Here is a 57,671-nt window from a genome sequence, read left to right on the forward strand (position 1 = left end):
CCAAAAATGCCGATTATTTTTATCTACACCACTTCATAAATTATGTATATTTTCGGTTCCAATATAAAAAGCAGCCTCTGAGAAAATCTCAAAAGGCTGCTATACGGGATACATAAGTAATCGACCGTAGTCATTTTTTATATTAGGTAAAAATAATAAAGTTTTAGGTCCTTGCCTTTGCGGAAATCAAGCTTTTATTAAGGCTTGGCGGCAAAGCTAGTTTTCTATGCACTGAATTCAAGAAATAATGGAGATTTAATTATTTTTTTGCGAAATCCAATCTGCCTATTTATTCATATTTGGTTTAATATAGGCCGGAATTGGATTGACATACTGATTGTTTGTTTGCAATTTATGCTCTTTTTTTGCTTGTTCGATTAGATTTTGATCATATAGTAGATCAAATGCTGTCATCGCCATTACTTTTGCTGCATAAAGCAGCCCTTTATGCGCCAGACTTGTTTTCCCCTGTGAGACGAGCTGCCATGTATGAAGCGGTGTGCCGAATACGAAACATGGTGCAAAAAATTGAGCAGTCGGTACTACCCAGCTGACATCCGCTACGTCTGTAGAGCCTGCCATTGAATCCTTTGAAAGCTCATAAGGGATGATAGCATTAAAGAATGGACCATCCATCGCATCTAATGCGGCTGACATATCCGAAGAGCCCGCCATGCTGATTACATCCTGTTTTGCGGCAGCCAGTTCGTTCGGTGTTAACGTTTGCATCATCTGATTAGCATATACAAGCTCTTCTTCCGTATAGGAAGGTAGACCAACCGCTTCTAAGTTTTTATATAATAATCGATTAACCGTATCATTCGGCACATAGTTTGAACATGCTTTATCAAACTTTACCGTAAGATTTGTTTCTGTCATTAATGCTGCACCTTCAGCAATTTTTAACACGCGTTGATAAATTCCATCTACCTCTTTAATATCCTTGCCCCTGATTAAGTAAAGCACTTCTGCCTGTGCCTGCACAACATTCGGTGACATACCCCCTGTATTTGTCACCGCATAATGAAGTCGTGCGTTAGACGGGACATGCTCACGCAAATAATTGACGCCGACATTCATCAGCTCTACTGCATCTAGTGCACTTCTCCCCAGCTCCGGAGAAGCAGCAGCATGTGAGGCAATACCTTCAAACTCAAAATATACTTGATAGTTGGCCAGAGAAGAATAATTAAAAATACTGGCATAAGAGTTTGGATGCCATGTTATAGCAATATCCACTCCTTCAAATACACCCTCACGTACCATAAATGTTTTGCCGGAGCCGCCCTCTTCAGCCGGACATCCATAATAATGAATCTGTCCCTTTATTAATCCGGCATCAATCCATTCCTTTAAGACAAGTACAGCTCCAATGCCTGCTGTCCCAAGCATATTATGCCCGCACCCATGACCATTGCCGCCATATACATAAGCCTCGCGATTTGGTGAAGCTTCCTTTTGGTTTAATCCTGGCAATGCGTCATATTCTCCCAAGATGCCGATGACTGGTCCTGTACCTCCATATGTTGCAACGAACGCAGTTTCTATACCACCGATGCCCCTTTTTACAGTAAAACCATTTTCCTTAAGATACGTCGTTAAAATATCGACAGATTGATATTCTTCAAAGCGGGTTTCAGCAACTTCCCAAATACGGTCCGATAACCCAATGATGTCCTTCTCATATTTCTCTATTAACAATTCAAGCTGCGCTATCATTTTTTCTTGTGTAGCTGTCATTTACTCGTCTCCTTAGATAGGCTGATCAATGTATTTAACCATATTTCGATGGCAGGCAGCATATCTTCCTCGTCTATATCAAAACATTCATGATGATGGCCCACCGGTAAATGTGTGCCCATAATGGAGTATGTTGCCTGCCCCCCGCGGTCCTGCACTTTTTTCATTAAAAATGTCGCATCTTCGGATCCGGCCTTAAATGTCTCGTAATCTATATATTTTATATTTAATTCATTTGCTGTTTTGGCCAACACAGCTGCAAGTGACGCATCAGATGGCACACTAATGGCACTGCCAACCTTTTTATATGAAACTTCCACATCATACATTTTGGCAATTCCTTCAAATACATCCAGCATTTTTTCCTCATAGTAATTTACTATTTCTGTTGTCTCACCACGAAGCTCCAATTGCATATGTGCACTTGAAGGAATAACATTGCGCCCTGCACCTGCTTGCAGCGTTCCTACATTGATACGACTTGCTCCTCCGCTATGATGCGGCAAGGCATGTAAGGCAAGTGCAGCCTGCGCACTTGCAAGCAATGCATTTTTTCCTCTTTCCGGATAGGCGCCTGCATGAGCTGCTAATCCACTTAATGCAACATCATATTTGGACGTGGCAAAAAATCCATCCGTCCCGGCGATAAATAAACCCTTTTCCACGCCTGTACCGATATGCATGGCAAATAAATAATCTATGTCACATAATAAAGGTGATTCTACAAGTGCAGCTGCTCCACGTACACCTTCCTCGGCCGGCTGGAATATAATTTTCACTTTTCCTTTCAACAGATTCCGGTGCACCATAATTTGTTCCGCCAAGCCAAGGCCGATAGAGGCATGACTGTCATGTCCGCATGCATGCATAAACCCGTCATACTCGGAACGGAACCCTTCCTGCTGTGGCACATGATGGCTTTCTTCTGATTCTCTGATCGGCAGCGCATCAATATCTACACGGAATGCTACAGTCGGACCAGGTATGCCGGTATCCAACACAGCAATCGCCCCTGTGTAGCCGCCTTCCATTTTAGCAAGCCACTTTTCATTGGCACCAAGCTTTTTGGCACGCTCATAAAATAGCTGAATTTCTTCTTTTGAAGGTAAGCCCAGCCTCTCTCCTATACCGATGTCTTGACCTACAAAAACATCGTAGCCCAACGATTCAAGACGATCTGCAATTTGGGCAGTCGTGCGAAATTCCAGCCATCCCGGCTCCGGATAACGATGAAAATTACGGCGCCAGGCTGATAAATTTTCTATATAGCTTACAGGAATACGGATCATTTTATCTTCCTCCTAGTTATTTAATAAATAATATACATCCGGTCCAATCGGGAGATTGAATAGGGCGAAAACTAATATCAAAATAATCCAAGAAACCAAGAAAACAATAGTATATGGAATCATTAGAGCCATAAGTGTACCGATACCTGCTTTTTTGTTATAAACCTGCATAAATCCTAGGATAATCGCAAAGTAAGTGTTTAAAGGGGTCACCATATTAGTAGATGACTCTCCGACACGATATGCTAACTGGATAAATGCCGGATGATAGCCGAGCACCATAAAGGTTGGTACAAAGATAGGTGCAACAAGTGACCATAATGCCGAACCGCTAATAATAAATAAACTTAACAACGCTACTAATAAAATAAATAATATAATAGCGAAAATATTCGTTAGATTAATAGCTGTTAAAAAATCGGCTAAATGTACTGCTGACCATGTAGCAATGTTCGTCCAGTTGAAGTAGCCGATGAATTGTCCGATAATAAAGATAAGAACAATATAACTGGACAAATCTTTAATGGCTTCTGCCATAATGTTCGGAATATCAGCAGTTTTCTGTATTTTTTTGATAGAAACACCGTATGTAATCCCTGCTACTAAGAAGAAGCCAAACAAAATCGGCACTATTCCCGATAAGAACGGGGAACGTAAAATGGTACCGTCTTCATTTAAAAGAGGGGAATCCGGCATTACAATTAACCCGATAATTACTGCAACATAGAGAAGTACAGCAATCCCTGTATTACGCAGCGCCTTGTTTTCAAGCGGCGACAATTCTTTATTATCTGCTTTTTTCTCACCTTTATATAAGCCTAAGCGGGGCTCAACGAATTTATCTGTTACAAGGGCCCCTAAAAATGCTAATAAAAATGTGGAAACGCTCATAAAGAACCAGTTATCTAACGGAGTAACTATCATATCGGAATTAATAGATTTAGCTATTTCCGTTGTAATCCCTGACAATAATGCATCTGTACCCGCGATCAAAATATTCGCTGTAAAACCGATTCCTGCCCCTGCCAAGCCGGCTGCCAAACCAGCCAATGGATGACGTCCCAACGTTAGAAATACGAGAGCAGCAAGAGGTGGAATGACTACAAATGCTGCATCAGAAGCAATATTACCTAAAATACCAATAAAGACAACCATAAACGATACAATACGTTTTGGTGTTTTCGTAATTGCCTTTGTCATTAAGGCAGAGAAAAGACCTACTTTTTCAGAAAGACCAATCCCCAACATCATTGTCAGGACTAAACCTAGCGGCGCAAATCCCGTAAAATTTGTTAAAGTATTAGAGAGAATATATTGTATTCCTTCTTTTGACAGTAAGCTTTTAACAGCTACCTCTTCCCCAGTAGATGGATGTAATACTGTAGCCTGCATCGTTCCCAAAATAAATGAGATGACTACTAAAATAAGAATTAAGTAAAAGAACAGCATGAAAGGATGAGGTAGCTTATTTCCGACTTTTTCAATTATGTTTAGAAATTTATTAAAGCCCCTATTGTTTTTTTGTTCAAAATCATTTAAAGTTTCCATTTATCCGCCTCCTTTTTAGACACGTTTTTACAATGTCTTTAAATAAGATTAAACTAAATTGAATTATCCGACAACTTTTTTTTTAAGAAAGGACCTATTATGTATAAAATTTGCGTATTTTCTACGGAATATTCCTATAGATGGATAAAAAAAATTTACAACTTAAATATTGAAGAGATAGAAATCACTATTATTAAATATGAAAATCTATCTAATTTAGAAGAGTTATTTAAAGAGCATTATCAATTTTATGATGGTGTAATTTTCAGCGGACAAATTCCCTATTTGCACATCAGAAAAAAACTTCCTGAAGAGTTTTCAGCGCTGCCTGCTTTATTTACCGATATTACGGAGCGTGATTTTTATTGTAAATTAGCAGAAACCCAATATTTATATCCGGATTTCAATTTCAAGGAAGCTATTATTGACTTTGTTTATGAAGAAAATAATTACTTAGGGTTGAAGGAATGGCTGCGGACCGAAGATTTCCCCTATACCTTCACTGACACTATTCAATTATTCGGGGAGCCAAATGTGTATGAATTAGTGAGCAAATGCCATCTGGAGCTTATCGAGGAGAAGAAAGTAAAATATTGTTTTACGCGGCTTACAAACTTATATACGTATTTTGAAGATATTGATTTAACACCGATTTTGGTCGTACCGTCAGAAAAAAGCATCGAATCAACCGTTCAAAAATTGATTAAGGAAATGGAACTCGTTAATTTGAAAAACAGCCAAGTAGTATGCGGGCATATTCAATTCCCGGTTCCGGAAAATGATTTGCTGGAAATTGAATATCGTCAAATTGCCTTATATAAAGCAATTTTGGACTTTAACAGAAAATTCGGCTTCTCTCTAATTACATACCGTTCTGCCATTCATTATGAAATTATTACGAATTACTCAGACTATATCGAGATCACCAATAATGAAACGAAATGCTCACTGGCAAGTTTTTTACGCTCTCAGCTGCCCTTTAAGGTGCGGATTGGCTGGGGAATCGGGAAAACATTAGCAAATGCACAAATCCAGGCTGAAAAAGCATCAGCTTATGGAAAAGAGAATGTTACGGAAAGTTATAGCTTAAATAAAGAAGACCATCTAATCGGGCCATTGGAAGGGGAAACCTTCTTAAAAATCCCGGAAACGATCATTACGAGACTTGAGGAAATTTCTGTAGAGACTCAGATTTCATTATTTCACCTGCAAAAAATTCATAGCATGATCATCACATTAAAAACCAATACATTTACGGCTGAGGAAATCAGCTCCCATTTATCAATCACCGTCCGGTCAGCTAATCGTATACTAAAAAAACTGGAACAGCATGCCTTCGCCAAAATCCAGAAAGCCCAGCTTAAAAACCATAGTAAAGGCCGGCCAAAAAATGTTTATTTACTTGATTTTGATTAATATGCTACAAAAAAGAAATTACCTGAAAATTGGTATATTCAATTTAGTTGCTGAGTATTGGACCTGATTGTGACGTTGTCAAAAAATTTCCATAAACTATTTCATTTTACTTATATCTTGGATCTCTAAACAGCTATAAATAAGAATATCCCCTGCAATCAAACAGATTGCAGGGGATATTTTATTACGAGCAGCTTCCCGCCTGGCTGTTGCGGACTTTAGAGCCTGTTTCGCCGCGCAGCACATCGCCGCCTGTCGATTCAATAATTTCATTTGTTACGTTATTTGCAATTGTATTGGATACAAGCTGCAGCAATTCATTTACTTCTACTTGTGATTGCTTAAACTGTTGGACTAATGGTACTTGATCGATCTCTTCTTCAATCGTTGCGATTTTTCCTTCAATCATTTTCAGCGCCTTTTCTTTGCCAAGATGCTGGAAATTGACAGCTTGCTTTTGCAAAGTTTTTAGAGATGTAATTTTTTCACGTATTTTTTGATTTTCATTAATTTGCTCTTCTGCTTTTTTGAAGAATTCTACTTCTTCTGTGTTGGCAATCATATGCGCGATTTCTTTAGCTTTTTCTACGATTTCGTCTTTTGTATACACCTTTGTCATTATACATGCACCCCTGTTTGTTTAACCACTTCCACGAATTCACCACGAAGAGAGTACGACTTCGCTTCCATGATTTTTACTTTTACAATTTGACCAACTAGCTCTTTTGGACCGGCAAAGTTTACAAGCTTATTGCGGCGGGTATAGCCAGCTAGAACATCATCCCGCTTTTTACTGCTTCCTTCCACAAGGACTTCTACAATTTGGCCCTCATATTTCTTTAAGGCGTTTGCCGAAAATTCTGCGACAACAGCATTCAGGCGTTGTAGACGTTCTTTTTTCACATCTTCCGGTACATTATCTACCATCTTAGCAGCTGGTGTACCTTCGCGTGGTGAGTAAATATAGGTAAAGGCCATTTCAAAGCCTACTTCACGGTAAAGATCCAGTGTTTCTTGGAATTGCTCTTCCGTTTCGTTTGGATAACCAACGATAATATCCGTTGACAATGCCACATCAGGCATCGCTTCTTTGATTTTTCGGACAAGATCCAGGAAATGTTCACGTGTATATTTACGAGCCATAATTTTCAAAATATCGTTTGAACCAGACTGAACCGGCAGATGAATATGTTCTACCAAATTTCCTTTTTTCGCCAATACTTCGATCAAGTGATCATCAAAGTCACGCGGATGGGACGTTGTGAAACGGATGCGCGGGATATCAATTTTACGCAGCTCATCCATCAGATCTCCAAGCCGATAGTCGATATCGGCAAAGTCCTTGCCATAGGCGTTTACATTTTGGCCAAGCAGCATAATTTCCTTATATCCTTGTGCAGCCAGCTCACGTACTTCCTGTATAATTTCTTCCGGACGACGAGAACGCTCCTTGCCTCGTGTATAAGGAACAATACAATATGTACAGAACTTATCGCAGCCGTACATAATATTTACCCATGCCTTAATGGAGCCGATTCGCTTCTTCGGAAGGTTTTCAATTACATCCCCTTCTTTTGACCAAACCTCGACAACCATTTCCTTCGACATATAGGCTTCTTTTAAAATATGCGGCAGGCGATGGATATTGTGTGTCCCGAACACCATGTCCACATGCTGATATGTTTTTAAAATTTTATTAACAACCGATTCTTCCTGTGACATACAGCCACAAACACCGATTAACATTTCTGGATTTTTTCGTTTATATTTCACAAGGAAACCAAGTTCACCAAACACTTTATTTTCAGCGTTTTCACGAATAGCACATGTATTCAGCAAAACAACGTCAGCTTCTTCGATTTGCTCAGTAGGTTCATAGCCAAGCTGCATGAAAATACCAGCCATTACTTCTGTATCGTGCTCGTTCATTTGGCAGCCATAGGTACGGATGTAAAATTTGCGTCCCTGCCCCATCCCCAAGAACTGTTCATCGATGGCAAAGTCTTTATGGTACTTCACTTCTTCTTTCCCGCGTTTTTTTGCATCCTTTAATGATGGCGCTGTAAAGACGCGCTCGAAATATTTGCTATAGTCCTTTTCCTGCTTTGGTTGATTTACTTGCTGACTAGCTAGTCGTTGTTCTTCATTCATCGACTAAAGCTCCTTTCATTCAAATACCCATTGAACTATTATAGCGAATAGTCCTCCCCCCCGACAAGCTTAGCGTATGAATTGTTGGTAGCTGTCCGGGTCATTTGTCCGTAAAATTGTAAGAAATGTGACAGCAAGACGTACGGTCTGTCCCCAGTTCATCTTGTAACGTGCTTCAAATTCAAACTTCGGGAGGCTGATAACATCTCCCAAAAGTTGCTGCGGCTCAATCTGCTTTTCCTCCAAGTAAGCGAGAAATGCCAAAAACAGCTTGTGATCTTCAACATGAAGATGCTTCGTTTCAATTAAAGCATCCAGCCTTTCATCAAGCGAATGTGCCTTTTGAAATAGCTGTAGTATACGTGCTTCTTCTTTTTCATTTTTATATTGCAGGAAATCGAGAATGTTTGTCATATGTCTATTCCTCTTTAGATAATGATTTCGCCGACCTTAACGGTGATTTCTCCAAACATCTTCCGGAATGAAATATCGCCTGGATTTGGTATTGCCATCATAGTAAAATTCCGCTCTAACTAGTAACTTATTAGCGACATTTTTACTTACAATGAAGAAGAAATCCCTCAGTTCCTTGCTCGTTATGCATTCGCTAACAAGCAGCCTGTAATCATGCACCCCTTTTAAAAAGGCCTCGCGTGATGCATGCCCGCTTCTGCAGACAAATTTCCCTCGCTCATAGCGCATTGCTTCCTCGCACGTGCACAGAGCCCCTCACTGAATTAATGCTTTCCCGAAAGGATGCTGGCATTTCTTTGGGTGATGATGTGCCGACAGTTCATTCCTTACTAACGATACCACACTTTCCAAAACTTGCACCGGATAAGTATTGGTTCATTCCTGCAGTGTAAAACCCAATAATTAATTTCGACGACAGCTTCCTTTTCATCATCGCTGTGCCTTTTTTGCCCATTGTACAAAGGAGGGGCTGAAAGATCTATACATTACTTAAAAATTTCATTCTGGGGTAATGCACAGTAAAACCCCCTCCGTCTATTCGAGCGGAGAGGGTTCAAGTTATTCTGTAGTAAACCTGCTTACTGCATGGAGGAGAGATTGCGTGTTCTTGGAAATCGACATGATTTGTGTATGAATATCTTCGGTTGCGGCAAGCTGCTCATTTACTCCCGACGCAATAGCCGCAATCCGATTTGCATTTTCATCTGTCCGCAATGTGATTTCATGGGATGCCGTTGCTACATTTTCGGTATAAGTATAGACCGATTCTACGATGTGTGCGACGTGCCTCAGCTGTGGGGTAACGTCCTTTACTTGGGATGAGATAGTCTCAAACTTGGCAGCCATTTGTTCGGTAGCAGCACTTCCATCAGCTACACATTCCTGAGTCTCCTGCATTTTAAATACGGCCTTTTCACATTGCTCCTGTATCGTACTGACAAGTGCAGACACCACTTTTGTTGCCTCAATCGAATGGGCCGCAAGCTTTTTCACTTCATTTGCCACAACTGCAAATCCTTTGCCCTGTTCTCCGGCACGGGCGGCTTCAATCGAGGCATTCAATGCGAGCAGGCTCGTCTGGCTTGCAATGGATTCAATGAGATCGACTGCCTGATGAATATCCTTCGATTTTTCCTGAAGTTCATCCATGACAGCCGTAGCGTCGTATGTTACCCGTTTTATTTGCTGAATAGCGCCTATATTTTGAGCAATCAAACGGCTGCCTGAAACTGATTCTTCATAGGTCTTCTCCATATTCTCTTCTACTCCATCGATCTGGTTTTTAATTTCCTCCATATGAATAACGACCTTCCGTACTGCTTCATTATTATCAATGAGCTGAGCCGCTGTTTCATTTACGGTTCTTGTTAACTGCTCTGTGTCCGTCGTAATATGTACCGCAGCCTTTGTTGTTTGCTTAGAAGATTTCTCTAACTTCCCATTTGATACTGCAACCGAGTTTGCACTTGTCTCTACTACCGCAATAAGCTGCTGTAGATTGTGGACCATTTCATTATAATAACGCATCACTTCTCCAAGCTCATCCTTGCCATTATATGTTGCAAAATGGCCAAGCTTCCCCTGCTGTGTAAGCTTTAATAGCTTTTTGAGCTCCATTGCCGGTTGATGGACTGCCCTAGATGCACTGAGTGCAAAGTACATTACGAGGACTACCATTACCGCGCATACAGTTAAAATGAGCCAGTAACCACGCTGAACATCTTTCCTATAATCATTTACCTGCTTCTCAGCCCTTTCCAAAATGTATGCCTCTACCTCTTCCACAGGTGCTTGCCCATTTTGAAAAAAAGCCATTTTGGAGTCGAATTCAACGAGCTTCTCTTCATGATAAAGTGCGTTCAAGGAAAGAAGTTTTTCCTCATACATTGTTTCTGTGCTGCGTTCCATCTTCCGTAAATAATCCATACTGAATACGGCAAGTAAAATATTCGAAATAATGCAGACAAACATCAGTACGGTCAATCGGTCTTTCACTTTTATGTATTTTCGCAAAGCCTAGCCCCCTTTGGCTTGAGCATAGCAGATGACTTTAAACGAATTGCGAACCGGGTGTAAATTCTATGTAAAAAATTAATCCAAAAGAATCAGTATTAAAAATGATAGTAAATAATTAGCCCCATTACTAAAAACCCGCCATGCCGATTGTTGGCATAGCGGGTTAAGATGTATTCTTCTTACATAAATTCCTTCACTAATAGATCGAATTGTTCTTCACTTAGAGAAATATCGATATCTGTCAGCGGAAGCTCTGAATAGCCCTCCACTTTTTCTTGATAAGACTTTGTTTCCTGGTCATGATAGATAATTCCTGTTACTAAACCTTCGTGCTTCATTACTGTTTGCATCGCTAGCTCGCGGTTTGTATGATCATAGCCTTCAATATCGGCAAGCTTTGTCAGGTTCTCTTTGAACCAGTCATATGTGTTCACCTTGTTGTATGTCACACATGGAGAGAATACATTAATGAACGAGAAGCCTTTATGGTTCAGACCTGCTTCGATCATTGCTGTTAACTCTTTAATATCAGTAGAGAAACCTTGCGCCACGAATGTAGCTCCTGCAGTAAGGGCTACTTCCAGTGGTTTTAATGACGGCTCGATTGCTCCGCCTGGTGTTGACTTCGTGATGAAACCAGCAGCAGAACGCGGAGATGTTTGTCCTTTTGTCAGACCATAAATTTGGTTATCCATGACAACATACGTAATATCGATATTACGGCGGATTGCGTGGATTGTATGACCCATCCCGATCGCAAAGCCGTCGCCGTCACCGCCTGATGCAATTACCTTTAAATCACGGTTGGCCATTTTCAGCCCTTGGGCAATCGGCAGCGCACGGCCATGGATACCGTGGAAGCCATAAGAATTAATGTAGCCGGAGATACGTCCTGAACAGCCGATCCCTGAAATCACCGCAAGCTCATGTGGTTCATAGCCGACATTAGCTGCTGCACGCTGAATTGCTGCCTGTACGGAGAAATCTCCGCACCCAGGGCACCAGTTCGGTTTTACACTGTTACGGAAATCCTTAAATGTAGCCATTAGATTTCCTCCTTCACTAGATTTGTTAATTCACGCGGCAGGAATGGTGTACCGTCGTATTTTAATACATTGCGGATTTTACCATGTCCGCCGATAGACATTTTCATAATGTTCGCTAATTGGCCTGTCGCGTTATTTTCTACAACAATGACCTTTTTCGCGTTATTTACTAATGCGCTCATTTCCTCTGCTGGGAATGGATGAATCAAACGAATTTGCGCATGATTGGTTTTAATCCCCTCTGCGTTCAGTGCATCCTGTACTTCCTCAAGTGCTCCGCGTGTTGAATTAAAGCCAACTAACAGAACATCTGCCTCTTCATGTGGCGCATTTACATGCACCGGATTGTCAAAACGAAGGTGCTGCAGCTTGCGGAAACGCTTATCCATTTGTGTACGGCGGTTGCCTGTCGCTTCAGATGGTTTCCCTTGCTCATCATGCTCAACCCCTGTTACGTGGTGAATACCGCCCAGTTTACCCGGCAGCACACGCGGCGAGATACCATCTTCTGTATTTTCATAACGCTTAAAGTAATCTTTCGACTCTGTATCTTCGGGAATCACTATTTTACCGCGGCGGATTTCAATTTTACTGTAGTCAAATGGGTCAACGGATTGCTTCCCAAGTGATAATTGCAAGTCCGTTAATAAAATAACCGGTAATTGCAATTCTTCTGCAATATTAAATGCCTGGATTGTGTCATAGAACGCTTCTTCCATTGTCGATGGAGCGATAATGACTTTCGGGATTTCTCCGTGTGTGCCGTAGACCATCGCCATTAAATCCGACTGCTCCTGCTTTGTCGGCAGACCTGTCGATGGACCGCCGCGCTGTGTATCGATAACAACAAGCGGCTGCTCTGTCATACCTGATAGACCGATTGCTTCCATCATTAAGGATAAACCAGGACCAGCAGATGCTGTGAAGGCACGGACACCGCCATAGTTTGAACCGATTGCCATTGTAGCTGCCGCAATTTCATCCTCTGTTTGGATGACTGTGCCGCCCACTAGCGGAAGCTTTTTAATCATGTATTCCATGATTTCTGAAGCTGGTGTAATCGGATAAGCTGCCATAAAGCGGACACCTGCTGCAAGAGCACCTAATGCAACCGCATCATTACCGATCATGAACATACGGCGCTTGCCGTCTGCTGGAGCAAGCTCCCAAGAACCTACACGGTCACCGATTTGTTCGGCAATGGCACTTCGTCCGCGCTCGATTGCCTGCATGTTTTTTGCAACGACTTCTTCCCCTTTACGGCCGAAGATATCTGTTACAACATTCTGGAATACTGCTTCGCTTAAGTTCATTAACGCAGCAGTCGCACCAATCGCCACCATATTTTTCATCAGTGACGTACCAAGCTCAGCTGCGATTTCCGTGAACGGCACCGCATAAAGAGCTGCCTTGCAATCTTCCGGATTTTTCGGGTCGAACTTTGCATCCGCCAAAATAATACCGTTTTCTGTTAATTCCGTATAGTTGACGTCAATTGTTTCTTGATCAAATGCAACTAATATATCTAAATCATCCGCAATGAAGCGTACTTCTTCCGGACGTACTGTAATCTTATTATTCGTATGGCCGCCCTTAATACGAGAAGAGAAATGACGATAGCCGTACAAATGATATCCTAAACGGTTCATGGCCGTTGCGAAGATTTCACCCGTCGACTCAATCCCTTCACCTTGCTGCCCACCGACTTTCCATGAAAGCTGATGTAACATTTCAACATCTCCTTAAAAAACAATTTATATATGAATTTCCTTCATCAGTTTAACATGAACGAGTGGGCTGTACTATTGAAAATATCCGTTTCTACAAAAATTTCAGTCCTAAGTAGTAGGATAAGGCCTACCGCTCACAGTATGGAAAAAGGAAGGTTGATTATATAGTAGAATAGTATTTTCCTCCTTATGAAAAAAAGAAACGATTTCCCCTTAAAAAGGAAATAATCATGCCCCCCTATCCTCCAGTATTAAACCCCCGGCTGAATCATGAACAAATAAAAAAAGCCGGCCACCGAAGCAGCCAGCATACATTTCATATTTTATCGATTTCGTTTTTCAACAACCAATTTCAATGCTGTGCGGTCCTCGCCTGCGATCGTAATATCCGCAAATGCCGGAGCACAAATTAAATCCGTTCCACTTGGTGCGACAAATCCGCGTGCTATTGCCACTGCTTTTACTGCTTGATTTAATGCCCCAGCCCCGACTGCCTGCATCTCGACATACCCTTGCTCCCGAATGACAGCAACTAATGCACCTGCAACCGAATTTGGATTAGAGCGAGACGATACTTTTAATGAATCCACAACTATTCCTCCCCAATTAGCTTTATATACGGCTAACAAATTTGTTGTCCGATAGCATAATGTATGCGGAAAAAAAACGAAATAGACATGCTTTCACGAAAAAAATCGGCCGCTCTCCCCATCATGATAAGCTTTATACATTCCATAACATGAGAAAAGCAGAGATAAGTGCCGCTACATACAGGACAAATGCAGTCGTATATTCAATAGCCTTTTTCCAACCGCCGCCCTGTGGCTTTTGCCGCGGCTCCTTTTGTACAAGCGGCTCATATTGTCTCTTTAAGCCAGCCTCCTTGAACAGTTTCTTATCCCCATTTGGCATAGCATTGAAATCCTTCACATAACGGGTATACTCATCAAGAACAGCTGCTGACTCGCCGAACTGCCTTACCTCTCCATATTCAAGCCAAAGTACTTTATCGCAGAAGTTTCGGACCTGGCTTTCCGAATGGCTAATGAAAAAGATGGTCTTTCCTCTTTCCTTAAACTCATTCATCTTATCTATACATTTTCGGTAAAATGTCTTATCACCGACCGATAATGCTTCATCAACAATAAGAATATCCGGATTTGTATGGATAGAGATAGCAAAGCCTAGTCTTGATTTCATCCCGCTTGAATAGTTTTTCACCGGTTGGTGTATGAAATCTCCTATATCTGCAAACTCCATAATACTTGGCATGAGCCGCTGGATTTCCTCGTTATTAAGTCCGTGCATCAGACATTTCATTTTAATATTATCTATGCCGCTCAATTGATTATTCAAGCCAATGGCAATCGCTATAAGGGACGGCTCCCCATTGATGATGACTTCACCCGTAGAGGGGGGAATGATTTGGGCAACCAGGTTGGACAAGGTAGATTTCCCGGCCCCGTTCAACCCTACGACCCCTACTACTTCCCCTTCATATACCTCAAAGGAAATATGGCGGAGGGCATGGAACTGTTTTGCCTTCCTGCGGTTGAACAAAAATAATTCTTTTAATTTATCAGACTGCTTATTATAGATTTTGTAAGACTTACTTACATCTTTAAAAATAACTTTCGGTTCCAAATAGAAACCCCCTACATCAAATCAACAAAGTGATTTCTGAATTTCACATGCAAACTGCTGGCTACGACAAGGAGCAATAATGCTATACTCCAAAAATAAACCGTATAGGTCATATCCTCAAAAAACCATGTATGGCCTATGATCGATGCTCTTACTCCCTCAATAATGTAGAAAAAGGGATTTAGCTTCAGGAAAACAATAAGGACTGCATTTAAGTTGCTCATATTCCATAAAATCGGCAGAAGGAACATCATAAACCGCACAATAGACTGTACAACGAGTTGTATATCCCTTGCGACAATGGACAGCGTGGCAGTCAGCAGCGTCACACTGTAGACGAGCACGGCCATACACAGTAAATAATAAGGGAGCTGCAATATATAAATACCTGAAAATACACCATTTACAATCACTAATATAATACCGATTGTCATCATGACGACAAAAGGGACAACATTGTTGAGCATAGCGATGGTCGGCAGTATACTGACCGGGAACTTCATCTTAGACACCATATTGATTTTACTTGAAATACTTTTCGTTCCTTGATTCAGCACCGGTGCTATATACAGCCATGGAATGAGACCTGTGATCAGCCAGAGGAAAAAAGGGACATCCCCAACCGGCGATCCTCCCCTGATTCCCAGTCCGAATACAAACCAATAGACGCTGATTTGCAATAAGGGATTTAAGAACTGCCACAGCCCCCCTAAATAATGGGACTGATAGCGGCTTTTAATATCGTTTACACTTACCCGGAAAATCAGCCGTATATGACTAACTTGTTCCTTTAGGACTGTAGATAAAGCGATCATTGCATCACTGGTTCCTTCTTCATCGCCGCGTATAGATTGCCGTAGTTGTAATAGTCAATACCTTCCTCTACAGCATTCACAATATTTTTCGTATCGAAAATCAGCTTGTTCTTCATACCTGCCAGGTCAATATTTGTAAACTGTTTGAATTCATTGTGATCTGCCAAAATCAGTACTAGATCCGAATCAGCTACTGCTGTCGATAAGTCCTGCTCCACCCATGATTGGCTGACGTGCGGGTCATAAGCGCGCACTTCGAACTTTCCTTCAGTACGTAATAGGTTATAAATATCCATCGCCGGACTTTCGCGAATATCATCCACATTTCCTTTGTAAGTTAAACCGAATACTGTCACTGTTTTTCCATCACGAACTTCCATTAGCTCATTTACTTTCTCGACAACGTATTGTGGCATCGATACGTTAATTTGACGGGATAAATTAATTAATTTTGCTGTCTCCGGCGCCTTTGCCACGATAAAGTAAGGGTCTACTGCAAGACAGTGCCCGCCAACACCCGGACCGGGTGTGTGAAGATTTACACGTGGATGCTTGTTCGCCATCTCAATTACTTCCAGCGCATTAATTTCCAGTTCATTACACACTTTTGCCAGTTCATTAGCCAACGCAATATTTACATCACGGAATGTATTTTCCATAAGCTTGGACATTTCCGCTGTCTTTGCATTTGTACGAATGATTTCTCCTTTTACAAATGTGCCGTATACGCGGGCGCCTGCCTCTGTGCAAGCAGGAGTGATTCCGCCGACGATACGGTTGTTATAGATTAATTCATGCAGAATTTGACCTGGTAATACACGTTCAGGACAATGTACAAGGTAAATATCCTCCCCTACGGCAAACCCCGCCCCTTCAACTAGCGGCTTAACGAAATCATCCATGCTGCGGGGACCGATTGTCGACTCCACAATGATGACATTACCTTTTTCCACAAGCGGCAGTACTCGTTTTACCCCATCCAATACGTATGTAAGGTCACATGATTTATATTGGTCATCATTATTTGGAGTTGGGACAGAAATGATGAAGGCATCCGCTTTTTCCGGCTCCATCGATGCCTTGAATGTATTGCTTGCGATTACCTCTTCTAAAGCCTCCTGCAATCCCGGTTCCTCAATATGAATGCGGCCGCTGTTCAATGAATCAACCACCGATTGCTTAATGTCAACCCCTACTACCTCTACTCCATGCTTAGCAAACATGATGGAAGTTGGCAGCCCAATATATCCTAATCCGATTGTACATAGTTTCATTGCGAAATCTCTCCTATACATTTACAGTTAACGTGTAATTTTTTTTGAGCGTTCCTCTTTTTACAAAGACCACGCATTTAGCCGTTTCTATTTCTTCACCTTGTGTTACAGGAAATTGGAAGTTTGTATTGCCGCTGTACCATTCCTTATGGATGACCTTATCATTGATGATGATATAGTAAGCATACGATGCATCCTGCAGCGGTCTATTAACCTGCACATTCAGCTTGTCTTCATTAAATGTGACAGATGTATTGTCCTCTAGATTTTTCAGCAGCCGTATAAACCTGGCTTCCTCCAATTCTTCGTTAACAAGTTCATATGATCTTTCAAATCGATTATTAAACTGGTCCCTTAACTGGATCGTCAGTGTATAATCTGCCCTGCCAAATGGAAAGGAAAAAGCCTTTTCAAATGTATGCAGGACAATCTGCTCAGGCTTTTCCTTGCGTGAAATACGGGCCGAGGTCATCCAGCCGTCATTGCAGCTAATACGAAACTGTACAGAAGAGCCACCCAGCTGGATTGATGCCTGTTCTGTCGCATCTTCTGCTCCTGCCAGTAAACTAAAACCCGTATCCTGAAATTCGGGATATGCCGCAGTTTCTCTAATAAAAGACAGCCATCGATCCAATATATCTTTTAAAGCCGGGTCATTTTCAATAGAATACAGCAATGATAAGCACTCTGCATTTAGTAAATGGAAGGCGGCACTATATTCGGGCAAATTGCCGTCATTCAAAACATGATGCAGGTTTTCGGCTGTTACCCCTTTTACTTCGTATAGTGGCAGCACCTTTATCAATTGCTCCTTTCCCTCTTCATAAAGAGCTGCATACCGCGTATCTTTTGTATACTGCCATACATCGTGCAGGGCAAATACAGCCATGACATTTGATGGTAAATCAAACAAAGGTTCCTCATAATAGAGCGTTGTATACAGCTCATAGTCCGCCAGCGGCTGTTTACACGTATAAAGCATCTTTACCAGCTGCTGAACCATCTCTTCATATTGCCGGCTTCCTACGAGTAAATCACGCCGTACAAGGAATGTAATCAGCAGTCCTATTAAATAGGAAGAATTTCTAAATATATCTTTTACATTTTCATCCTTCATTCGGTCCAGCAGCTCGGACAGTTTTGTATCAATTTCCTGAAAATTTTCTATTTTATGCTTTTGAACTGCATCGTTTAATTGAATGAAAAGATACTGTAACGTTTGATTCATTTCCTTGAAGAGGGAGATCTCCTCAAAATAATCACAGCTCCCTATATCTGTTCCGTGCTCTCCGGTGAATATGCCGCCATTCAATGTTGGTACACAGTTTTCTCCAGATTCGATACGTGTATGAAAAAACAACTGTACGATTCTTCTATTGATTATTTTTTCATAGCTGGAAGAAATCCATGTATCTGTCACGTGTGAGAGCTTTTGCAGCAGACTATGATAGTAGCGGTCTTCAAAATGGTAAGGAGCTAATCCCCATTTATGATCAGCGCTCGCATAATAGCCGTCATCCGTCATATCGATAAAAATAAACTCCGGGAAATGCTCCTCGACAAATGCATAATAATCCGCCAGTTCTTCATTCCGAAGCTTAATTTCTCCTACATTCGGGAATTCCTTTACCGCTCCGTCCACATCAAGATAAAAATGCCGCCATTTTGTTTTATGAAGGATAATATTGTTCCCAAAATACTTTTTTAATTTTTGAAAGAACTGCAGTGCATGTTTCTTCCATAACTGCTGTATCTCGTCATCTAACTTTTTGATAATTTGATAGTTTTCTAACTGATCAAGCACCTTGGATTTCACCAATTCATTTGAACGAGTGATATAGGCATCCCCAAGCTTCACCAAATTCAAGCGTTCCGAAATAAAGTCGATTACTATAAATTGGCCTTTTTTCTTCTCAAGCTCATTGAAAAAGGTTTTGGAGATATCCCGCGTGACACATCTTTTTTGAAAGCTAGATGCCAAATCAATCAAGGAATGATCGATCTCTGCAGCAGGTGACATCATACTGACGATAGATGTGCGTGCGAAATATTCGCTCAGTTCAAAGTTGTTTGGTGCACAGTCCAGTACATCCCTTGTTGTACAGCCGCCTAATATGGTTAAAGACGTCATCTCTCTCCGCCCCTTTCCTACCTTTTCTTCCGTTTTATCAATCAATTTTCTGGAATGTCCCAGAAGCGATGTTTACTTCATACTCACTGGATTTTTGATAAATAATTTGGTTCTGAGCATCTTTAATGAATGCCACAAAATGGTAGCAGCCCGATTCCACTGCTATAAAACGCAGCGTAGGACTATCTGTATAAGGAAAGGTCTTCACACGCTCCTGATCCTTAAAAATATACCAGGCATATCTGACTTCCCGATTGCTCTGTGTGCTGAGCAAAAATTCATGCTGGCTCTGTTCTACTTCAAATGATGTAATTTCCAGCGGGTCTTCCAGATAGGGAAGCATTTCCTTCAACTTGGAAACAAGTAATTTCTGATAGAAGCTTACCTCCCCGTGATTTGTAAACTCGCCGACATCCAGCCCGCATGAGAAGCCGTGTTTTTGCAGGTGATCGATAAAAGGAAGAACATGTCCTTTATAATGGTGATCTCCACGTCCCACGTGGATAAGCATTTGCGGCATCTTCTTTGCTGTCCTTACAAGATCAAATAGAAGATCATTACAAAAGGCAATATCATCCTGTGAGGTTCCTCCCGCTATGTACTCTAATGTCGGATATTCCCCGACATTGTATAAATAACGCCCTAAATACGTCTGTGGAGCGGCGACAATCGCATGACCAAACCCGTATTTAATAGAATAATACAAGGCGGCATAGCCCCCCTTGCTTGAACCACAGCAGATAATGTTGTCATCCTCTATCCCGTTTACTGAAGCAATGTGCCGGATTAATGCATAGACTGTTTCTTCCACATCGAATACTCTGTTTTCTCCAAGATAGTAACAGCCCCTGCTGCCATAATCATCAAGAATGTACAGTTTGTTTACATCCGCATGTTGTAATGTGCGGATATAGTTATAAGCGGGTGGTGTCCCAATTGGATTAAAACCTGAAAACATAACAATGAGATGCTCGGTTTTCTGCCTGGAGGGAATAAATAAATATTTAATTTTCCGCTTGCCATTAAAAATTTGTTCATTTTTAAGAAGTGCTTTCATACTTTTCACCTGCTGTCTTATTCGGATTTTGTCTGGTCAATACTGCTTCTATTTCCTTACAAATGATATCTAGACCATAATTCGAGGATACAAACCCTTTGAGCATACCGGCATCAACCAGTTGTTGTTCCAGGATTGACTCTACTGCTTCATCGTGCGTTTCAAAAATGAACTGATGCGGGAAAATCGTATTCACTCCTTCTCTTCTCAGTACAACCGGAACTGCTCCCGAAGCCATTCCTTCAATCGGGGCCATATGAAAGCTTTCGTAATCACTGACCGAAAGGACATAGCCGACATTTTGCAGCCACTCGGCTACATCCCCCCATCCTTCAAATACTACGTTCTTTTTATAATCTGCTTGTTCGATGCGCTCAAAAATACTCTCATAATACTCACGCTGCTCGGCATTATCCCATATCCAGCCGAAATCTTTTGGATGTTTACCCTTAATAAACAACTTGTAACGGGAATCCTTTGCATACAGCTTCTCAAAAATATCGATTGCCCGGTCCAGACGTTTTAACTTCGGCACATAGCCGATAATACCAATGTGAAAGTTTGACTTCGCCTTTTTTGGCTTGTTGAAACGCTCCGTATCAATAGCATTGAAGATTACCTTCATTTTTTCCCTTGGCACTTTGGCAACACGATAAAATTCTTCATATATATAAGGAGAAATGGCGATGCACATATCAATTTTTGTGTAGTCGAACATTTTCACATACTTCGTATCCATTTCAAAACGGTGCAGGCGCACGATTAGTTTTTGGTGTTCTTTCTTTCGTTCCTGATACCAAATGACGTTCCCGAGCCCCCATTCACAGAACAGAATATCTGCCCATTCCAAAATTTCCAGGCTTCGAGCTTCATTATGTGCTTCATGCCCTTGCCATTCGTCTTTCTTCACTTCATATTCTGAGTGGGCTTCAAAATGGTCGATAATATGATTGATAAATTTCAAGTCATGTCCTATAAAAGCTATTTTTCTCATAATTCACCTATACCATCTTATATTGAATTTCAGCTTCGATTTCTTTGACATCCCGATAGTTTTTAATGAAATTAAAACCATCAATATTGAAAAATTGAGAGCCGTTTGTAAACCACTTACTAATTTCACAATCCTGCGACAAGCATTCCATTAATTCGTTTGGGTTTTTCGTAAAGAGATGATCTACCTTCAGAATTCCCTTATCAAGATAGCCGCAAGTAGAGAATCGATACTGTTCCCCGCCATCCTTCATGATATGGGCATCCGGTACATATTTTGTTGCCAGCATTAAATCCATCAGGTAGTTCTCCCCGTAATAATGTGCCGGATTAAAGAACGCGATATATTTCGCGCTGACCATCTGTTCGATAGAATTATAATGATGCATATAATCGAGCAGGAATGTGTTCATATTTCCTTGATTATGTGTATTGAAAATGTCTAAATAACCCGGGAAAATACCGAGCAAAATAATGCATTTTTTATGGGTATATGTTTGTCGCTCATATTGTTCCATTAGGTGTGCATAATCCTCCATCGATTTCACAACACCTACTACTGCTACATCCGTTGCTGCCTGCTTATACTCAATTTTCATGAACTTCAGCATCTGTACGACCCGTTCCTCGTACGTATGTTCTTGCAATACTTTTCGCAAACCAAGCAATCTTGATTTCTCGTAATACTCACGATCCTCAAAATAGTTCGAGATACGTCCCTGCAGCTGATCGAAATTATTCGATGCAACGACGAGATCACCGAACATGTTTTCAATACCAAGTGATTTTGAACTGACAACCGGTGTATTAGAAGCCAATATTTCAAATACGCGTCTCGCGAACATCGTTGGTGAATCGACAATGCTATTCACATTCAAAGCAATTTTGTATCCTTTGTATGCATAGTCAATTTCATCCCCGCGAAGCGTCCCGACAATATAATCTTTAAAGCGTTCCGGGAACTGGTTCGGTGATTCAGGGTTATTATAATTGCGGTCGAAAATTTCCAACCCGTATTTTCCCGAAATCTCGATCATATTGTTCATAACCTCTGTCCGTTCCGGGAACTTATCGCCGTAATATGCACCGGCAAATACAACCTTTTCCTTCCGTTCATACTTTTCAATTGGATTATGATACTTCGGCTGTGCTGCAAATGGAAATACATCTACATTTGCACAGCCGTCTTTTTGATAGTGCTGGATAGATGTTGAATCGGTTGTGAACACATAATCAAAATGTCTTGCTGTCTCGATGAATACGTCATAATGAAACGGATCTTCCTTGTTCCAGAAGATAGTCGGAATATCATTATTTTTGCACCATCTCACAAGCTCCAATAAATGTGAATTATTCCGCGGCCCCTTTGTGCCGACCATGTTCTTCCAGTGACCGTCATTGCCGACCCAGGCGGATTCACAGAAAAATAAATCAATATTGTTCGCATTCAATTCGCCTTTCCATTTATACGGCTGGACTTTAATCAGGTTAAATTCCGGTTCAAAGCTTCTTGTAGTGAACTCATCTCCGATAAAAATAACATTGAACTGCTTAATTTCCTTATCGATTCTTTTTACTTTACCGACGTTCGAATCACGATTGACTGTATAGAAAAAGGGATTTTGAATATAGACATAACCTTTTCCACTTGTCCGAATCCCAAACTTAATGCCATTCAATTTTTCCTTATTTGCTGCCTTTAAATAGTTGAAGTTATCATCCAGCAATCGGTAGCTTTTCCGTTCCCCGTCTTCATATAAAAGAATGAGATGCACCTCTGTATTTGTTTGTTCTTCCTGATACATTTTAAATTTAATAGCTACCTCTTCATGCTCTTTTAAAACAGTTTTTATTCGGTCAAGCATGTCCAAATCTACGAAGTAGGAATAGCCAAATGCCTTCTCTTCATAATCGCATTTCATAGCAATCCCGTTTTCTTCGTTTGTCATCTGTACATGCTCATTTCTGCTGAATTTATCAGCTGCAAAATGGAGATCCAGTACGCTTGACAGCTTGCATCCGTCAAAGCTTGGATTAATAGTGTAAAGCTGTTCGACTAATTTCTTTCTCAGCTCTTGAAATTCATGTTTTTTGTCTTCAATTAATTGCATCACTATTATCTCCTTTTATTTTTAAGTCCCCAGTATTTCAATGTCAGCTTCCCTAGCTTTGAATTTTTTAATGCTTCATATCTGCTTTCCAGTACAAGGTACCGCTCTTGCAGTTCATTGAACTTTCCGCCCATTTCTTCATATTTACTTTTGAAGTAGCGGTTCTCATTTACAAGAAGTGTCGTCTCGTTTATATAGATATCCATTTCATCCACGATGTGCAGCTTATCGACAATTTGCTTTTCCACTTCTGCTTTCAGCTCTATATGTTCAGCAGTAGCTTTTAAATACTTTGCCTCCAGCTCCTCATTTTGCTTTTTCAACGTCTTCTCCTGCTCGGCCTTCTTTTTCAATTGTTCCTGCAGAGCGCTAATTTGTTTTATGAGATTTTTCTTCTCCTGCTGAAGAGAGTCGATTTGTTCAGGAATAGATTGGATAAGCAGATTTGTATCGGTGGCCTTTTTAGCGAACTCGCCTTTCAGCAAATCAAGCTCCTTGTGAAGGGTAGAAATTTCCTTCAGCATCTCCAGCTCAACTACTTTAGACTCCATTTTTGGGGAAGGCGGCTCTTGCTGCTTCTGTGCCGGTCGTGCAGTACCCAACCGCAAACATACGTCCTGCTGGTCTGCCGCGGAATAAAAGGATGGAAAATACACTGTTTCCTCAAGCAGACTTTCGCTGTATTCATTAAAGTTGTTGACACGGAGAATATTCAATAAATCTTCGCTGATGGCCGATGTGACAATCGGCTTCTGGAAAGGAATTAGTTTATTTACGATTTTCATTAGGTTTTTTCGATTATTTAGATAGAGATAAATGACGTCCGGGTCCTGTAAATTTTTCTCATCAATCATCGACTGCAGTGTAAAATTATTGGAGATAAAAGGAATGGCTATTTGTTCGCTGCAATTAAAATTATGAATAACACTTCGATTTCCGATTTTGAATAAATAAATCAATTCATCCATACCGGCACTTCCTGTATGTGACTTTATATCCATATCACTGAAAATATATTTGACAAGTGTCTTTTGTTCACTGCCTTTATAAGCTTTATCAATGGTTAACTGATACATTATTGTTTGCCTCCTCTAACTTTTCATAAAGTCCGATCAATTCTTCCTTCTCCAATTCCCAGTTATACTTTTGACTTGCATGTAAGGCATTTTTGCTGAAGGTATTTCTTTTTTCCAGGTCTTGTGTCATCATATTTACCGCCTGGGCAATGTCAGCCGGATTATGGGAATCAATGCAAAGTCCGATTTCTTCTTCTTCCACAACTTTTCGGATTTCTGGGAAGCTGCAGGCGACTACCGGCACTCCTGCCATCATGTATTCGAACAGTTTATTGGAAGATGCCGAATAGTGATTGAAGCATACATTGTTCAAAATCTGGAAGCCTACATAAGCATTGACTGTATAGGCGGGCAATTCATTTAAGGGTACTTTCGGCAGAAACTTTACCCGCCCCTCTAGCTGCATGTCCTTTACTTTCTGGATAAGCTGTCCCTTTATTTTTCCATCTCCAATGAGCACAACAATTCCTTCCTTGATCATCGGAACAGCTTCAATCAATTTTTCCAATCCACGGCCTGCTTGAATACCTCCTTGGTAAAGAAGAATTTTCTCTCCTCTTTCCAAACCTAATAATTCACATAAATTTACTATGTTTTCTGGTTGCTTATTAGCTGAAAACGGGTAATTATGAACGACAGCAGGATAAAAGCCGTATAGTTCCTCGTTATATTTCGCACGTGTATGATTTTCCACAATCATGGCATCTGCCTTTTTAATAAGAAGACGCTCCAATAGACCATGTATCTTGCCGTACCCTGTCCGGCTAGTCTGAACCTCATGGGAATCGTAGACGAGCTTTTTCCTGTTGAATCTGAGTTTTGCACATACAATCCCTTGTGGAAGGGTATTTAAATCATTGGCATGATAGATATCGTATTGTTTTTGTCTTCCCTTTCTAATCATCCGGCTGATGATACAAAGATTGATCACCATTTTTTTTAGTTTCGTTGCGAGCAACGCAAAAATGATAATCGAGAGCAATATTGTTACGAACGGCCATGCCTGCAAACAAGCAAGCCATCCTGCTGTGAGCGGTACTGCAAGCCATTTGTTTTTCTTTACTAAGCGCACGAATCCCTGTATCCATATGAGCGTAGCCGGATAACGTCGTACCCGAGAAACCGTAAAGCGTTCATTTATTTTTTCCTCAAATAGCATTTCCGGATTACTCGGATCATGGATACATATGAGGTCTACCTCGTACCCGTGTTCGGACAATGCAGTACACTCACGCATAACGCGGGCATCATTCGTAAAGTGATTCCATACAAACATACAAATTTTCTTTTCCATATTAGTTAACCTTGCTGTCTATATTTATCATTTCATTTTTTGGTTCCAGCCTGCAGACTTTCTGTACGGCCTTTTCATCTTCGATTGCATCAATCAAGGTATGAATATTTGACTCCCACAAGAAATCCCGTTGCACAACCTTTTCATTATTCAACGCAATAGCTTCTGCCACATGACGGTGATTCTTAAGGTGGACAATAAACTGAACAATTTCTTCTACATTGCGTGATTCCGATACATAGCCGATGCCTTTTTCCTCGATTAATGACTTAATATAGCCTGAAGCCCCTGCTGCTATCGGCAGTCCGCACGCAATATAGTCAATCAGCTTGCCAGGCAGGACGGTATCAAATACATCCTCATCCTTTAAGCAGAGCACTCCTACATCATTTTGTTTGATGAGCTCAAGACACTCTCTTCTTGTCATGGCACGAATAAAATGCACATTATAAAGCTTGTGTTCTTTAACAAACTGCTGAAATTCACCTTTTTTCAGTCCAAAACCTACGACATTCAGGCGAATCTCCTTCGCAAAAAGAGACTTTGAAAGCTGCTTTAGAAATTCAACATCTTGGGCAAGCCCGATATTTCCTGAATATACTACAGCAAAGCCATCTATGTGAGGCTCCCCAAGAGTCAATTCCTCTTTTCTAATGGAATTAGGAACAAAGTAAATGGGCGTTTCCTTTTTTAACTTAGCCTCGATATGGTGATAAAAGCCTTTACTGTTGATCACGATGGAATCCGCCCTGTTGTACATGCATTTTTCCATCATTCTGAATAATGAAATGATCCATTTGTAATTAAAAACACCTACACCTCTTAAAGAATCCGGCCACAAATCTCTCACATCAAGAATCAATTTTGCCTTAAACCGAATTTTTGCCAGGATGCCGACCGCTCCAAGGAAAATAGGCGGGCTTGTCACAAATACTGCGTCATATTTGTTCTTGGAACATAAAATCATCCATACCATCCGGCACATCATCTCCAAATAATAAAGCAGTCGGTTGAACATATTTCTTGTATATTTCCGATTTGCCACTTTTACCCGGTGAATATGCTTATCTTCATTGAGTTGCCGGTCATGCCAAAATTGTTTTTCTATATACAGTTTTTTGTTCGGATAGGAAGCCTCTGTCGTCAATACGTGGACTTCATACTGTTCATTTAAAAGCTGATAAATATTTTTAATCCGGTTGCCTGCGCTACCGATTTCGGGATAAAAATTTTGACTGATTACCAATAGACTTTTTTTGGACATTTTTTAGCCCCTTTACCTGTGAAAATGTTATTGAACACTGCTGCAAGTTCCCGGGCCAACAGGATATTGATCACAAAGGTATTATCATCCGATATGACGGTTTTAGCCTTTGTTCCTTCAGCGCTTTCCCCGCCGGAAGCATCACTTCTGCATCAACAGCATTGCAGCAGATGCATTCGCCCCCTTCGTTTTATATATTTTTTCTTTGATAAAAAGCAGACTTCGGTGTTGAACCTCCGTTTATTGCAGATCACAAGCTATGTGTATCAAAGCATTACTTTGTTGACCTGTAAATTTACTTGGTATTTTTATGCTCCTCGTTTGCTCTATTACGCCTTCTGAGAGAACTTTCACTCTTCCAGCCCTTCTTCTACCAGCAAAGGAAAGAAGAATAATAATCTATTTGGTTATTGAAAGATACAATAGTCAGGTTGTCGGTCTACTTCTTTCTGTGGGCTTATTTGATTTCTGCCAATGCTTTTTTCATTAAGCTTGAACGAAGCTCCTCTTTTGTCTGATTGTATTCATCGCGGAAGCTTTGCGCTTCTGATTTCTTAAATCCATTAGCTACAAGGTCCGCCTCAAGTACCTTCATCAAATTCTCAAAGGCTCCGTCTGTCGACGATTCAAGCGAATCAGAGGACCCCATATACTTTGTATAGAAGTAACCCGCACTGATCTTTTCGCCGTTTGCTTTTTTTTGTGCATATTCTTTTTTAGCTGCCGCTACCAGATTATCCACCCGAGTTTCTGCCTGCTGCTGCAGGGAAACAAGCGTCCCTCTATACTTTTCCTTAATCGATTCAGCTGTCACCGATTCCGGTTTAGCAGCCGGCGGGTTCGTTGTTTGCGGATTTGCCGGTTTCTTTGCGACTGGTACTTCTTCTTTTTCAGACTGTTGGGCAGCTATAGAAGAGTCTTTTGCCGGAGCTTTGACAGCTGCACTCGCTTCAGTGACTTCCTGTACTGGCTTTTCTTCTGCCTGCGCCTTCTGACCTTCAGCAGTTTCTTCATTTTTTTGCTCTAGGATTGTTCCATCACTTGCGATTTTCATAGACGTGCCATCAGGCAATTCAATCTCATACCCTTCGTCAATAATTTGATCCACTTCCGGGTCCGCCACATCATATGTTTTAAATTTAAATTCATACAAAATATAGCCGCCGCCAAGTAATATCACAACACCAACAGATAGTAAAAACCATTTAAGTATTTTCATCTTTATTCATTTCGCCTTCTTCCTATCATTTGGAGTTAGACATTTGAAGGATCCCTTAAAGCATTGCTGCTTTAAGGGCCTGCATCCTTATTCAATGTCAAGTGTATAAGTTACACCGGCAATTGTAATCGTTACGTTGTTATCATACTTTTCCTTTAATTCCGCAACAGTCGTTATCGCTCCATTTACACGATGCGCCTCGTCAATGAAGCGGTCTGCATTTTCAATAACTGCTGGACGATTGATATCCATTGCTGCATCATCGAAATAGTCCCCGCGTTGGAATTCGTCGGAATAACCGCCCGCTCTAACGGTAATTGTATCTAAATGGTCAAATAATAGAGCAGCTGCTGGAACAGGGATATTTTCAATCAGATCAACAAATGTTAACCCTTCCTGTGCTTCCCGTAAAAGTGCTCTGATTTCGGTAAGTTCTAAATCGTCTGAACGGAAGGAAATGCGGATAGTATTATCATCCTCTAACCCAAATGTCGCAATACTAGCTGCTTTTTCACCATAGACTTCCAATAGATTTTCAATAGCAGTATCCAGTGCTTTTTCAATTTGTACTTGGTCAGGATTTGGTGAAGGAGCAGGTGTACCACCGTTATCAGGATCAGGGTTTGGTGCTGGCGTACCTCCGTTATCCGGACCTGGATCAGGTGTTGGCGTACCTCCGTTACCCGGTCCTGGATCAGGTGTTGGCGTACCTCCCGTATCTGGATCAGGATTAGTACCGACGTCTGGGTCCACCCCTGTATCCGGATTATCTCCCTCCCCTTTTTGAGCCGCTTCTTCGGCACGTACAACAAAGGAGGCAAATTGGCCGCGCTTAACAGGAGCAAATGGGCTGTATGTATATGCCGTTGTCCCTGTTGTAACCCCATTTGCATAAAGTGTTTCAATATAGTCGATAAAGCCCGCTGCCCCGGCGATATCCTTGAAAGGTGTTTCTTTTGAGCCTTTCAAATCAAAGGCTTCTACAATAATTTTGGCGATTTGTCCACGCGTGATAGGAGAATGCTGTCCGTATGAACCGTTCGGAAGCCCCGAAATAATTCCCTTCTCCTTTAATGCGGCAATAGCTCCGTAATATTCATCTGTTTTTTTCACATCTGTAAATTCTGGATCTACTACATTTTTAGTATCCAACTCTAAAATGTTCGCCATGATTTTTGCGGCCTGTCCACGGGTTAACGGCTTTGCCCATCTAAATGTACCGTCAGAATAGCCTTTTATGATGCCGCGATCAGCTAGCTGCTGAATCGCTGCTGCATGGCTGTTTGTACTTTCTACATCCTTAAAAGCGTTTGCTGCTTCTGAGTTTGTCGGAGCAGCGACAATGATTCCGCTAGCTGCGACAGCTGAGGCGATGGCAATATTAAATACTTTTTGTTGTTTCATATTGTTCCCTCCATTTTTAGAAAATCTTGAATACACGCTTGAGTATAGCATTATCATCCGGGAAAGTTTAGCGTATTTTTGTTAAGAAAATATTACAAACATTACATTATGCCCAATAAATCGAATTTTATTATTTTGTTCTTATAGGACAAATAGACTGTATTACCTATGTTTACAGCGTACATAATTGTAAACTGATGAATTTCACCTAACTTTTCTTTTCGATAAATAAGAAAAACGAGCCCATTTTTCATGAGCTCGTTTTCGTGTTTTATCCTTTAAACGGATAATCATCATTGATATAAATTCTTTCCTGCCGCAGAGATTTCCCTGTTTTATCATCTATTTCGACAAAAAAACCACTTAGGACCTCTCGCCCTTTTTTCGGCACCTCAAAGCGCGAAGGCATGTTTGTTTGAAACTTATAGATAACACTTTCCTTTGTCATACCAAGTATTTCATCATATGGGCCGGTCATCCCAACATCGGTAATATAGGCGGTTCCGCCAGGGTAGATACGGGCATCAGCCGTCTGTACGTGAGTATGCGTTCCGACTACAACGGATGCTTTCCCGTCTAAATGCCAGCCAAGCGCAATTTTTTCACTTGTTGCTTCGGCATGAAAATCGACAAATACAAGAGGTGATGTTTTCTTCGCCTCTGCCACCAATTCATCCGCCATAGCAAACGGATCTTCATGCGGCGGCAAAAATACTCGGCCATGAAGATTAATAACGCTCAATGTTACACCATTCTTCTCGATCTGTACCATTCCTTTACCCGGTGCCTCCGTTGAAAAGTTTGCCGGCCGAATCAGATAGTCCGCATCATCAATGAATTCAAAAATATCTTTGTTATCCCATGTATGATTTCCCATTGTAATGACATCAACACCGATTTGCAGCAGCTCATTATAAATATTACGTGTAATTCCACGGCCCGCTGCTGCGTTTTCACCATTTGCGATGACCACATCTACTGCATACTTCTTTTTTAGGCGCGGCAAATACTTTGCTACTGCATCACGGCCAATCGAGCCGACAATATCGCCAATAAATAATACTTTCATTTTTCCGACCACACTTTCTCTCAAATACCCTTTATTTTAGCACTGTCTTGATTTAGAAGGCAAATATAGCAGGGACGAAAAGAAAAACAAGCCATCTGGTATCTTTCACATGATACCAAATGACCTCTTAATATCTTTCTACTTTATTCATCCATCCTGCTTTTCAAAATTCCATGCATCCCTGCACATATCTTCAATCGTACGCCTTGCCCTCCACTGTAGTTCACTTTCCGCTTTACCTACATCAGCATAAATGGAAGGGTTATCGCCAGATCTCCGGTTCACAATTTGATAAGGCACTTTTATTTCGTTTACTTGTTCGAACGCATTGACAAGCTGTAAAACACTTGTCCCGCTGCCTGTTCCTAAATTATAAATATGATAACCCGGCGTTAGATGCTCCAAAGCTGCAACATGTCCTTCTGCAACATCCATGACGTGAATATAATCTCTGATTCCCGTTCCATCAACTGTCGGATAATCTCCTCCGAATATATGTAAGACAGGTAAATCTCCTTTCGCGACCTTTGTTATATAGGGCATTAAATTGTTTGGCACGCTAGCAGGCACCTCGCCTATCAGTCCGCTTTCATGTGCGCCGACCGGGTTAAAATAGCGGAGGATGGTGACGTTAAATCCGGGATTGGCAGCTGCCACATCCATTAAAATCCGTTCACACATTGCTTTTGTTTGACCATACGGATTGGAAGCGGGTAATAGCGGTGCGTTTTCTTTCAGAGGACTATTCCCATCTCCATAGACTGTAGCGGATGAACTGAAGATGAACCGCTCTATTTGATAGAGGAGACAGCATCTTAATAAATTGAATGTACCTTGTACGTTATTAACGTAATACTCCAATGGATTAGTAATCGATTCCCCAACAGCTTTGTAACCCGCAAAATGAAAGACGCTATGAAACCGATAGGCGTGAAAAAGTTTTGTTAACGCCTGTTCGTCACGTAAATCGATTGGAAAAAACAATACACTTTTACAAGTAATTTTTTTTAGCCTTTCAATCGTTCTGGGCGAACTGTTTGCCAAATTATCGATAATTACCAGTTGTGCTTCCGGATATCGCTCGTATAAAGAAATATAAGTATGTGAACCGATAAAACCAATCCCACCTGTAATTAGAATATTCAACTTTTCTCTCCTTGCTAACTAGATTACTTTTAGGGAGAAAACATTCAACACTAAATAAGTCTCTTGACGACCGGAAGCCTATTCTCCGATTAACGTCTACTCCAGTATTATTTATACAATGTAACATTGGGCACCAGATATTAATGCCCCGCCCCATAGTAACCATAATAGCGTTTATGGTCGCGTGGCATTTTACAGTTATTTAAGACAACGCCTATCATATTTGCCTGTGAAGTAGCCAAAATTGACTTTGCTTTTATAATAAGTTCCTTTGTTATAACACCTGCATTCGCAACTAATAATGTACCATCACATTTATTGGCCAACACTTGGGCATCTGTAACCGGAAGAACCGGGGGGGCGTCAATAATAATGATGTCATATAAATTTTTCAGCTCATCCAGTAAGGCATCCATCGTTTTTGAAGAGAGCAGCTCAGCTGGATTAGAAGGTATGGGGCCGCTAGGAAGAATGGCTAATCCTGACACTGAAGTTTCTTGGATAGACTCGTAGAACGCCCGCTTTCTTACAAGTACATTGGACAGACCTACCGTATTAAACAGACCGAAAGCATAATGCAATGTCGGTTTACGAAGATCAGCATCTATTATTAAAACGCGTTTGCCTTCTTGGGCAAATACAACACCAAGGTTTGCTGTTGTTGTCGATTTGCCCTCTCCGGGTATAGTGGAGGTGACCAAAATGGTTTTTACTTCGCAGTCAGGCATGGCAAAGGTGATATTCGTCCGTATTGTCCGAAACTGCTCCGAAATAATAGAGCTGCCATCCAATAAGGTGATAAGTTTCCGTCCTGCTTTAAGTAATTTTATTTGCTTTTTCCTATCTCTATTTTTCCGGCCAAACATTTGTATTCCCCCCGGCCTTATTAGGTTTTATGAAAAGACTTCTTCTCTTTTTCAAAAGGAATCGAACTGACCATACCTAATACCGGTAATTGTAAAATGTTCTCTATATCCTTTTCTGTTTTGATAGTCACATCAAATACTTCACGTAAAAATGCAACTCCGATACCTGCCATTGCACCGATTATGAACGCCGCTGCAATATTCAGTGTGATATTAGGCTCTACAGGATTGGGAGACTGATCTATTTTTGCAGCTGAAAGGATATTGATATTATTAACGCTCATTAGATTAGGGATCTCCGTTTGGAAAACCTCAGCGATTGTATTAGCAATATTGACAGCTTGTTGCAGTTCATCAGCTCTCACCGAAATATTCACAACCTTCGAATCACTTTCATTTGATACTGTTATTTGATTCATTAATTCTTCTTCGCTTATTTGTAAGCTGAGCTTCTCTATTACCTTGTTTAATATAACAGGGCTCTTAATAATGACATTATACGTACTGATTAATTGCAGGTCAGTCTCCATTTGGGCCCAAATATTCTCCTCAGATATATTTTTCTGATTGACAAGCAATTGTGTCTGGGCTTCATATACAGGGGAGATAAGGTAAAAGCTGAGATAGGCAGTTATCCCTGCGGAGCAAATAGCGAATCCTATAATTAACAACATTTTCTTTTTGATCAGCTTTACTAGCTCCTGTAAACTTATCGTCTCACTCAATCGTCTCCCCCCTTCTTATTTCGCCCTATATTTTTACTCTCTTGTTCAGTAGAATATTTGTCATACTACCATATGAATAACTGCCTTTATTTATCCCTGTTCCATCACACTTTTGTTAGCGGTATTAGACACATACACACTTTTATTTACAATATGCTAGAAAAGGCGTAACATGCAGATGCTCTTGTATATCCCCGCTGCTTTTTATTAGTTGTTCACTAATGATTCCTCCACAATGACTTTGATCCAGTTCTCCATATTATCCATTTTTTCTAGCATTTCATCTATCGAAGAATAGGTCAGGACCATGGAGCCCAATTTCTTATCCGATCCAGTAAATGCCTGAATTTTATCACCTGGTTTCACAAACAATTCATATTCGACAACATTCCTTTTCATAAACTCTTCATTCATTTCAAGCCCTTTGAATATTCCGCTTTTTTGGCTATTAATTGTGTAGCAGGACCAATAGCCTTGCGACTGAGCCATAGATACATCCCGGCAGTCTTCGCCTATAGCCGCTTTGATACTATATTCTATTAAATCGAAACCTGTTGCATAATTTGTTATACGGGGTATTAGATTGCCTCCGTTCCTTGCACCCATCTCGATAAAATATACATTCTCCTCTTGGTCTATTCTTATATCAAAATTATAAGCGCCTGTTCTCATTTGAAGCAGGTTTAGAAGCCGTTGAATCTCATCATGGATCTTGTTTTGAAGATGTGCGGGTAATATGCTGGGCCAGCTTCCTCCTAATGGGACAAAGGGATTTAGGGGTGTATTGGAAAGATGATTATTGGAAAAGTACCGGAATACAAGCTCACCATCTACTGAAAAGCCGTCTCCACCAACTTGATAGCCTTGTTTTTCGATATATTCTTCTATTAAGAACCGTTTCACTTTTGAGTGCTGCAAAGCATATTCAATTTTCTGTGGGAGAAATTCCACAGAATCAATCTTCGAAATACCTCTACTTCCTGAAGAATCAACCGGTTTAATCATGACAGGCATTTTAAAAAGATGAAATTCTGCTTGCGCTTTTTCTATAGAAGTATAGCTTTTTGCTTTAGGGACCTGAAAATGATGCTTCTTTAAAAATGCCCGGAATAAATCCTTTCGATTAATAATCTCAATTGATTGATAAGGATGAGAAGGCAGCCCCATTCGTTCAGCAACATAAGCTACAGTCGTAGCAGCTTCATCTGCTGCGAAACAAATAATGCCGTCAATTTCCAGTGTTTTTGCCAAAGCTAGAACAGCTTCCTTGTCCATATAGCTGACGTTATGATATTCATCCGCGAATTGATGGCCTGGATTATGCTCAAAAAAATCGCAGGTAATAACATAACAGCCCATTTCTTTCGCCTTTTTAATAAATGGAACATGATATGAATCCCCGCTTAAGACAAGTAATTTTTTCATTTTTGAACTCCTTTATAAAAGTCCTGTGTTTTTTACTAGCATCTTATATTGATATCTTCTACAAAAGCCTGTATATGCTCGTGCAGCCTTTTAGTTTTCTCCTTCATTTCACATATGGAGGAAAATCTTAATACCATCAGACCCAAATAGACATGTCCATCTAAGGATGGTGAAACTCTTTCACCAAGGTTTACAGTCAAATAAGAAGTGACAACATTGTTTTTTAATTCCTCCGCAATCTTAATTTCCTTAAATATACCTTTCCTCTCACTGTGCAAGACATAACTTGCCCAATATCCTTGGGGCCTTGCCATCATTAGGCTACTGCAATTTTCTCCTAAAGCGGCCTTAATCGTATATTCAATTAAATCTACCCCTGTTACACATTGAATAAGGTCAGGATTCCAGTCCCCGCCATTGCGCGCCGCCATTTCTATTAAGTAGACATTTTCCTGCTGATCTACTCTTATATCAAAGTTGTAGGCGCCTGTTTTCATTTCCAATAATCCGAGAAGTCTCTGTATTTCTTCATGTACGCTGTTTTGAATACGCTCGGGCATGATTGAGGGCCATGTAGCTGTAATAGAAACAAAGGGATTAGCGCAATTCACTGAAAAATATTCGTTCGAAAAACTCCGGAACACTAATTTCCCGTTCACCGAAAAGCCGTCCCCACCGATATGAGGACCGTAATTTTCAATATATTCCTCGATGATAAAACGTTTAGTTTTTGAAAACCGTAAAGCAATTCCCGCCTTTTCTTCGAGAAGATATATGGAATCGATTTTTGAAATCCCTTTACTTCCCGATGAATCAACCGGTTTGATCATTACAGGCAAAGTAAAGCGATGAAAATCAGCCTTGGCCTGATCAACGGAGCTGTATGCTTTTGCTTTTGGAATATGAAAATCATGAGCCTGTTGAAATTTCCGAAACAGCTCTTTGTTTGTGATAGTTTCCACAGACTTGTACGGGTGAGACGGTAAACCTAGCTTTTCAGCCACATAGGCTGCTGTTAGCACACCCGAATCGGCAGCATAACTGACAATGCCGTCAATCTGCAAAGACTTTGCTACATGCAATACAGCCTCTTTATCTGTTGTGCAAATATTATAGTATTCATGGGCATATTTCTTTCCCGGCGCCTCTTCCAACGTATCGCAGATGATAATATAGCAGCCCATGTCCCTAGCCTTTTTAATAGCAGAAATTTGGGATTGGGCTCCTCCAAGCATAAGTAGTTTTTTCAAACGATTACACCTCTTTATCTCTCATGAACCTCTTCATTCTATAGTCAGTCTCCCTTCACTCTTTATCATATGTTTCATAGTGAGGAGCAGATAAGTGAAGGATTCTACTTTTAATACGATGGCCAGCCCTATATATAGCGCAGCACCTATAATTATTTGCAGGAAAATGGTCAGCATATCCGGCAATCCGGCCAAATGGATACTATAGACTATCGTTCCTACGCTTAATGCTAAAAACAACGAAGGCAGCACATCCCTTATTTGAGCAACCAAGCTATAATCCAGCAGTGCCTTCATCGGCCAGGCATCTACTATCGTTGTGAGAATGCGGTTTATTAATACGCCAACTGCCACCCCATAAACACCAAACGGCAAACTACTAACCAAAATGATGGTTCCCATAATGAATTTTACAATTTCCAGCTTTAAAAAAAGATCACTTCTCCCAACAGCTTTAATCACATGTAAATTAGCTGAATCAACCGTCCATAATGCATAGTAACCACAAAAAATTTGAAGAAACACTGCTGCAGGAAGCCATTTTTCTGTAAACAATAGTCTTATTAACGGCTCTGCTATTACAGCTAACCCCATCATTAATGGAAATAAAATAAAAGAACTGGTAACAATGGCTCTTCGTATCATTTCCTTCATTCTTTCTTTATCATCTTGCCGGGAGGCCAAAGCCGGGAACATGACGGATTGAATAGAGCCATTGATATTGGATACTAAAATATTTGGTAATTGGGCGCCCCTGCTGTAATACCCCAGCATCACCGGGCTAAATAACTTGCCAATCACAAAGCTTTGAAGGCTTGTATAAAGATTGTAAATTAACGTAGAGGCCACCAGTTTCCAGCCAAACGAATAGAGGATGGATATATGTTTTGTCGAAAAAAGTAATTGAGGTCTCCATTTTACCGAAAACCATAGGAGGACCGTTACGAGTAATTGATTTGTCAGCTGTTGAACAACTAATGCCCATATGCCAAATCCTGTACAGGCCAACACCACTCCTGCCAGCCCAGCAAATACAGCGGCCGCCAAACTGCTTTTAACCAGTTTTTTAAATTGCATGCTCCTCGCTATAACGGCATATTGAATGGAATTACATACACTTATGAATACGGTTAAAGATAAGATTCTTAAGATAGCTTTTAACTGAGGAGCTTCAAAATAGAGAGCTGCATATGGAGCTGTAAAAAAAAGAATAATATATAATAGGCATGCAACAAGTAGGTTTAAAAAGAAAACGGACGAAAAATCAATGTCTTCTACCTTCTTTTTTTGGATAAGTGACTCACAAAAGCCGCTATCAGCCAGCAAAGTGGCTATACTGATAAAAACAGCAACGATTGCTATAACACCATAATCCCCAGGCGTAAGAAGACGGGTAAGAATAATCATCACGAGTAATTGAATAGCTTGCGTTCCTCCTCTTTCAAGGAGCTTCCAAAAAAGAGAATGGATAATAGTCGTTCTAGTTATGTCACCGTTCACTTTTCTCCTGCCTTCTTTCCAAATTAAAAAGGGATGATTAGCTTTTACTTTTCTATATAGCTATAACTCCCTCTGCTCTGCGCTTTTTTCTACATAATCCTTTCCAACGAGGAAAAGTAAAGGAATTAGAAAAAATTCATCTGCAAATAAAATATCCAAAGCAAACCAAGACCCGAAGCAGGAAATAGCTAAAAGTATAATACCTATCCTGGAACCTCCAGATAAATGGGGGATTTTAGGTTTACCGGCTGAAGATAATAATTGGATCATCCATAATGCTAGTATGATAGAACCGGCTATTCCCAACTGATAAATAATTTGGACAAAGGTATTATGAGCAGCATACATGATTCCTCCTGTATAAACCTGTGTCATTCCTTGCCCAAATAGTAAAGCAATAGGGTGATGGGTAAAATAGGAGATATAATCTTGAAGAATGTCACTCCTCCCTGTAGTAAAGGAAGAAATGTCACTGACAACCTGAAAACGCACCCTATACATTTGAATCAGTTTTTCAAAGAACGGTGACTTACTAATAAAGACAAGAGCTACCGCAAAAGCAAGCAGCACCGAGATTTTAGTCAGAGCTCTCCCTTTTTGGCTAAATACAAAGAACAGCCATACACCGGCCGTCGCCCCTAACAATAACAGGAACATCTTGGATACGGATAAAAAGCCTAGATAAACAAGCGTAATAACAAAGAAAAATAATAACACTCTTTCATAATATCGTTTGTTAAATACGAGGATGAGCAGCCCGCAAATGGCCGTTAAAATATGCGCTGCATAATAATTAGCATCTCCATAAAAACCACTCAGCCTTGTCAGGCCGCCTGCTTCCCAACTCGAAACCTCTATATACCTTAGCATATGGGGGTAGCTCATTAAGATTTTAGCCGAGAAGCTTGCTGACATGATGCCGGCTGAAAAAAAGATGATACACTCCCCAAAAGATAATTGACTTCGGTACAGATAAAAATAGGTAGGAATCAAAACAAGCATGACAAGAAAAACCACATAGCTTAGCGAGATGTCATACCCTGACACTAACTTCACAATCATTGTATAAATCGTTATGATGCTCACCAGCAATAAATTTTGCAGGGTTAATACCGCTTTTCTTTCAAAAAGCTCTTTTGTAAGAAGGAAACAACAAAAAAACAGAAGAAAAGCAATGGTATAAAAGGTTGGGCCGTCAGCATTGAATTTCATGATAGGAGACCATGGCAAATAAAAAAGCATAAGAGCCAGGAATTTTGCCCCCCTGCTGATCAACAGCAAACTAAAAAAGATGAAAATGCCACCCATAACAATGGCACTGCTATTCATTACGTGACCTATAGAAATGATAAGCACATCGAGTAAACAAAAAATCAATACTAATCTATTCTTTTGCTTATCGTTCATTAGCATGCTCCCCGTTTATTACAGCATCTAATTGTGCAAATATGGATTCTTGGGAGAACCGTTGTTTTTTCAGCCCCTCTCTGATGTGCTGCAATTCCTCCCTATTCCTTAAAATGTATTCAAGCCCTTCCTTTATGCCGGCCGTCGAATTTTGACAAACCCAGCCTGCCCTGCATTGTTCCACCATTTCAATTGCTGATATTGTATTTGTGGTCAGAATAGGAAGCCCTATACATTTTGCTTCTTCTATTACCATCGGAGCTGCTTCATGATATGAAGGCAGCAAAAACAAATCGGCGTTTTTCATATATCTATATGGATTTTCCTGTTCTCCATGAAGAAGTATTTGCCCTTCCAGGGATTTCGAAAAGATACGCTCTTCGATATATTTTCTTTGTCTGCCGTCCCCGATAAGATGCCAGCAGATTTCATAGCCTTTTTCCAATAACTCCTCTATAACATCAATAGTCCTTATAATGCCTTTTTCTTCACTCAGGCGGGCTACCGTTATAATCGTAAATTTCCCTCTGTCGTATGGAACCGGGGAGCAGTCAGTCTTCTTTTGAACATCGATAAAATCAACGCTGTTTTTCACACTGTACGTTGTAGACGATAGAGATGGAATGGCCTGTAGAAATTGCTTTCTGCAGCCTTCGGAAACAGCAATAATATGGTCAAATTGACTATAGAGCTTTTTATTCCGAGGTGTATTACCTCCGTATTGCAAGTAGTCGCAATGTATATAGGCAATCTTTTTCACAGCATCTATTTTCTTTAAGACGAACTCGTTACATCCCCCGTAAAACGATCTACTATCCGGGCTCTGGACATAGGAAATCGCCGCATCATAACCCTTCAGTCGTTTTTCTGTAAAAAGCAGTAAAGATAGCGGTAATCTATTTGTAAACATCCTCGTCCACACTACGAGCAATGCACGGAGAAGACAGAGAAATCTGCCTTCCTTTTTTGCCTCTGCCTGGGAAACAGCTAACAATTTCAGGAAGGCGTTCGCCTTTATTATGTTTATTTCCGCTGGTAATTCAAAGATGTATTTTCCGCTGTAGCTATATATAAATAATGTTACATCGTACTTATCCGCAATTTCCTTTAAAAAATTTACTAATGCTTTTTGAATCCCGCCGGTAGCCAGGTTATTACTGACAATGATCAATCTTTTTTTACGATTCATCACACCCCCCCTTATGAGGAAACCAGCCGCCATTTATATTTTTTCAATGTTGCTGACTATATTGGCGGCACAAAAATTCAATCAGCCGATTTTTAAAAATGGCATTCTCCTCCAACACTTTCGAAAAAAAGGCTGTCCTTCCTTTCTGATATGCAGCCAAATCAAAATTCTTTACATAATCGTTTATTACTTGGTCAATGTTGTCCAATGTATCGGCTGTCAATCCTAATTGATAGAATGAAATTTGCTCTGCCAAATAACTTCCCTTTAAAGTGATCAGCGGCTTGCCATATAAAGCAGCATTGTATAGCCTATTTGGCAATGCTGTTCGATTATTAATACTATCATTCAATCGGAAAACATTAACCAAATCACTGTTTTTATAAAACAAGGCTTCCTCCTCAGCATAATATCTCCCAGTCACAGAGACATTGTAGATATGGTTTTCCTTTATATATTTTTCCAGCTGGCCATTAATTTCTCCCTCACCATAATAATTCAGCTGGAAGCCATCATTGTTTCTCAGCTTATACAACAGCTTTTTATTGATCTTTAAATCTCTTGTTGCGCCGATAGTATTCAGGCAGATTTTTTCTTTGCCGGTGATGTTTTGAGCCGGTCCCATTTCTGTAATGCTTGTTATTTGTGTATTATGATTGATGGCATACTTATCACTTTCCGGAAGCCAAATTTTATATCCTGAAGAGGATAAGACCACATGATTAGAAAACGCGATTATCTTGTCCATATCAAGAAACCTTAAAATTTTATTGTAATCCCGTACGTCTACTATAAAATTTCCTTTAAAGCCCTCAAGTAAAATGTCCCTAAGAAAGAAGGTCAATTGAAGCCCAAAGACAATTACCTTATCATAACTCTGTCTCTTTAGCCGTTCGACTATGAAACGTTTATATCCGGCATAGTCGAAAAAGCTTCTTTGATGGCCCGTTTTTCTGTCTCTATATGTGTTATTATCAATTCCCTCCATGTGGAACCTGTCCCAATTAATAATGTCGTAATCAATCTTCTGTTCCAGTAAAATATGCTCGTAATTTTTTACATAGGGCATATAGAGCCTGTTCGAAGGGCAAATTAACGCCAGCCTCATCATTCAGGGTGCCCCCAGACCCTACGTTTTACATAATCCGTGTATGACAAAATGATTCTCAACACTTTATCTGATACATTCGGCATCCGGTAGTCCTCCACTAGTCGAAGTGTGTCCTTTTGCTGTGTTTCTAATATATGCAGCCCCTGCAGCACCCGCTCTTTTTTTAGTCCTACCATCATGACCGCTGCTTCTTCCATCGCTTCCGGTCTTTCATGTGCCTCCCGTATATTGAGCGCCCGGAAACCTAAAATAGACGATTCTTCACTAATTGTCCCGCTGTCGCTAAGAACAGCCTTTGCCTCTAATTGAAGCTTTATATAATCATTAAACCCTAAAGGTTTGATCGTTTTAATGAGTGGATGAAAGACAACCTTTTTTTCGTTCATCCTCTTTTGTGTGCGGGGGTGTGTGCTGACGATGACCGGCATTTTATATGTTTCGGCAAGCGTCTGCAATGTATCAATGAGTGCTGCAAAATTTGATTCTCTATTAATATTCTCTTCTCTATGTGCAGAAACAACAAAATACCCTTCTTCTTTAAGCGCCAGCCGCTGTAAAATATCGGATGATTCAATATCATTCACTCTGGAATTTAGTACTTCATACATCGGACTCCCCGTTTTAATGACTTGATCCGCCGGGAAGCCCTCGCGCAGCAGGTATTCTCTTGCTATATCGCTATAAGTCAGATTGATATCCGCCACATGGTCAACGATTTTCCGGTTTGTTTCTTCAGGAACACGCTGATCAAAACAGCGGTTGCCTGCCTCCATATGAAAAACGGGGATTTGTCTTCTTTTCGCTGCAATGGCACATAAACAGCTGTTTGTATCACCTAATACTAAAAAAGCATCCGGAGCTGTTTCTTCTAATATGGGATCAATTTTATTTAACATATTGCCAATTGTTTGAGCAGGTGTACTGGCAGCTGCCTCCAAGAAATAATCCGGCTTTTTCAAATGAAATTCCTTGAAAAAAATCTCATTTAATTCGTAATCATAATTTTGCCCCGTATGCACAAGCGTATGATCAATTGCATCTGACTGTTCCAGCTTGTTGATGACTGCCGACAGCCTGATAATTTCCGGCCTTGTCCCTACCACTGTCATTACTTTGAGCTTCCTCACCTCTTATACCTCCAAATAGTACGTATCCGGCTTTTCAGGATCAAAGCATTCATCTGCCCATATAATAGTAATGAGATCTGTATGGCCAATATTCACAATGGAGTGTGTATAACCTGTAGGAATATCCACTACCTGCATTTTTTCTCCACTGACATAATATTCTATGATTTCCTCGCTCCCCAGCTTTCTAAAACGAATGATTCCTTCCCCACCTACAACAAGAAATTTCTCATTTTTTGAATGGTGCCAGTGATTTCCCTTCGTAATGCCTGGTTTTGAGATATTGACAGATACCTGCCCTCTATCAGATGTTTTGATAAATTCAGTAAAAGAACCTCTATGGTCCAGATTCATTTTCAAATTATATGCAAATTGGTTCTCAGGTAGAAAGCTTACATAAGTGCTATAAAGCTTTTTCGTCAGGCCATCCTCCATATCGGCTATGTGTAAAGTCTCCCTATTTGCTTTAAAGTTTTCTATCAGGTCTGCTAAACCGCCAAGTGAGATTGGGTAGGTAAGCGGTACTGCACAGTAAGGAGACTGCCTTGACGGCTCCCCCTTTAATGCACGCAGAAATTCTTCTATCACGTCATCAATATAGCAGAGAGTGAGCTCTTTTTTGGCATCATCGATATAGATAGGCCTATTCCGTGCAATATAATAACAGTATGTGGCCACGACAGAATTATAGTCCGGCTTGCTCCACTTGCCGAACACATTCGGCAATCTGTACACATATACTTCCGCACCTGTATTGCTTTTATGAAGGAATAAAGCATCCTCCATCGCTCTCTTGCTTTTCCCGTATGGATTGTCCTGCCCCGCCTGAATAGAAGAAGCCGCTACAATCGGGGCTTTATTTCCGAATTCCGTGAGCAATGCTAGAAGTCTTTCAGTAAACTTGTAGTTTCCTTCCATAAACTCACCTTCATGCATCGGTCTATTTACCCCGGCTAAATGAAAGACAAAATTACACTCTTTAGCATAGGTTTCCAGCAATGCTGGATCTTCATCTTTCGTATAGCTTAAAATGTCATGAAACCCTCTGTTTTTCAGCTCCGCAATCAAATTCTTCCCGATAAATCCGCCCGCTCCTGTTATAAGAATTTTCAACGTGTCACTCCCTGCTTAGTTCATTACCTGTACATGCCGGTTCCACTGCCATAGCTCCTGCTGGATATATGGAAGCTGCAGCAGTTTTTGCTTTACTTCTTCTATCGTTAAAAGCTGCGTATTGTCAGAATTATATTCCTCCATGATGGTTAGCTCCGGGTCGCCTTCATCAACATATTCCTTGTAATTGAGATTCCGTTGATCTGGAGGGATGATATAGAAACGTCCTGCATCCTTTGATGCCGCGTATTCTTCCTTTGTCAGAAGGGTTTCGCATCTTTTTTCACCATGTCTTGTACCGATAATTTTGATTTCATTCGCTGCATTAAATAGTTCCTTTACGGCCATCGCCAGATTGTGAATCGTACAGGCAGGAGATTTCTGGACCATTATGTCCCCCGGCTCCCCATGTTCAAAGGCAAACATCACCAATTCCACTGCTTCCTCCAAGTTCATTAAAAACCGTGTCATATGTGGATTTGTAATCGTTAAGGGCTTGCCGCTTTTAATTTGTTCGATAAAAAGCGGAATGACAGAACCACGGGAGGCTATCACATTCCCATAGCGCGTACCGCAAATCAGTGTCCTGTCGGCAGATACGGTTTTTGCCTTGGCTACGAATACTTTTTCCATCATGGCTTTTGAGATGCCCATGGCGTTGATCGGATAGGCTGCTTTATCTGTCGACAGGCAGATCACTTTTTTCACATTATGTTCTATAGCAGCATTCAGTACATTTTCCGTGCCTAAAATATTTGTTTTTACCGCTTCTAGCGGAAAGAATTCACATGACGGCACTTGCTTTAACGCAGCCGCATGAAAAATATAGTCCACTCCATGCATCGCATTTCTTAAACTATCCATCTGCCGGACATCCCCAAGATAAAACTTCAGTTTCTCGCTGTTATATTTCTTTCGCATATCGTCCTGCTTTTTTTCATCTCTGGAAAATATACGAATCTCCTTAATATCCGTACCGAGAAACCGCTTCATCACGGCATGGCCAAAAGAACCCGTGCCGCCTGTAATTAATAAGGTTGCATTTTTAAACACTATTGTCCCTCCTTTCGTTATTCAAAATGATTCATAATGATTTCATAGGAATGTCTGGCCGTAAAATTTTCCTCCAAATACTTTCTGGCATTTCTGCCCATCTCTTTTCGTATGAGAGGGTTTGTCAATTGCCCCATTTTTTCATTGAATTCCTCTATATTTGCGCTGCTGCTCCATAGACCAAAATGGCCTTGTTCTAGAACTTGTCCAATATCTGTATGTTCATCTGTTGCTGCGAGTACAGGGATTGATGCCTGCATATACGAAAGGATACGAGACGGGAAATTCGGAATGGTAAAACGGTGATGGAGAAAAATAAGGCCTACATCACAGGCATTAGCCAATAATTCATATTCACCTTTTGGTAACTCTCTAATGAGCTTTGCGTTTGGAGGCCGTTTTCTCTCAAAATAGGCTGCTATTTTGTCAAATTCCGTTCCGGTCCCGACAATGATAAAAAAGGCTTGGTCATTGGACTGATTCGTTTCTATACATTGCAGCAGGAAATCAATTGCCTGAGGTTTACCTAAATTACCGCCGTACAAAAAAATGGGCCGGTCTGATGGAATATTGTATTTGTTTCGGATACTATTTATTTTGTCTTCATCCTTTTGCATTGTAAGCGGGGTAATACTATTAGGGCATATTTCCAGGATAGCGGGTGATAGCTGCGGGTTGTGGGTTTTTATAAAGTCTACATTTGCCTGGGACATACAGCCAATGACATCCGAGGTGCGATATAATTTCTTTTCTTTCATTCTGAAATAGTGATAAATAGGGCTGCTTTTGTGGAGCATATTTAGATCCACTGCATTTTGCGGAAAAATATCCTTTAAAAGTAAATAGGTTTTTGCGTTATCTCTTTTTTTGATATAACGAATGACTTTTTCAAATGTAACAGGCGGGGTAGAATAAATTACTAAATCAAAAATGATATGACTCAAGTAGGTTTTAATAGCCTTTAAAAACTGATGCTCAATCATCAAGGTGGAGATGCCCTTTTCCAGAAGGTGATTTTGTGTAATGTTGCCAATTTTAACTTTGAGGAGATGGACCCCATTTTCCATTGTATATTCGGTAGGCTTTCCTAAACGTTTTTCCCTTGCATACATAATATATACGTCATGCCCATGGTCGCGGAATTGCCGCATCAGATCAGAATATATTCCCTGCGTTTCGATATTGTCCATACTTCCCAATGATAGAAACAAAATGTTCATTTATCTACCTCACCTATCACATCATTTCGAGAAGGATGAGCGATAGAGAGGAAAGAATAAAGCGGACTCATCCATTCGTTCCCCCCTTCTTCTCATGTCCAACAGGTAATCGTACACTTCTTCATTAAATATTTTTTTCCCAATTGAAAAATGGGTCTGCGAGTTTTTATTAAAACCTTCTTTGAACTGGTAAAGAGAGTCTTCTTTACTGCCAACGCCTCCTCCCATATGAAAGCTTTCAAATCCATGTTCACTTCCCCAGCATGCTATTTCATACATTAACAAGTTGGTAGGGGCAAGATGTGAAAATGCTTCTTCCGATGCGGATAAATGATGATGCATTCGTCTATTTCCATAGAGCACCAGCACCATCGCTATCTTTCTTCCTTTGTATACCGCATAAAAAATAACGGAATGGTCCGGCAAGTCGTGCAGCACACTTTGGTAAAATGCTTCGTTAAAATAATAGTAATCTTGCGCATTGTTTTTCTTCATTGTCTGTTCATACATCCGTTTAAACTCTTGAAACAGCTCAGGCTCTCTTCCACTATATACTTCCACGCCGGCCTCATGTGCCTTTTTTATCCATCTTTTTTTATTGTTACGTAAGTCTTCCCATATACAATGCGTTGAGGTTAATGATACGGTAATTGTTTTGCCAAGCGGCTTTATCTTATAAAGGCTTTTAGCAGCTTCCGCATTTTGTAGGAGAGGGTGGAAGCGTACAAATTCACTAATGATTCCTGCTTCTTTACAGTAAGCACTATATTCATCAGCTAAAGCGTGCATGGCAGAAGTTGTAGCTGATCCTTCTATCAAAAAACCGCCATATCCATACGGCGTAGCGAAATCATAAAAGGTATTCGCCGGCAGTTTACCTGTAAACTGTTTATCATCAGCTATATCTCTTTTCATCACCACATTGATAGCTTTCATATCTCCTGCTTCATAGTAAAAAAGTGTGGGTTCACCGTCACCGTGTATATTAAATGCTTTTACATAGTTTGCTAAATAGTAAACATCATGCTGCTCAAATCCCTGCACGATCGTATTCCATTCATCTTGCTCATCCAATGTTAAGATCGATAGCATGTCTCTCCTCTTTTCATCAAATCTTGTAAAGTCCAGCTATATTCATACTTGAATTCAACCGGATGTTGCCTTCTGTTTTGCTTTTCTATATTGGTCAAAATCGATTGGTGTATCGACACCCAGCTCCCCAACATCGGTTCTTTCGATTACTTTCTTCAGTGTTTTTATCATGATTTTTATATCATTGGCTAATGTAATATTCGTTATATACTCCAAATCGTATTGAAAGCGCTGCTCCCAAGAGGCTGTATTACGCCCGTTAATTTGTGCCAATCCCGAGAGCCCAGGCCTTATAGAATGCCGTGCTCTTTCCTCATTCGTATAATATGGCAAATATTCTACGGCTAAAGGCCTCGGACCTATAATTGCCATATCTCCTTTAATAATGTTCAGCAGTTCCGGCAGCTCATCCAAACTAGTCGATCTTAGGAATCTGCCGAACTTTGTAAGCCTTCTTTTATTCGGAAGCAGCTGTCCTTTTGCATCCCGGGCATCTGTCATCGTACGAAATTTATACAATGTAAATATCTTTTCTTTGTAGCCTGGTCTTTCCTGTTTAAATAGGACGGGGCTGCCCAGGTTGATTCTTACTAAAACGGCGATCACTAGTAAAAGTGGACTGAAGAGAATGAGGGCAACAGCCGCTAAAAAGAAATCCATTAGCCTTTTCCCGTACTTTTTATATAGCTGCATGACTATTCACCACTTTTTTTATTATCGCTGCTATCTTTTCTAAATCCTTATCGATCATCTTCGTATCGGAAGGCAGGCAAACCCCATGGGCAAACAAGTTTTCTGCCACATCCTTACCTATAAAATCATAGTTCTTAAAATAAGGTTGTAAGTGCATCGGTTTCCACACATGTCTTGATTCGATATTTTCCTCTTCGAGTGCTTCTATTATTTCGAGTGGACTTATCGTCCCTTTTAACAAAACTACACTTAGCCAATAATTTGGCTTTGTCCATTCATCCACCGGCATAAAAGCTAAGCAATTCAGATCACTGAGCTCCTTCTTATAAAATTCAAAAATATATTTCTTTTTTTCTATTCTTTTCTCCAGCACATGCAGCTGCCCTCTCCCGATGCCGGCTACAATATTGCTCATCCGGTAGTTATAACCGAGCTCGCTATGCTCGTAATACCTTGCAGGATCTCTTGATTGAGTCGACCAAAATTTTACTTTAGCTATCCGTTCTTCATTATTTGAGACGAGCATCCCGCCTCCAGAAGCTGTGATAATTTTGTTCCCGTTAAATGAATAAATTCCGTAATCTCCGATGGTGCCTGTGTATCTTCCCTTATAGAGAGAGCCAAGGCTTTCGGCGGCATCCTCAATGACCGGGACACGATATTGTCGGCAAATTTCCATAATGGCATCCATATTCGCGCACAATCCATACAGGTGTACAACTAATACGGCTTTTACATTGGGGTAGCGTCGGAACGCCTCCTCCAATGCCTCCGGACTCATATTCCATGTGTCTTCATCACTATCAATGAAAACCGGAATTGCTTGCTGATAAATAATTGGGTTGGCTGTTGCCGAGAAGGTGAATGTTGGGCAAAATACTATATCTCCCTTCTCTACCCCTATCGCCTTTAGGGCCATATGGATAGCCGCTGTGCCTGAAGAAAGAGCTGCTGCTGCGTTACTTCCCACTCTCCAGGCGAGCTGCTTTTCAAATTCATCCACATTTTCTCCATTCGGAGAAATCCAATTTGTCCGGAATGCTTCTTGTATATAGGCTAGTTCATAACCTTCCTCGCTCATATGAGGCGATGCCAAATAAATCCTTTCCTGATCTTGTGGTTTATACGCAGGCCGGTGGGCAGCCGCATGTTGAAAGTTTGTCAAACGCCCTCTCCTCTTTATTTAATATATAACGGCGATTAAGCAATCGTCCTTGGGGCAAATTCTTCGTTATTCAGCCATTCCCCATTCGCTAATTTCATTACTTTTTGCTGTATTTCACTCGCAGAAAGGAATTCCAGCTGCGCAAATAATCCAAGCAGTACGTGTTCTTCAGGGCAATGTGCCCTTCCTACATGAATTTTAGGATGAATATACTCCTCCTGGATTTCTTCAGCATTCAGCAATTCCTCAAACATCTTTTCTCCGGGACGTACGCCGGAAAATTCAATATGGATTTCCTCCATTGTATAACCCGACAGCCGAATAAGGTTTTTCGCTAAATCTATTATTTTAATAGGCTCTCCCATATCGAGGACGAACACCTCCCCTCCACGGGCAAGTGCACCAGCCTGCAGGACAAGCCGGGCAGCCTCGGGAATAGTCATAAAGTATCGCGTCATCTCTGGATGCGTGACGGTTACCGGCCCCCCTGCTGCAATTTGAGCTTGAAATCTGGGTATCACACTGCCACGCGAACCTAATACATTTCCAAAACGGACAGCTGCAAAGTTTGTGTTACTGTATCTCGCTAAATTTTGTATGATCATTTCCGCAATTCGTTTTGTTGCCCCCATAATATTTGGCGGATTTACTGCCTTATCTGTAGAAATCATCACAAAGTTTGCCACACCATATGTATGGGCTGCTTCCGCTATATTTTTTGTTCCAACTATATTATTTTTTATAGCCTCAGCCGGGTTGCTTTCCATCAGGGGAACATGTTTATGCGCAGCAGCATGATAAATAATGTCGGGCATAAACTCTTGTACGACTTCGAAAATCCTTTTCCTATCTTGGATATCTGCTATGACTGGTACAAACGATATTTCCTCATACTCTTTATTTTCAGCCAGTTCCGTATGAATGTTATAAATGGAATTTTCTCCATGGCCCAATAAAATAACCCGGTTCGGTTTGAACTTGGAAATTTGACGGCAAATTTCAGAGCCGATCGATCCTCCTGCCCCCGTTACCAATATAGCTTTTTCAGCTAATTTATTGAAAAGAGCAACCATATCAAGCTTTACCTCCTCCCTTCCAAGGAGGTCCCCAATCTTCACCTCTTGCATATCATTGACAGATACTTTTCCGATAATGATATCCTCCATTTTAGGCATGATTTTGATTGGTATATTTGTACAGATACAACGCTCATACATTTTACGAATCCCTACCTTCCCAAGAGAAGGAATAGCTAAAAAAATCTCATCTATTTTTTTCTCTTCTACAATCCGGCCGATATCCTTTGTCGTGCCGTAAACTTTGATATCCATCAGTTTCATTTTTTGTTTATGAAGATCATCGTCAACAAAAGCAACTACCTGGTATTCCGTCAATGGATCCCTTTTGATACTGCGTAACAACATCGTACCCGCTTCCCCCGCGCCAATTACAAGTACCCGTTTTAGATTTTCCTGTGTTTGAAACAGTGAGCGGTCATGCAAAACACGCAATAAGAATCTTGATCCTCCAATCATGACCATATCTAACAGCCAAGTAATGGCGATAACCCGGAATAGGATATCCTCTTTCATAAAAAATTGAATGCTGCTTGCAATCAGCACCGAAAATGTCACTGCATACCCAATTGCCAGCAGTTCTTTAATTGATGCCACACTCCATATCCGATTGTATAGGTGAAAAAAGTAAGCCATAATATGATGACTTACGAGTAATGTTAAAGAGCTAATTAAGATAACCGAATTAGAATGAATAAGATGAGCCGGGTCAAGCAGCCAATAACTAATGAAGATTACGGACAGGACAATAAGAGAATCCAATATAAAGAAAATGGAATACCGTAGGGTGGAATTCATTATCTACACCTCTTTTATCTGCATATAAAATAGTAGATTTCTCTTTAGCTGCGAAAAAACAGCTTTTTGTGTTCTATAAACTAGCTTTCTCTTTTCTCCGTCAACCCTCACACTAGCTTGTCCCCGCTTCCAGTATCTTCTCCGGCCCCACTTTGCTGTTCTAGAACGAGGATTATAACGTCTCAATAGTAGAAGGAGAGAATGGATGTCCATTATTCTTTATAACACAGATAATTTCAATCTATTTCCTTCTATCGCAATAGAATCTGCTAGCTGAAGAAAAGAGACTAATAGCATTTGCCGGCGGGCAGTACTTCAATAAAAATATGGGGGATGTATCTTTTATCTTCGTTGATAGACCATCCGTTTTTCAAATCCGTGCATGGTCAGGAAGGATTAGTGAGAATTATAGAACTCACACCCATTTTATTAGGGCAGGTTGATAAATATTACATAAATTTTCGACATTTATTCAAGCTCTTTACTTGTTATCCTTCCAGCTTCTTTCCAGACATTAGAATAGAAAGTGTTCAAGGGATATCTATAAATTAAAAAACTGCCTTCTTCCGGCTATTCTATTTCCAAATGCTGCTGCAACGTGCTCTGAATATTTTTCAGCTCACCCTCATCCGGCAAGTAATAATAAATCCCGTCCAGTCTTGTGCTGGAGCCGTTATTTAAATACAGCTGTTCAATCGTCTGAAAGCTGTTTCCGTAATGCTTGCGAATATTCAGCAGCTCGTCAAATTTGATATTCATTTCCATATTTTCTTCTAATGTTTCAAAGATCGATTTATAATTGAAAATCGTGTTGACTGACAAACTCTCCTTCAGGACGCCTTGAATGACCTGTTTTTGCCTGTTTTGCCGGCCAAAATCACCTGCTGGATCTTCATAACGCATCCGGACATACTTCAATGCTTTATTACCATCCAACTCGATTTTACCGATTGGGAACTGCTCCCCGTCGTATGAAAAGTCCAGTTCATTGTTTACCGTTATACCACCTACAATATCAATAATTTCCTGAAAGCTCTTCATATTGATTTTCGCGACGTAATCGACTGGAATATCAAGCAGGTATTCAACAGTATGCTTGGACATTTCCATCCCGCCGTAAGCAAAGGCATGATTGATTTTGTCTTTTCTGTCTGCTCCGATAATCTCTGTATACGTATCCCGCGGAATGCTTAAGATTTTCGTCGTACCGAGGGATGGATTGACTGTCAGGACAATCATCGTATCAGAACGGCCAGCATCGCCTTCCCTTTCATCCACTCCTAATAAGAGAGCTGAGAAAGGCTCCTGCTGCTTGACATCCACCACTGCTTCACGTTCAGCAGGTATTTCCTGCGCAAGAGGTGTATAGAGCTTTTCGGCAGTCGTTTTCACATCACTGTACACCTTCACCCCTACGCCAATTACAACAATACAGAGGGCAATTCCAATTACGCCTGCCCATTTTATCCATTTTCGCATTCATATCCTCCTACATTCCTGCTGTTTCAACAAGTTGTCTACTCAATCATCACTTTTTGCTGCCTATCTTCAAAGGCCACCATTTTTTAGCCTGCTTTACACATGGTTCTTCTATGAGCAACGGTTTATTTCCAACAACCCGTGCGTTGTTTTCCAATAGCAAATCAACTGCATCAAGCTCCCCTTTTTTCTCTAAATAATGAAGGCCTTGCCGAAACAGAAAAGGACGGGAAGTAAGATTATGGACATCAGAACCATATGTGTGTATTAAATTCGCCTTTAGTAAATCCACTGAGCATTTCTGGACAGTACGCCCAAAATGTCCCGTCAAGCTGCCCGCTGTAAGCTGAGTAACGGCGCCTTCCTTCACTAAACGTTCTAGAAGGGAAGGATTTTCTATAATCGCTTTATTTCGTTCTGGGTGAGCAATAATGGGTGTCAGTCCTTCATTAATTAAAGACCTGATAATATGAATGGTATAATAGGGAACCGTGTAGGAAGGCAATTCTAATAAGAAGTAGTTCGAGTGGGCCAGCGTATGAAATCGCTTTTCTCGATAAAGGATCAGTAACTCTCCAGTCAGCCTTACTTCATGCCCTTTATGTAGAATAAGGGGCATATTCGCTTTTTCTATTTCATTTTGCAAAACAGCTAATCGTTTCTGTATTTTCTCCTTTTGGACATGATAATGAGGGTGAGCATAATGAGGGGTAAGTATCATTTCAGTAATACCTTCATGTATAGCAGCAGCAGCTATTCTCAGTGATTCTTCTATAGTACGCGGGCCATCATCCGCCTGCCAAAGCAAATGGCTGTGTAGATCAATCATGTAGCAACCCCTTTCTTAACATAAGAAGATAGTGCTAACCCCCCTTCTTATACATACTTGCCCTTTTTATGTATGAAAAGGTGAAAAGCTGTTATAAGACCCTAAATCTCCTTCTTTGGAAGCTATGCATACTACTCTATAGTCTTATTTTTCTTTCAATAAATAAACAATGATTCGCTCCTTTAACACGGAAAATATAATTACCATTTACACATTACTATATACACTTTTAACCAAAATATTCATTTTTCTTCAAAAAAACTAACGTAGAATTTCCCTTTCGCAGAACGTTTAAATAGTCCTTCTTTTTCATTGATAACTAAGCACAAACACCCCCATACAAGCCCACGTTTTACGTGCACCTATATGGAGGTGTTTCCTATTTAACCATTACTTTTTAGATATGTCTTCGCAACGCAGGACGAATGAGGCAAGCTGTCCGCGTTTTACTGGAATATCCGGGCTAAAGGTCGATTTAGATGTTCCCCTTGTGATGCCCAGCTCGTATAATGTGTTGATGCAGTTACTATATTCGGAGTTATTCACATCCGTAAAAGGCGTATTAGCACTAGCGGTTTCTTTGAACTGGAATGCTTTTACAAGGACTTTAGCCATCTGTCCGCGTGTCAGCGGAGCATTTGGACGAAATGACTTATCTCCATAGCCGTTTAAAACACCTGCTTTAGCAAGTGCTGCAATACCATTATAGTGAGAGTTGGCCACTGTTACATCCGTAAAGCCCGGATTTGGAATATTTATAGGATTAATATTCAATATGCTAGTAATAATGCTGGCAACTTGACCGCGTGTCACCTGTTCATTTGGACGGAATGTCCCATCTTTATAACCTTTAATGACTTGCCGGTTTGCTAACTTGTAAATGCTGGAAGAGTGAGTATATCCCTCATTTACATCTTTAAACTTATAGCTGCCGGACCTCCCGTCTCCTGGATGGGCATCAACACTGACTGGAATGATAACAGAAGCTGTCATAAGTGAGGCTGTAGCAGCTAATGCGATAACTTTACTTCGATTCATTGGTATATCCCTCCATAATCTACAAGTTATCATTAGCATACTCCTATTTTCCATTACGTGAGATGCCAAACTGTTAACAATTATATTTCATACATTAAATTTTGCATTATTCTATTATTTATCGGTTCACTACCGTAACCCCGCTTGATTTCTATTTTGGCTGGACGCTTTCCTGCCGAGCGCCCGGCTCCAACTAAATGGTTACGGGAATCTACTCCCGTAACCAATAGATTTTCTACATATGGTCCTCCCCAAGGAGCCGCCAGCCGCCACTCCAATCAACCTGATATTAAGCTAGTTTGTCATCCCCATTCATGATGAAGATTTTATTTATTTTATACTTATAGGTTCTCCAGCATATCGCCATCACTATGAATACTAAGAGGCTTATGCTTTTTTCCTTCTTCTCCAAGCATAAATTCCTACAAGCAGTAATGTAATAATGGAAATAACGAGGCTTTCCTTAAAGAACGGCGAGACATAAGACATTTCAATTTTATGTTTACCCGGTGAAAGCGGGAAGCCGATAAACGCATGATTCACTTCATAAGTATCCTGTTTCTTCCCATCCACTTTTACACTCCAGCCCCTGCTGTATGGAATGGACATAAAGAATATACTATCATCAGCAATCGTCACATCGCCTGACAGCTTATTACGGTGATACATTATATTTTCCAGTCCTTGCTGTTTCAACGTATCAACTCTCTTTTTTAGCGGCTCATAGCTGTTACGATAAACCCGCACATCACCAATTTTATAAGAGCCCGGCGTTAGCCTGATCTGAATCGTTTCTTTTTCATACAACCAGCCCAAATTAAAGGTAAAGGAGTCTTTTGGATAGGACCATGTCCATTTATCCGCATACTGAAGCATTTCTTTATCCTGAATCGACACCGTAAAATCTTTATCTTTAAGAGGCTTAATATCAATCTCTACTATGAGCTCCCCTGTTGTTCCTGTTTTTCTATAAGGCACTTCAATATAGGCATCTTCCTCTGCAGTATAGATCTGGTCTGTCGTTTTTTTCATATTGACGAGTGTTACATCCTCCATACCAGTAAAGAGCGTCTCTACCTCCAGCTCGTTTGGATCAAAGGCGGAAGGTGTTAGCTGTAGCTCCCTATCCTTTACGGTTACCGCCGATAGAATCGCCTGGTCTTTTTCTGGTGTTGTCAGGGAATCAAATGTTTCCTCCGATATCCATGCGTCTGCCGGATAGGCAAAGCCGACAGGCAGCTTGTTTTTATTTTGCCGCACATGCCAATTCGTTGTTGTATACACTGATTCATATCCGTATGGCTCATACCATGTTTTTGCCTCGCTCACATAAAACTCATTACCGAAAGCTGTCTCAAGATACAGTCTGTTATCATAGTTATGATATAGGCTGACTGTTCCTATTTGGCGGATATTATAGTTCTCCTTATATAATTGATGGAGATTACGGGGAATAAGACTATGGTAAGCGCTATGCGTCTTTAAGCCGTAATACATGCCAGAGTTTTGCTGTATTCTCGGTGAATCCCAAATCGTACGGCCAAATCCTTCTTCCAGCTGCTTGATTTTATTGGATACTTGCAGCCCCTCATACTGCCCATAGCCTACCGTATCAAAATAAGTATCAAACTGCTGAACACCTTCCGTCACATCTTCATTAACCTTCGTAAAGTAAGCATAATACTGAAGAGCCCCTGTCCATACAAGACTGACCATGATAAGTATACTTGCAAATGGCCGCCACTTGTTTTTGGCAGTATAGAGAACAAGCCCAGTCACTCCTGCAATACCTAATAGGAGCAGCAGTATATCATAATGAACGGATACTTTCGGGCGATCCGGCCAGCGCCAGCACATATAACCTGTAAGAGCAGCGAGCGACAACACCGCAGGCACCCATATCCTCTTTCTTTCCACTATCTCATCGAAAAAATAGCCTGCTATGAAACTGCACGTAAAGGCGATCAAATAATACCAGCGATTTTGCATTGCCGATAATCCGTTAAATAGTGAATACATAAACGGAATCAGATAGAAGCTCATTACAATAAGTACGAATAGCTTCTTCGGCAGCAGCTCCCGCTTGCGGATACATAATCCGCCGACAAGCAGTACGAGTACAAGCACCGCCATACCGATTGTATAGTTACTATGATAGGACATGAAAAACAGCTGGGGAACTTTTTCATAAAAGGAGCCCGCAAAGACAGCGGGAATATCATAATCCTTTGCCAGCCGGTCACTGCTTAAAAACTGGTATACAGCAGGAAAGAAGCTGAAGGCAGCGATCCCGATACTGGCTGTGTAGCATAACGCCAGCCTCAGTGTATACTTCCCAAAATGCCTGATGCTTTTCGATTCCTCCAGTTCTGTATATTTATAGATGGCATAAATGATAAAGTAAATAGTCGTAATAAAAGCGAAATAGAAATTGGATGCCACAATGAATGCAAAGGTAAAGATAAAGAACAATGGTTTTTTTGTTTTAAGATAATGATGGAATGATAAAATGAGCAATGGAAGCCATACAAATGCATCCACCATAAAATCAAAAATGAAGCTGTAAATCGCGAACGTCGCTGACCCTCCGTATAACAGGCCGCCAATGATGGATGCCGTAAAACTGCGCTTTTCATATTGCAAAAGCAAAAACATGAAAAACATCGCTAAAAATACTTTCCCAATTGAAAGCGGTAAATTCAGTGCAATGACATCTTCCAACGTTCCCACATCAACGAGCGCCGAAAGCAGAAAGAAAATCGATGTGGAATAATAGTAGTTAAACTGCGCGAATAAATCACCGCCTAATCCGTAGGCCCAAGACCAGAAAAAATTTAAATCCCGGTACTCATCCGTTAATAAATAACGGTAGAATAACATTTGTCTTGTCGCATCCGTCCCTCGCGGTGTAAGCGGCAGTTTCGTTAATAGAAAGTAAATATGTATAAAAATAGAACTTATGAACAGTGTCACGAAGCCAAAAAAGATCCTTTTCATGTTGTCACCTCTCCTTTATTATAGCAAAGCACATGCCTTGATTTGCATTATTTCCTGAGAACGATACAATAGTAATGATTCAATAAAAAATAGTGTAGGTGTAATATGAAACTATCTATAGTTGTACCTTGTTATAATGAGGAATCAGTGTTACCAAGGTTTTACGAAGAGATCAAGGATATACTTCACCAGTTAAACACGTCTTACGAAGTAGTATTCGTCAATGATGGAAGCAAGGATCAAACACAGCACATCCTGCAGACACTTTCAGAACAAGATTCTCTGATAAAATATGTGTCCTTCAGTAAAAACTTCGGAAAAGAGTCCGCCATGCTGGCCGGGCTTTCCTATTCATCCGGTGAATATGTCCTTATTATGGATGCGGATTTGCAGCATCCTCCTTCGCTTATTCCCGCAATGCTCGCAAAGGCGTTGGAAGGCTATGACCAGGTCATTGCAAAGCGGGACCGTTCCGGTGAGAAATTTACCCGGTCATTTTTAACAAAGCTTTATTATAAACTAATTAACTCCCTTGTTGATGTCCGGCTTGAAAACGGAATTGGCGATTTCCGTCTGTTGAGCCGTCGGGCAGTCGATGCACTTCTCTCCTT

47 protein-coding genes (1 of these 47 running past the window's edge) are annotated in these 57,671 nt (G+C 40.6%); 2 read left to right on the top strand and 45 right to left on the bottom strand.

Annotated elements, in window-relative coordinates; genetic code table 11:
• Positions 1–285 precede the first annotated feature (285 nt).
• Genes BOD01S_RS19375 through BOD01S_RS19385 form a run of 3 tightly spaced genes read right to left on the bottom strand, consistent with a single transcriptional unit; the run spans position 286 to position 4,577 of the window.
• Positions 286–1,740: a M20 family metallopeptidase gene (locus BOD01S_RS19375; RefSeq protein ID WP_088321770.1), complete on the bottom strand. Its 1,455-nt coding sequence runs from the start codon at positions 1,738–1,740 to the stop codon at positions 286–288.
• A complete protein-coding gene (locus BOD01S_RS19380) occupies positions 1,737–3,029 on the bottom strand; it encodes an amidohydrolase (RefSeq protein ID WP_036152540.1) in 1,293 nt (430 codons plus the stop codon). Before BOD01S_RS19380 ends, BOD01S_RS19375 begins: the two co-directional genes overlap by 4 nt.
• 12 nt (positions 3,030–3,041) lie before the next feature.
• A complete protein-coding gene (locus BOD01S_RS19385; RefSeq protein ID WP_036152529.1) occupies positions 3,042–4,577 on the bottom strand; it encodes an AbgT family transporter in 1,536 nt (511 codons plus the stop codon).
• A gap of 99 nt (positions 4,578–4,676) precedes the next feature.
• Between BOD01S_RS19385 and BOD01S_RS19390 the strand changes: the two genes are divergently transcribed.
• Complete coding sequence (locus tag BOD01S_RS19390) at positions 4,677–5,993, top strand: hypothetical protein (protein WP_036152526.1); 1,317 nt, start codon at positions 4,677–4,679, stop codon at positions 5,991–5,993.
• 184 nt (positions 5,994–6,177) lie between these two features.
• Here BOD01S_RS19390 and BOD01S_RS19395 read toward each other — a convergent pair whose 3' ends face one another.
• From BOD01S_RS19395 to BOD01S_RS19595, 42 genes are all read right to left on the bottom strand, one after another.
• A complete protein-coding gene (locus BOD01S_RS19395) occupies positions 6,178–6,612 on the bottom strand; it encodes a RicAFT regulatory complex protein RicA family protein (RefSeq protein ID WP_036152523.1) in 435 nt (144 codons plus the stop codon).
• Positions 6,612–8,144: a tRNA (N6-isopentenyl adenosine(37)-C2)-methylthiotransferase MiaB gene (gene miaB, locus BOD01S_RS19400; RefSeq protein WP_036152520.1), complete on the bottom strand. Its 1,533-nt coding sequence runs from the start codon at positions 8,142–8,144 to the stop codon at positions 6,612–6,614. The genes BOD01S_RS19395 and miaB overlap by 1 nt, the downstream gene beginning before the upstream one ends.
• A gap of 69 nt (positions 8,145–8,213) precedes the next feature.
• Entirely contained in the window at positions 8,214–8,558 is a 345-nt protein-coding gene (locus BOD01S_RS19405; protein WP_036152517.1) for a hypothetical protein, read from the bottom strand.
• 36 nt (positions 8,559–8,594) lie between these two features.
• Positions 8,595–8,846 (bottom strand): hypothetical protein, encoded by a 252-nt coding sequence (locus BOD01S_RS23100; RefSeq protein WP_143815067.1) that lies wholly within the window; start codon positions 8,844–8,846, stop codon positions 8,595–8,597.
• Positions 8,847–9,176: 330 nt separating this feature from the next.
• Complete coding sequence (locus BOD01S_RS19410) at positions 9,177–10,631, bottom strand: methyl-accepting chemotaxis protein (RefSeq protein ID WP_036152514.1); 1,455 nt, start codon at positions 10,629–10,631, stop codon at positions 9,177–9,179.
• Positions 10,632–10,813: 182 nt separating this feature from the next.
• Positions 10,814–11,680, bottom strand: coding sequence for a 2-oxoacid:ferredoxin oxidoreductase subunit beta (locus BOD01S_RS19415; RefSeq protein WP_036152511.1), 867 nt, complete (start codon positions 11,678–11,680; stop codon positions 10,814–10,816).
• A complete protein-coding gene (locus BOD01S_RS19420) occupies positions 11,680–13,410 on the bottom strand; it encodes a 2-oxoacid:acceptor oxidoreductase subunit alpha (protein ID WP_036152508.1) in 1,731 nt (576 codons plus the stop codon). Before BOD01S_RS19420 ends, BOD01S_RS19415 begins: the two co-directional genes overlap by 1 nt.
• 323 nt (positions 13,411–13,733) lie before the next feature.
• Entirely contained in the window at positions 13,734–14,000 is a 267-nt protein-coding gene (locus BOD01S_RS19425) for a stage V sporulation protein S (protein WP_036152505.1), read from the bottom strand.
• A gap of 133 nt (positions 14,001–14,133) precedes the next feature.
• The gene (locus BOD01S_RS19430; protein WP_052124744.1) at positions 14,134–15,054 is read right to left on the bottom strand and encodes an ABC transporter ATP-binding protein; all 921 of its coding nucleotides are present in this window, start codon (positions 15,052–15,054) and stop codon (positions 14,134–14,136) included.
• Between the two features lie 11 nt (positions 15,055–15,065).
• Complete coding sequence (locus BOD01S_RS19435) at positions 15,066–15,869, bottom strand: ABC transporter permease (RefSeq protein WP_036152501.1); 804 nt, start codon at positions 15,867–15,869, stop codon at positions 15,066–15,068.
• Entirely contained in the window at positions 15,866–17,143 is a 1,278-nt protein-coding gene (locus tag BOD01S_RS19440) for a nucleotide sugar dehydrogenase (protein ID WP_036152499.1), read from the bottom strand. The genes BOD01S_RS19435 and BOD01S_RS19440 overlap by 4 nt, the downstream gene beginning before the upstream one ends.
• A 13-nt stretch (positions 17,144–17,156) precedes the next feature.
• Positions 17,157–19,274 carry a DUF6270 domain-containing protein gene (locus tag BOD01S_RS19445; protein WP_036152496.1) on the bottom strand — a complete coding sequence of 706 codons (2,118 nt, stop codon included), beginning with the start codon at positions 19,272–19,274 and terminating at the stop codon, positions 17,157–17,159.
• A 37-nt stretch (positions 19,275–19,311) separates the two neighbouring features.
• Entirely contained in the window at positions 19,312–20,331 is a 1,020-nt protein-coding gene (locus BOD01S_RS19450; protein WP_036152494.1) for a hypothetical protein, read from the bottom strand.
• Positions 20,315–21,295: a glycosyltransferase family 4 protein gene (locus BOD01S_RS19455; RefSeq protein ID WP_244887332.1), complete on the bottom strand. Its 981-nt coding sequence runs from the start codon at positions 21,293–21,295 to the stop codon at positions 20,315–20,317. The genes BOD01S_RS19450 and BOD01S_RS19455 overlap by 17 nt, the downstream gene beginning before the upstream one ends.
• Before the next feature lie 37 nt (positions 21,296–21,332).
• Positions 21,333–23,435 carry a CgeB family protein gene (locus BOD01S_RS19460; RefSeq protein ID WP_052124742.1) on the bottom strand — a complete coding sequence of 701 codons (2,103 nt, stop codon included), beginning with the start codon at positions 23,433–23,435 and terminating at the stop codon, positions 21,333–21,335.
• Positions 23,436–23,440: 5 nt separating this feature from the next.
• Positions 23,441–24,511, bottom strand: a complete 1,071-nt coding sequence (locus BOD01S_RS19465) for a hypothetical protein (RefSeq protein WP_036152492.1) — start codon at positions 24,509–24,511, stop codon at positions 23,441–23,443.
• Positions 24,492–25,805 (bottom strand): glycosyltransferase, encoded by a 1,314-nt coding sequence (locus tag BOD01S_RS19470; RefSeq protein WP_036152491.1) that lies wholly within the window; start codon positions 25,803–25,805, stop codon positions 24,492–24,494. The genes BOD01S_RS19465 and BOD01S_RS19470 overlap by 20 nt, the downstream gene beginning before the upstream one ends.
• Before the next feature lies 1 nt (position 25,806).
• Positions 25,807–27,069: a glycosyltransferase family 4 protein gene (locus tag BOD01S_RS19475; RefSeq protein WP_036152489.1), complete on the bottom strand. Its 1,263-nt coding sequence runs from the start codon at positions 27,067–27,069 to the stop codon at positions 25,807–25,809.
• A gap of 457 nt (positions 27,070–27,526) precedes the next feature.
• Positions 27,527–28,288 carry a hypothetical protein gene (locus BOD01S_RS19480; protein ID WP_036152487.1) on the bottom strand — a complete coding sequence of 254 codons (762 nt, stop codon included), beginning with the start codon at positions 28,286–28,288 and terminating at the stop codon, positions 27,527–27,529.
• An 87-nt stretch (positions 28,289–28,375) separates the two neighbouring features.
• The gene (locus tag BOD01S_RS19485) at positions 28,376–29,692 is read right to left on the bottom strand and encodes an S-layer homology domain-containing protein (RefSeq protein WP_052124740.1); all 1,317 of its coding nucleotides are present in this window, start codon (positions 29,690–29,692) and stop codon (positions 28,376–28,378) included.
• A gap of 271 nt (positions 29,693–29,963) precedes the next feature.
• The gene (locus tag BOD01S_RS19490) at positions 29,964–30,761 is read right to left on the bottom strand and encodes a TIGR00282 family metallophosphoesterase (RefSeq protein ID WP_036152572.1); all 798 of its coding nucleotides are present in this window, start codon (positions 30,759–30,761) and stop codon (positions 29,964–29,966) included.
• A 147-nt stretch (positions 30,762–30,908) separates the two neighbouring features.
• Positions 30,909–31,907, bottom strand: a complete 999-nt coding sequence (gene galE, locus BOD01S_RS19495) for a UDP-glucose 4-epimerase GalE (RefSeq protein ID WP_036152485.1) — start codon at positions 31,905–31,907, stop codon at positions 30,909–30,911.
• Positions 31,908–32,047: 140 nt separating this feature from the next.
• Positions 32,048–32,773, bottom strand: coding sequence for a CpsD/CapB family tyrosine-protein kinase (locus BOD01S_RS19500; RefSeq protein WP_036152484.1), 726 nt, complete (start codon positions 32,771–32,773; stop codon positions 32,048–32,050).
• Between the two features lie 20 nt (positions 32,774–32,793).
• The gene (locus BOD01S_RS19505; RefSeq protein ID WP_036152481.1) at positions 32,794–33,498 is read right to left on the bottom strand and encodes a YveK family protein; all 705 of its coding nucleotides are present in this window, start codon (positions 33,496–33,498) and stop codon (positions 32,794–32,796) included.
• Between the two features lie 207 nt (positions 33,499–33,705).
• On the bottom strand, positions 33,706–34,923 hold the full coding sequence (locus BOD01S_RS19510; protein ID WP_036152474.1) for an ATP-grasp domain-containing protein: 1,218 nt from the start codon (positions 34,921–34,923) through the stop codon (positions 33,706–33,708).
• Between the two features lie 35 nt (positions 34,924–34,958).
• Positions 34,959–36,173 (bottom strand): ATP-grasp domain-containing protein, encoded by a 1,215-nt coding sequence (locus tag BOD01S_RS19515; protein ID WP_036152472.1) that lies wholly within the window; start codon positions 36,171–36,173, stop codon positions 34,959–34,961.
• A 33-nt stretch (positions 36,174–36,206) separates the two neighbouring features.
• Positions 36,207–37,673, bottom strand: coding sequence for a lipopolysaccharide biosynthesis protein (locus BOD01S_RS19520; RefSeq protein ID WP_052124739.1), 1,467 nt, complete (start codon positions 37,671–37,673; stop codon positions 36,207–36,209).
• A 60-nt stretch (positions 37,674–37,733) separates the two neighbouring features.
• Entirely contained in the window at positions 37,734–39,080 is a 1,347-nt protein-coding gene (locus BOD01S_RS19525; RefSeq protein WP_036152470.1) for an O-antigen ligase family protein, read from the bottom strand.
• Positions 39,070–40,269, bottom strand: a complete 1,200-nt coding sequence (locus BOD01S_RS19530; RefSeq protein ID WP_036152469.1) for a glycosyltransferase — start codon at positions 40,267–40,269, stop codon at positions 39,070–39,072. The genes BOD01S_RS19525 and BOD01S_RS19530 overlap by 11 nt, the downstream gene beginning before the upstream one ends.
• Positions 40,270–40,312: 43 nt before the next feature.
• Positions 40,313–41,380 carry a glycosyltransferase family protein gene (locus tag BOD01S_RS19535; RefSeq protein ID WP_036152467.1) on the bottom strand — a complete coding sequence of 356 codons (1,068 nt, stop codon included), beginning with the start codon at positions 41,378–41,380 and terminating at the stop codon, positions 40,313–40,315.
• A complete protein-coding gene (wecB, locus tag BOD01S_RS19540; RefSeq protein ID WP_036152466.1) occupies positions 41,377–42,507 on the bottom strand; it encodes a non-hydrolyzing UDP-N-acetylglucosamine 2-epimerase in 1,131 nt (376 codons plus the stop codon). The genes BOD01S_RS19535 and wecB overlap by 4 nt, the downstream gene beginning before the upstream one ends.
• 3 nt (positions 42,508–42,510) lie before the next feature.
• Entirely contained in the window at positions 42,511–43,620 is a 1,110-nt protein-coding gene (locus BOD01S_RS19545; protein ID WP_036152464.1) for a polysaccharide biosynthesis C-terminal domain-containing protein, read from the bottom strand.
• Between the two features lie 15 nt (positions 43,621–43,635).
• Positions 43,636–44,673 (bottom strand): polysaccharide biosynthesis protein, encoded by a 1,038-nt coding sequence (locus BOD01S_RS19550; protein ID WP_036152462.1) that lies wholly within the window; start codon positions 44,671–44,673, stop codon positions 43,636–43,638.
• A gap of 17 nt (positions 44,674–44,690) precedes the next feature.
• Positions 44,691–45,893 carry a glycosyltransferase family 4 protein gene (locus BOD01S_RS19555; RefSeq protein WP_036152459.1) on the bottom strand — a complete coding sequence of 401 codons (1,203 nt, stop codon included), beginning with the start codon at positions 45,891–45,893 and terminating at the stop codon, positions 44,691–44,693.
• A gap of 21 nt (positions 45,894–45,914) precedes the next feature.
• A complete protein-coding gene (locus BOD01S_RS19560; RefSeq protein ID WP_036152457.1) occupies positions 45,915–46,985 on the bottom strand; it encodes a GNAT family N-acetyltransferase in 1,071 nt (356 codons plus the stop codon).
• A gap of 54 nt (positions 46,986–47,039) precedes the next feature.
• On the bottom strand, positions 47,040–47,678 hold the full coding sequence (locus tag BOD01S_RS19565) for a sugar transferase (protein ID WP_036152454.1): 639 nt from the start codon (positions 47,676–47,678) through the stop codon (positions 47,040–47,042).
• Positions 47,665–48,759 carry a DegT/DnrJ/EryC1/StrS family aminotransferase gene (locus BOD01S_RS19570; RefSeq protein WP_036152569.1) on the bottom strand — a complete coding sequence of 365 codons (1,095 nt, stop codon included), beginning with the start codon at positions 48,757–48,759 and terminating at the stop codon, positions 47,665–47,667. The genes BOD01S_RS19565 and BOD01S_RS19570 overlap by 14 nt, the downstream gene beginning before the upstream one ends.
• A 119-nt stretch (positions 48,760–48,878) precedes the next feature.
• Positions 48,879–50,717 (bottom strand): polysaccharide biosynthesis protein, encoded by a 1,839-nt coding sequence (locus BOD01S_RS19575; protein WP_036152451.1) that lies wholly within the window; start codon positions 50,715–50,717, stop codon positions 48,879–48,881.
• A 570-nt stretch (positions 50,718–51,287) separates the two neighbouring features.
• Positions 51,288–52,196 carry an LCP family glycopolymer transferase gene (locus BOD01S_RS19580; RefSeq protein WP_036152449.1) on the bottom strand — a complete coding sequence of 303 codons (909 nt, stop codon included), beginning with the start codon at positions 52,194–52,196 and terminating at the stop codon, positions 51,288–51,290.
• 49 nt (positions 52,197–52,245) lie between these two features.
• Positions 52,246–53,025: a tyrosine-protein phosphatase gene (locus BOD01S_RS19585; RefSeq protein ID WP_036152445.1), complete on the bottom strand. Its 780-nt coding sequence runs from the start codon at positions 53,023–53,025 to the stop codon at positions 52,246–52,248.
• A gap of 390 nt (positions 53,026–53,415) precedes the next feature.
• Complete coding sequence (locus tag BOD01S_RS19590) at positions 53,416–54,063, bottom strand: S-layer homology domain-containing protein (protein ID WP_052124737.1); 648 nt, start codon at positions 54,061–54,063, stop codon at positions 53,416–53,418.
• A gap of 387 nt (positions 54,064–54,450) precedes the next feature.
• Positions 54,451–57,060 (bottom strand): YfhO family protein, encoded by a 2,610-nt coding sequence (locus tag BOD01S_RS19595; RefSeq protein WP_036152443.1) that lies wholly within the window; start codon positions 57,058–57,060, stop codon positions 54,451–54,453.
• Between the two features lie 105 nt (positions 57,061–57,165).
• On the opposite strand from BOD01S_RS19595, the gene BOD01S_RS19600 reads away from it, so the two are divergent.
• Positions 57,166–57,671, top strand: partial view of a glycosyltransferase family 2 protein gene (locus BOD01S_RS19600; RefSeq protein WP_036152440.1) — the 5' portion only. Its footprint extends 445 nt past the window's final position; the window shows 506 of its 951 coding nt (coding positions 1–506); its start codon is at positions 57,166–57,168; its stop codon lies beyond the right edge, outside the window.

Origin of the sequence: Lysinibacillus odysseyi 34hs-1 = NBRC 100172 (genome assembly GCF_001591965.1) — a bacterium.
GTDB lineage: Bacteria > Bacillota > Bacilli > Bacillales_A > Planococcaceae > Lysinibacillus_B > Lysinibacillus_B odysseyi.

Bases quoted from the DNA above. Each gene is read 5' to 3' on its own strand.
- BOD01S_RS19375 (WP_088321770.1), bottom strand. From the start codon at position 1,740: ATGACAGCTACACAAGAAAAAATGATAGCGCAGCTTGAATTGTTAATA.
- BOD01S_RS19380 (WP_036152540.1), bottom strand. From the start codon at position 3,029: ATGATCCGTATTCCTGTAAGCTATATAGAAAATTTATCAGCCTGGCGC.
- BOD01S_RS19385 (WP_036152529.1), bottom strand. From the start codon at position 4,577: ATGGAAACTTTAAATGATTTTGAACAAAAAAACAATAGGGGCTTTAAT.
- BOD01S_RS19390 (WP_036152526.1), top strand. From the start codon at position 4,677: ATGTATAAAATTTGCGTATTTTCTACGGAATATTCCTATAGATGGATA.
- BOD01S_RS19395 (WP_036152523.1), bottom strand. From the start codon at position 6,612: ATGACAAAGGTGTATACAAAAGACGAAATCGTAGAAAAAGCTAAAGAA.
- miaB (WP_036152520.1), bottom strand. From the start codon at position 8,144: ATGAATGAAGAACAACGACTAGCTAGTCAGCAAGTAAATCAACCAAAG.
- BOD01S_RS19405 (WP_036152517.1), bottom strand. From the start codon at position 8,558: ATGACAAACATTCTCGATTTCCTGCAATATAAAAATGAAAAAGAAGAA.
- BOD01S_RS23100 (WP_143815067.1), bottom strand. From the start codon at position 8,846: ATGCGCTATGAGCGAGGGAAATTTGTCTGCAGAAGCGGGCATGCATCA.
- BOD01S_RS19415 (WP_036152511.1), bottom strand. From the start codon at position 11,680: ATGGCTACATTTAAGGATTTCCGTAACAGTGTAAAACCGAACTGGTGC.
- BOD01S_RS19420 (WP_036152508.1), bottom strand. From the start codon at position 13,410: ATGTTACATCAGCTTTCATGGAAAGTCGGTGGGCAGCAAGGTGAAGGG.
- BOD01S_RS19435 (WP_036152501.1), bottom strand. From the start codon at position 15,869: ATGATCGCTTTATCTACAGTCCTAAAGGAACAAGTTAGTCATATACGG.
- BOD01S_RS19440 (WP_036152499.1), bottom strand. From the start codon at position 17,143: ATGAAACTATGTACAATCGGATTAGGATATATTGGGCTGCCAACTTCC.
- BOD01S_RS19445 (WP_036152496.1), bottom strand. From the start codon at position 19,274: ATGACGTCTTTAACCATATTAGGCGGCTGTACAACAAGGGATGTACTG.
- BOD01S_RS19450 (WP_036152494.1), bottom strand. From the start codon at position 20,331: ATGAAAGCACTTCTTAAAAATGAACAAATTTTTAATGGCAAGCGGAAA.
- BOD01S_RS19460 (WP_052124742.1), bottom strand. From the start codon at position 23,435: ATGCAATTAATTGAAGACAAAAAACATGAATTTCAAGAGCTGAGAAAG.
- BOD01S_RS19465 (WP_036152492.1), bottom strand. From the start codon at position 24,511: ATGTATCAGTTAACCATTGATAAAGCTTATAAAGGCAGTGAACAAAAG.
- BOD01S_RS19470 (WP_036152491.1), bottom strand. From the start codon at position 25,805: ATGGAAAAGAAAATTTGTATGTTTGTATGGAATCACTTTACGAATGAT.
- BOD01S_RS19475 (WP_036152489.1), bottom strand. From the start codon at position 27,069: ATGTCCAAAAAAAGTCTATTGGTAATCAGTCAAAATTTTTATCCCGAA.
- BOD01S_RS19480 (WP_036152487.1), bottom strand. From the start codon at position 28,288: ATGAAAATACTTAAATGGTTTTTACTATCTGTTGGTGTTGTGATATTA.
- BOD01S_RS19485 (WP_052124740.1), bottom strand. From the start codon at position 29,692: ATGAAACAACAAAAAGTATTTAATATTGCCATCGCCTCAGCTGTCGCA.
- BOD01S_RS19490 (WP_036152572.1), bottom strand. From the start codon at position 30,761: ATGAAAGTATTATTTATTGGCGATATTGTCGGCTCGATTGGCCGTGAT.
- BOD01S_RS19500 (WP_036152484.1), bottom strand. From the start codon at position 32,773: ATGTTTGGCCGGAAAAATAGAGATAGGAAAAAGCAAATAAAATTACTT.
- BOD01S_RS19510 (WP_036152474.1), bottom strand. From the start codon at position 34,923: ATGAAAAAATTACTTGTCTTAAGCGGGGATTCATATCATGTTCCATTT.
- BOD01S_RS19525 (WP_036152470.1), bottom strand. From the start codon at position 39,080: ATGAACGATAAGCAAAAGAATAGATTAGTATTGATTTTTTGTTTACTC.
- BOD01S_RS19530 (WP_036152469.1), bottom strand. From the start codon at position 40,269: ATGAATCGTAAAAAAAGATTGATCATTGTCAGTAATAACCTGGCTACC.
- BOD01S_RS19535 (WP_036152467.1), bottom strand. From the start codon at position 41,380: ATGATGAGGCTGGCGTTAATTTGCCCTTCGAACAGGCTCTATATGCCC.
- BOD01S_RS19555 (WP_036152459.1), bottom strand. From the start codon at position 45,893: ATGAACATTTTGTTTCTATCATTGGGAAGTATGGACAATATCGAAACG.
- BOD01S_RS19560 (WP_036152457.1), bottom strand. From the start codon at position 46,985: ATGCTATCGATCTTAACATTGGATGAGCAAGATGAATGGAATACGATC.
- BOD01S_RS19565 (WP_036152454.1), bottom strand. From the start codon at position 47,678: ATGCAGCTATATAAAAAGTACGGGAAAAGGCTAATGGATTTCTTTTTA.
- BOD01S_RS19570 (WP_036152569.1), bottom strand. From the start codon at position 48,759: ATGAGCGAGGAAGGTTATGAACTAGCCTATATACAAGAAGCATTCCGG.
- BOD01S_RS19575 (WP_036152451.1), bottom strand. From the start codon at position 50,717: ATGAATTCCACCCTACGGTATTCCATTTTCTTTATATTGGATTCTCTT.
- BOD01S_RS19580 (WP_036152449.1), bottom strand. From the start codon at position 52,196: ATGCGAAAATGGATAAAATGGGCAGGCGTAATTGGAATTGCCCTCTGT.
- BOD01S_RS19585 (WP_036152445.1), bottom strand. From the start codon at position 53,025: ATGATTGATCTACACAGCCATTTGCTTTGGCAGGCGGATGATGGCCCG.
- BOD01S_RS19590 (WP_052124737.1), bottom strand. From the start codon at position 54,063: ATGAATCGAAGTAAAGTTATCGCATTAGCTGCTACAGCCTCACTTATG.
- BOD01S_RS19595 (WP_036152443.1), bottom strand. From the start codon at position 57,060: ATGAAAAGGATCTTTTTTGGCTTCGTGACACTGTTCATAAGTTCTATT.